The organism is Streptomyces sp. PsTaAH-124, from assembly GCF_000373685.1.
GTDB lineage: Bacteria > Actinomycetota > Actinomycetes > Streptomycetales > Streptomycetaceae > Streptomyces > Streptomyces andamanensis.
Genome location: NZ_KB892168.1, coordinates 115344 through 171928 on the forward strand (window position 1 = coordinate 115344; position 56585 = coordinate 171928).

Consider the following 56585-nt stretch of genomic DNA (forward strand, 5'->3'; position numbering starts at 1 on the left):
GCGGCGACGAGATCAGCACCATCGTCTCCCTGGACGGTCCCGAGGCACGCAACCGGCTGCTGCTGCGCGACCTCCCGGCCACCGCCGCCGTCCACGGCTGGACGTCCCACACCGTGCTGCGGGTCTTCCCCGCCTCCCTCAACTGGGGCGCCCGGCTGCTGGACGAGGAGGAGACCGCACGCCTGGGAGTACGGCCGTTCCCGCTCAGCTCCCCGCCGCCGGAGCCGCTGCCCGCCGCCGATCTGGCACTGATCGGGGCGCTGACCGAGGACGCCCGCGCCGACTACGCCACCCTCGCCCTACGGACCGGCACCACCGCGCGGACCGTCCGGCGGCGGCTGGAGGCCCTGGTGGACGACGGCACGGTACGCCTGGTCACCGAGACCGACCTGGCCCTGCTCGGCCTGCGCACCAAGGCGCAGTTGTGGCTGTCGGTCGCGCCCAGTGCCCTCCAGGCCGCCGGTGAACGGCTCAGCCGCGAACCCGCCGTCCGCTTCACCGCCGCGACCACCGGTCCCGCCAACCTCCTGGTCATGGTCACCACCACCGGCCTGGACGCGCTCTACCGCTTCCTCACCGACACCATCGGCGCCATGGAACACGTCACCGCCATCGAGACCACCCCGGTCCTGGCCACCGCCAAGCGCACCGGCCTGATCCGGCCCGGCTTCTGAGGACGAGGTCGTCCGGCGGGCCGGACTACAGGGCCGGACTCACAGGGTCCGTACGACCCGGGCGGGGTTGCCGACGGCCACGGTGTTCGCGGGGACGTCCTTGGTGACGACCGCACCGGCCCCGATGACGGAGTTGTCACCGATGGTCACCCCGGGCAGCACGATCACCCCGCCGCCCAGCCACACGTTGTCCCCGACGGTGATCGGCCTGGCGGCCTCCAGCTTGTCCCGGCGGGGCCCCGGCTCCAACGGGTGCGTCGGGGTGAGGAGTTGCACGTGGGGGCCGATCTGGCAGTCGTCGCCGATGGTGATCGCGGCGACGTCCAGCGCGGTGAGGTGGTAGTTGACGAAGGTGCGCGCGCCGATGGTGATGTTGCCGCCGTAGTCGACGTACAGCGGCGGCCGTACCTCCGCGCCGTCCCCCAGCGAGCCGAGCAGTTCGGCCAGCAGCGGCCGGGCGGCCCGCGCGTCCTCGGCGTAGGCGGCCTGGTAGCGGTACGCCAGGCGCACGGCGCGCTGTTGGCGGCGGGCGATCTCCGGGTCGTCGGCGATGTAGGGATCGCCCGCGCGCATGCGCTCCAGGTTCGTGCGCGGATCGCCCGGGAAGTGGTCCGTGGTCGGCATGCGGACGAGCGTAGCCGGGGAGGGCACGGACGAACGCTCTCCTCGGCACCCGCCCGGCCCGGATCCCGCCCCCGGCGCGGGCGGGTTCACCGCGTGCGCGCGGGCCCGGACTCGGCGGGGCGCGCGTGGGGGCGGGGGCCGCCCCGGCCGCGCAGCGGTACGTCCGTCTCGGTGAGCATCTTGTGCACGAACCCGTACGAGCGTCCGTGCGCCTCGGCGATGGCCCGTATGGACATGCCGTGTTCGTACTGCTTCCTCATCTCACGGGCCAGTTCCGCGCGGGCCGTGCCGGTGATCTGCTTCCCCTTGTCCATGTGCTCGTCCCCTTTTTTCTGCGTCTCTGCGTCGCCTTCCGCGGCCGGTGTCCGGCCGTGATCGTCGTCTACCCCGTTCCGGGGCCGGGGCAACAGGGACCGGCGGTATCGGGTGTGGCGGCCGGGGCCGGGGGTAGCCGGACCCGCGTATCACCCCTGTGAAGCGAACCGGTGTGAAGTGAACAAGGGAGCGACACCAGATGCTCATGGCGCATCCCGCAGTCCTGCGGAATCTCGTCGAACAGTACGACTCGCTGCGCATCCTGCACGCGGAGAACGGCAGTGCCGACGTTCGACAGCGCATGGACGACGTCGCGTACACGCTGTGTGTGTCGACCGGCACCCGGGACATCGACGCCGCCCTCGTCGCCGCCCGCCACCGCCTCCCCGGCGCCCGCACCCAGGACGACTCGGTCCTCACCGCCTGAACCCTGAACGCAGGCGGTGCTCAGCCGCGTGTGCCATGCCCCCGGGGCGGCTGGAAGCAGGCCGTGACCTCCTTGCCCCGGGGGCAGCGGTACGCCTCCCAGGCGTCGGCCAGGGCACCGACCAGGAACAGACCGCGCCCGCCCAGGGCGTCCTTGCTCGGCGGACGCTGTTCGGGCAGGCAGGGCGACGCGTCGTGCACGGTCACGTGCAGACACCTCTCGTCCCAGGTGAGGATCAACTGCGCCGCGCTCCGGGCGTGCACGTGCGCGTTGGTGACCAGCTCGGACACGGCCAGCAGCACCGAGTCCACCAGATCCGGATCCGTCCGCGCCCAGCCCAGCGTCTCCAGATGCGCACGCGTCCAGTCCCGGGCCCCCTTCACCTCGCTCGTCATCGGGAGGGAACGCGCCCACCCCACCGCCCTCAGCGACATGTCCTTCGCCACGATCCCTCCTCGAACCCGCCGACCGGATACACCTCACGTGTGCCCGCGATCCGGCCGGCCAAGGCGCAACGGACGAACTCGGACCGTGACCGGCCGGGCGGCGGCGGCCGTCTCCTTACACCGTCCAGCGGGTTGATCACCCAGGTGCCGGCCGATCCGGCGGGACCGTACGGATCCGGGTCCCTGGCGAAGGATTCCACCCGCACCGTCGACGGACCGTACGAGTAGTGTTCCCTGCCCCGCGCCCCTCGGCAGCGGCCCCGCCCCATCACATACTGGAAGGCCCGGCGGCGACCGCCCCGCCGGAGTCGGGAAGGAGTGTGACGCGCCCGATGGAGTCCGACGACGATGCCGTGTGGTGTGCGTGTGCCGCGCTCGGCGGCAGTCTGCTGCCGCTGGTCGACCAGGAACCGTGGCGGCAGGCCAGGCGCCGCGAGGAGTTCGGTGAGCGGGGGCTCGGTGTCCGCCGGGGCGAGCTGCTGACCGGGGCCTTCGCCGCGCTCCTCCTGCACGCGCTCGTCGCCGACGCACACGCGGCAGGCAGCCCCCACGACCTCGGCACGCTGCACGCGATACCCCTGCGGGCGGTGGTGCGGGCGCTGCACGACAAATGGGACTACGAGATCCTGGCAGGCTCGCCGAAGCGATTCCGCGACGACACCGAGGAAACCGCCGTCGCCGCGCTCCGCCTGCTGGCCTATCAGATAGGCCCGGAGTGCTTCTGGTTCACCTATGTCGGTACACACGTGCACCGCGCCCTGATCACCCTCATCGACCGCTCCCGCATGCCGTCCCCGACCTGCGGCGACCTGAGGCAGTGGGCGAGCGGGGCCGGGCTGCTGCCGTGACCGGGCGGGGTCCGGGCAGGGGCTCCGGCGGGATCTTCCGGCGAAGGCCCGCGCCCCGCCGTCGCCGCCGTCGCCCCCGTCACCCCCGTCACCCTGCCGCTCACAGCGCGATGTCCGTCCTGGAACCGACGTTCAACTTCCGCATCACACGGGCCACATGATGCTCCACCGTGCGGACGGACAGCACCAGGCTCTCGGCGATGTCGCGGTTGGAGCGGCCCTGGACGACGAGGCGGGCCACCTCGCGTTCCCGCGGTGACAGCTGGTCGCCGTAGCCGAGGCGGCCGCGGCGGTGCGTGGAGACGATGTCGTGGCGGCGCAGCAGCCGTTGGCAGCGGGCCACGTCCCAGCGGGCGCCCAGCTCGCGGTAGACGTCGACGACGCCCCGTAGCCGGTCGGCCGCCGTGGGACAGCGCAGGGCGAGCAGACACCGCCCGTGGGCCTCGCCCGCCCGCGCCGCGTCGAAGGGCCGGCCGAGCCGCCGCCACCGCGCCTCCGCGTCCGCGTACGGGCCGAGCGCGTCGGCCGGACCGCCCCCGGCCTCGGCGAGCAGCGCCCGGCACAGGGCCAGCGCCGCCTGCCCGCACGGGACGTCGCGGCCGTCGAGCCCGGCGGCGAAGTCGGCGACGAGCCGCCGCGCCCGCTCGGTCTGACCGCTCTCGCACAGCGCGGTCACGGCCGTCGGCGCCACCTCCCCGGCCCACACCCAACCGCCCGTCAGTTCCAGCCGGTTGAGGGTCTCCGCCACGGCCTCGCACGCTTGCCCGGGGCGACCGGCCTCCAGGTGGACGCGGGCGGTGGCGGCGGCGGACGCGGTGAGGATGACCCCGGTGTCGTAGCGGGTGACCCGGGCGGCCTCGGCGAGGTCGAGCCGGGCCCGGGAGACGTCCCCCAGCACATGCAGCGCGGTCAGTCCGCGGACCAGCATGGCCTCGGCGGTCAGATCGGGGATCTCCGCGTAGAGCCGGGCGGTGCGGTCGGCGGCGGCGTGCAGCCCGTGCCAGCGGCCCTCGTGCCAGGCGAGCACCAGACGGGCGGTCTGGGTCAGCCCCTCCAGATACGGACTGCTCGTACCGGCCAGCCCGGCGGCGGCCCGGCCCAGGAACTCGTGCGCCCGCGCGCCGTAGCCGAGGGCGGTGGCCGCGTGCGCCAGGTTGGTCCAGCCACGGGTGTGGTGCGCGGCCTCCATCACCGTGGTGGCCGGGCCGCGCAGTTCCTCGGCGGCGGCCCAGGCCCCGGGCTCGCCGAGCAGCATGAGCGCGGTGGCCCGGTTGGCGGCGACGGCGGCCCGCGCGACCGGGTCGGTGATCCGGCCGGTGAGCGCCTCGCCGCGGCGCAGCCAGAAGCGGTGGCGTTCGACGGGCCAGCCCTTGATGGACGGGATCGCGGCCACCGCCATGGCGCGCGCCGCGGTCTGCGGGTCGGACGCCTCCAGGTCGGGGATGGCGCGGGCGACCTCGTTGAGGCTGTCCAGCGCCCCTCCGCTCTGGTTGCGCAGCACGACGCTCAGGTGCAGCCGGATCTCGCCGCGCAGCCGGGGCGGCGGATCGTCCTCGTCCAGCACGCGCCGGACCGCGGCCACCACATGGTCACCGGCACGGGCGAGCTGTGCGGTCCGGGCGAGCCGCCCGGCGGTGCGCACCCGGCTCGCGGCCCGCGGATCCTCGGCGACGGCACGGGTGTAGAGCGCGGTCGCGGTGGCGTAGTCACCGGCCGCGGCCGCCCGGTCGGCGGCCACGACGAGGCAGCGCACGCCCTGGACCGCCTCGCCGCCCAGGATGTGGAGCCGGGCCAGGTCGACCAGCGGCGGCGGCCCGTCCCCGCACCTGCGCAGGGCGCGGGCGCCCCGCAGACCCAGCCGGGCCAGCCGGGGCCCGGGGATCCGCGCCAGCGCGGCCCGGCGCTCCAGCGGCTGCCGTACGGCGACGAGCGGCCCCTCGGCCCGCAGCACCGCCCGGCGCAGGCCCTCCTCCACGGCGGCCTCGGCGCGCTCGGGCACGAGCCCCGCGGTCGCGGCGAGTACGCCGGTCCCGGCCGGTCTGCCGAGGACGGCCGCCGCTTCGACGAGGCGCCGCGCGTCCTCGGTGAGCACCGCGCAGCGCCGCTCCCACCCGCGCCGCAGGCCCGGCGCAGGCCCGGCCTCCCGCAGGGCGGTGAGCAGCGGGCCCGCCGGGACGTCGGCCTCCTCCCAGGCCCACGGGGCACCCGTGCTCCCCGGCCGGGGACGTTCCGCCGCGCCGCCCTCCCGCAGCAGCTCCTCGGCGGCGGTCAGCAGATGGTGCGCGAACCCGGGCAGCCCGCGGGTCAGTTCGCGCACCGCCGCCGCGGCCTCCTCCCCCTGCGCCGCGTGTTCCGGCAGCCGGGCGCCGAGCCACCACCGGACGAACTCCGCCGTCTCCGCGCCGGTCCAGGGTCCGACGTCGATCTCCTCGACCGGCAGCCGCGCCGGAGCCCGGAAGCCGAGGACCGGGACCCCCGGTCCGGGATCCTCGGTGACGACCAGGCGCAGCCCGGCAGGCATCGCCCCGATCAGGCGGCGGAGCAGTGCCAGGGTGGTGGCGTCGGCACGGTGCACGTCCTCCAGCACGCACACCGTGCCGGTGTGCTCGTACGCCGTCGGCGGCGGCGGCCCCGCCGCGTGCGCCGACAGGGCGCGCAGCAGCCCGTGTTCGGCGCGGCGGCAGGACGACGACGGGCACCGTGCGGCCGGACCCGCCGGACCCGCCGGACCCGCCGGACCCGCCGGACCCGCCGGGCTGGGCGGTCCGGGTGGTGCGGCGGAAGCCGGGACGGTGCAGGTCACCGACGGCAGCGACCGGCCGGGCGGGAGGAACGGCGGCGCGGCCGGTACGGCGGCGACGGCTCCGGGCGCCACCGCCTCCGCCGCCTCGGCGCATGTCCCGCGCAGTTGCGTCCACGCGGCGAACTCCGGGGCGAGCAGCGCCTCTTCGACCAGCCGGGACACCCCCGCCCCGGACTCCCCGCGGACCACGGTGAGACCCGGCCCCTCCCGCAGGGCCGCCCGCAGCCGCCGGACCTCCTGTGCCCGCCCGGTGAACGGCGCGTCGCGGCCCGCCGTCCGGCCCTGTCCCGTGTCGAAGCACCGTCTCTCCACGGTTCCGCCTTCCGCCGACCGCCCGCACCCTGTCGCTCGGACCGGTTTCCTTCCGGCCACGGGGATTTCGCCCCGCCGCCCGGCAGGTGGTCTACCTCCCCGACGGCCGAAGTCGCAATAGGGGTCCACCACCTACAGAACGCCGCGGCGCGGGCCCTGCCCCGCGCCCGGACCGGCCGCCGCGCCCGGCTGCGGGGTCCGTCCCCGGCCGCCAATTGTTGGGTAGCGGTACGGATTGCCGGTCCTTGACCAAGTGGCCCAAGCTCTGGGCAGTCCGGCGACGCCTCCCCGTACCCGGTCTCCCCGGCCGGCAGGACGGGCGGTACGGGACGGCTGCCATCCGCGGCCGAGCGGCGTGGCCGGACCGTGCCGCACGGGGCCTGGTCCCGTGCGGCACGTCGCCCCCACCGCGACGGACCGCCTGAACCACGAGGCGGCCCGAGCGACGGCCGCCCGGTGCTTGTCATGCCCGCAACATGGGTGACGCGAGTGCTTCCCCGACGGGCCGTCCGCCCCGGGACGAGCGCCTCCCCGCCTCGCCGGGGCGCCCGGACGGCGGGGGCGACGCCCATCCCCACCGGCCCCCTGCCGGGTCCGGACCGTCCCCAAGGGAGAAACCATGGAGTTCGACGCCCGCGCCGTCCGGCGGGTCCTCGCCGCAGGCGCCAGTGCCGCCCTGCTCTTCGGCGCGGCCATCACCCAGGCCACGGCCGCCCCCGTACCGCCGGGCGGCGGTGAGGGCCGCATCGTCGGCGCGGACCGCCCCGGAGCGGTCGACGGCTCCTACATCGTCACCTTCAAGAACTCCGTCGACCGCGCCGATGTGCCCGCCTCCGCCAAGGCCCTGGTCGCACGGCACGCGGGCAGCCTGCGCTACACCTACACCGCCGCCCTGCACGGCTTCGCGGCACGTATGTCGCCGCAGGAGGCGAAGAAGCTGGCCGCCGACCCGTCCGTGGCCCGGGTGGAGGCCGACGCGGCGGCGTACGCGGTCGACACCCAGACCAACCCGCCCTCCTGGGGCCTGGACCGCGTCGACCAGCGCGACCTGCCGGTGGACCGCAGCTACACGTACGGCAGCACCGCGTCGAACGTCAACGCGTACATCGTGGACACCGGAGTCCGCCTGAGCCACCGCGACTTCGGCGGCCGGGCGGTCAGCGGCTACGACTTCATCGACAACGACACCAACGCCTCGGACTGCGCCGGACACGGCACCCATGTCGCCGGCACCGTCGGCGGCGGCTCGTACGGCGTCGCCAAGGGCGTCAAGCTGGTCAGCGTCCGCGTACTGAACTGCCAGGGCACCTCGGGCGACACCTGGGCCCCCGTCCTCGCGGGCATCGACTGGGTCACCAAGAACGCGGTGAAGCCCGCCGTGGCCAACATGAGCATCGGCGGCGGCAGGACCCAGTCGGTGAACGACGCGGTGGCCGCCTCCATAGCCTCCGGTGTCACCTGGGTCGTGGCGGCGGGCAACAACAACGCCGACGCCTGTTCCTACTCCCCGGCCTCCACCGCCTCGGCCATCACGGTCGGCGCCACCGACAGCCGGGACGCCCGCGCCACCGGCTGGTCCAACGGACAGGGCTCCAACTACGGCTCCTGCCTTGACATCTTCGCCCCGGGCGACAGCATCGTCTCCTCGTCCAACGCCGGGGACACCGCCTCCCAGACCATGAGCGGCACCTCGATGGCGACCCCGCACGTGGCCGGTGCCGCCGCCCTGCTGCTCGCCGCGCACCCGACGTGGAGCCCCGCCCAGGTCCGCGACCGACTGGTCGCCGACGCCACGTCCGGCAAGGTCACCGACCCCCGCACCGGCTCCCCGAACAAGCTGCTCTACACCGGCACCGGGACCACCACCCCGCCCACCGGCACCACGTTCGAGAACACCGACGACTACACCATCCGCGACAACAGCACGGTGGAATCGCCCCTCGCGGTCACCGGTGTGAGCGGCAACGCCCCGGCCGCCCTGAGCGTGCACGTGGACATCCGGCACACCTTCCGCGGCGACCTGAAGGTCGAGCTGGTCGCCCCGAACGGCACCGCCCACCTGCTGAAGAACTTCGACAGCAACGACAGCGCCGACAACGTCCAGGCCACCTACACGGTCGACGCCTCCGCCGCGCCCGCCAACGGCACCTGGAAGCTGCGGGTCACCGACAACTGGGCCAACGACACCGGCTACATCAACGCCTGGTCGCTCCAGTTCTGACGCGCACCGCCGGGCCCGTTCCTGCCCACCGGGAGCGGGCCCGGCCGTCCGGGGAGACGGTCAGGAGAGCTGTCCGTCGTAATCGGGGAGCTGGAATCCCCGCTCGTAGTTCTTGTACTCGAAGTCACCGGGGCGATTTCCCACGTTCGCGACGAGGGTGTATCCCTCGGAGACGAACTGCTTGCGGCACCGGATCTTCACATCGACCGCATGGGACTCGTTCTTCTTGAGGCAGATCTCGGTGACCGCCGGATATCCGGCCTTGTCGAGAGCGGCGAGTGCGGCCGATTTCCCGCTCTGTTTCCGGGCGGTGGCGACGAGCACCGCCACGTGGTGGGAGGCCGCCGCCTCGGCGAACTCCAGCACCGGCTTGTTCGGTGCTCCCGGGTGGTACTCGGTCTCCAGCGAGGTGTTGTCGATGTCCAGGACGACGGCCAGCTTCGTACCGCCCCGGGCGACCCGGTCCTCCAGGTAGGGCACGGAAGGGTCCATGACCTCGCGTACGTCCGACTGCCAGGTGGCGTAGTCCGGGAGCGAGGAGGCGGCGCGCGGTGCGACGGCCGCCGCGGAGCGGCCCGCCGCGGCCGCGGGCGGGATCGCGGCCGAGCCGAGTGCGGCGAGTGCGGCGGCCGCGGTGGCGGCCCGGAACAGATTCTGACGCATGCTGTTCGCTCTCCATTCGTCTTCTCGTCACCGAGATGTTCTTCTCGTCGCCGAGAGGGAAAAGATGAGCTTCCCTGAATTCGGGGAAGCCGCCGTAGAGTTCGCGAGCAGGACGCTAGCAACATCGGCACGGCACATCCAAGAGCGCGTCCGCGACCGGCCGTTCACGGTTTTGACGCGTCCGCCCGGCCGCTCATTCCGACGGCGCGGCGTCCCCCTCCGCCATGTGCCAGGAGACGCCGAACTTGCCGGGCCCGAAGTCCAGACCTACGGCCAGCACGGCACCGGAAGGGCTGACCTCCAGCTCGCGGACGGCCTTCGGTTCCCGCTCGCCGATACGGGTGGTGAGCTGACGGCACCGCACCGGCAGGGCGCCGGGATGGAAGCGGACCTCCAGGACGTAGGCGCGCACCACCCCGCGGAAGTACCGGGAGGAACGGTCGCCGCTCACGACGGACCCCTCCGGGGCGCCGGGCCGTACGGAGTCGTACTCGATGAGGACGGTCTCGTTCCTGCGCAGGGCGCGTTCGAAGACCAGTTCCACCGCGGTGAGGCCGGAGGCCGGGTGGCGGACGACCCGCCCCGCCCGGCAGTTGCGCAGATTGGTCAAGGGCGACTCCGCGCTCCGGCCGTCGCCCCAGTCCGACAGCAGGACCAGCCGGTCGGGGCCGTCCTCCTCCGCGCGCAGCACCAGGGTGGCGCGCAGTGCACGGGCCCGGCCGTCCGGACCGACGGTGACCCGGTCGTGCAGGCTCAGCCGGCGCAGGGCATCGTCGGCGTAGGGGAGGAGCGGAGCCAGCAGACCGGCGGCCTCGGGCCGGGTCGCCCACACGTCGCGGGTCGACGGCATCCGGTCGGCCAGCGTGCGGCGCCCGCGTGGCCGGGGCGGCGCGAGCAGCGCCCGCAGGCCGTTGCCGGGCAGTCCGAGCACGGCTTCGAGGTGCCGCAGCGCCAGCAGCGAACCGGGCCGCTCGGGACGGCGCCGCCCGGACTGCCAGGAACTGAGGGTCGCGACGCTCAGCGAGGCACCGCGCCTGACCAGCCGGTCGCGGACCCGGTCCAGGCTCAGTCCGCTGGCCGTGATGGCGGCCCGCAGCGCGTCCGCGAACGGTCCTCGCTCCAGCAGCCCGGCCAGCTCCTCCGCGAGGGGATCCCCGGAGCCCTCCGAACGCCGCGCCGCAGCTTCCGCCATCGACCTTCCACCCTGCTTCCGGCGCCTGCGCGCTTCCCGGCACATCCCGGCAGGCGTACGACCTCCACGATGGTGGGGCCTGGCGGCGGCGGGCACAATGCGGCCGTCGTCGGCTGCCGGTCCGGTCCTGTGCGCCGAGCCGGCTCCTCAGACGGTCGGGCGACTCTTCCGGAAGCAGCAGCACGAAGCTAGCGGCACCTGGGCCTGAAGAAAATCTGTCGTGGCTGGAGTAGACATTGGCTTGGGGGAGGGTTAGGGTTTTGTCCGTAGCCCAGAAGTCGAAGAGCGATGGATCGATGGATCGTTCGAAAGAGGTCAATCGAAAGAAGTGAAGAGGTAAAGAGGTAAGGAGCGAACGCCATCAGGATCGCCCGGGTGAGGAGGCAGACCACCCGGGTACCGCAGACCCCGGATTGGAAGGTGGTCCCCGGTCACGCATCCGCGATCCCCGCAGCCCCGCCCCTCCGGGCGGAGCGTGCGGACAACGAGAACCGGCGAAGTCGGCCGGTAGACGGTGGTGAAAGCTCGGGGCCCGAGCGCCGGTCGGCGCTCGGGCCCCCCGACGCGTCCCCCGGAAGAGCCGGAAGAAGAGGTCTATGCCCCCTGCCCGTCCCCGTCCTGCCCACCCCCGACCCGCCGTCACCCCGCTCGACGACGACGACTACCCCGCCTACACCATGGGCCGGGCCGCCGACATGATCGGCAGCACCCCCGCCTTCCTGCGCACCCTCGGCGAACACCGGCTGATCACCCCGCTGCGCTCCGGCGGCGGCCACCGCCGCTACTCCCGTTACCAGTTGCGCATCGCCGCCCGCGCCCGCGAACTCGTCGACGCAGGCACCCCCGTCGAGGCCGCCTGCCGCATCATCATTCTCGAGGACCAGCTCGAAGAGGCCCAGCGCATCAACGAGGAACTCCGGGCCGCCCGCGCCCGGCCGAGGCCCCCGTCCTGACCGGAACGCGTCCTTGCCACCGGGCCGGTGACGACACCACCCATGCCACCGGGCGTGCCGGTGCATAGAATTCGATCTCATGTCGAAGCCTGACGAACTGATCATTGACATCGCCGCCCTTGTGGAGTCGGGGCAGAGCAACCAGATGTCCCTGACTGTGGTCGCCGGTGGTGCTGTCATCACCGGCCGACTGGCCCCCGAAGCCGTATGGAGGCAGCGGGTGTCAGAGGTGCTGACGGACTCCGCGCGCCTGGGCGAGTTCTCCGCCGTCTTCGACGTCCCCGCGAAGAAGGACGGCCCGCCCACCCATCTGCACTTCCACGTCGCCCGGATCCTCCAGGGCACCGTGGGCATCCCGGAGACGGGCGGCATGTACCGCGTCGCGATCGAGGACGTCACCGCCTGGACCGTCGGAGACTTCAGCTACTCCGACTGACCGGCCCGCCACCCCGTCCCTCTCGGCCCCTCCCGGCCCCTCCCGGCCTCTCTCGGCACGCAGCAGCCGCCGGGGCCCGTCCGGTGTCCACCGGCCGGGCTCCGGCGCTCCACCGGGACGGGCGTGTGCGCCCGCCGGTTTGGACTTGAGGGTCCAGAAACTTCCTCCTAGGGTCACGGGTCCGAGGACCACAGGGCTCACCAGGAGGAAGCTCCGATGAACGCGGACAAGGACCTGATCCAGGACAGGATCGACATCGTCGAGACACTCGCCCGCTATGTGCGCGACGTGGACGACCACGAGGTGGAGAAGGTCGCCGACCTGTTCACCGCGACCGGAGCACTCCAGATCCACACGCGGACCGGACGGCAGCCCCACCAGAAGCTCGGCGAGGCGTTCGTGGGCCGCGAGGGGCTCCGCGAACTGGCGAAGAGCTGGCCGCGCGAGCGCGTCGCCATGCACCGGACCTCCGATCACATCGTGCGGATCGACGGGGACGGCGCGGAGCTGAGCGCGCGCTTCATCGTGGTGGACCTCACCGACGACCGCCGGATCGAGGGCAGCGGGATCTCCGCGTACACGGTGCAGTTGGGCGGCCAGTACGAGGCCACCCTCCTGAAGGCCGACGGCGAGTGGAGGTTCACCCGGCTCGACATCCGCATCTCCGGACCGCTGGGCTGACACCCACCGGCACACCCACCGGCACACCCACCGGCACACCTCCCGGCGGTCCGGGTGTGCGCCGGCCGCGTACGATGGGGCCGACATGAGTGACATACATATCCAGCTCCACGGCGGCCTGGCCGGTGATCTCCACGGCGACCCGGACGACGCGCGGCCCCCGCTGGTCCTGCTGCACGGCCTCACCTCCGACCGGCGCCTGTGGGGACCCCTGCTCGCCGAACTCCCCGAGGGACGCCGGGTGCTGGCCCTGGACCTGCCCGGCCACGGCGGCTCCCCGCGGAGCGCCCCCTACACCCCGGACGCGGTGGCGGCGCTGCTGCACCGGGCCATCACGTCGGCCGGGCTCGACAGGCCCGTGCTGGCCGGTCATTCCCTCGGCGGTCTGCTCGCCACGGTCTACGCCGCCGCACATCCCGCGCGCGGTGTCGTCAACATCGACCAGCCCCTGCTGCCCGGCCCCTTCGGCGAGCTGCTGCGCGGCAACGAGGCGCTGCTGCGCGGCCCCGGCTACCTCCGGCTGTGGGAGCGGCTGACCGCCGGCATGGGCATCGACACACTGCCGCCCGCGGCACAGGACCTGGTCCGCGACGTCACCACGCCCCGGCAGGACCTGCTGCTCGGCTACTGGCACGACATCCTGACCCGGCCGGAGGACGAGATCCGCAAGCGCCGGGAACAGGACCTGACCGCTCTGCACATCCGTGGCGTCCCCTACCGGCATGTGAGCACCGGCGAGGTCCCCGAGCCCTACCGTGTGTGGCTGCGCTCCGTCCTGCCGGGCGCGGTCTTCACCGTCCTGCCCTCCGCCGGGCACTTCCCGCACCTCTCCCACCCCCGGGAGCTGGCCGCCCTCATCGGCGAGAGCTGAGCGGGCTGAGCGGCCGTCGGCCGCCGGAGACATGTGCCTCCGGCAGCCGGTCAGTGTGTGCGGGGAACCCCGGGCACGGAGCGGGTCACGGAGTGTTGTTGGCCAGGGCCAGCAGACGGGAGCGGTCGGCGCTGAAGCGGTCGCGGTCGACGTTCCCGGAGACACCGCTCACCGCGCCGGTGGACGTGTACTGCCACACGGTCCAGAACGGGAAGCCCTGCGGAATGCTGGGACTCGCCGCGGAGGTCCAGTGGGCCACCCACAGCGGGCTTCTGGCGGACATGCCGGTCCAGCCGCCGGTGCAGGAGTTCCACCAGCTCGGGCTGGTGTAGATCACCACGTCGCGGCCGGTGCGGGCCTTGTAGGTGGTGTAGAAGTCGAGTATCCAGGACTGCATCGCCGCGGGCGTCTTGCCGTAGCAACTGCCCTCGATGTCCAGCACACCCGGCAGCGTCAGGTTGTCGCGGGACCAGGCGCCCCCGTTGCTCGCGAAGAAGTTCGCCTGCGCCGCGCCACCGGACACGTCGGGCCGTGCGAAGTGGTACGCGCCCCGGATCACACCGGCGTTGTAGGCGCCCAGGTAGTTGGTGCTGAAGGTGGGGTCCTTGTACGAGGTGCCCTCGGTCGCCTTCATCCAGGCGAACTCGATGCCCGCGCCGCGCACCGACTTCCAGTTGATGCTGCCCTGCCAGACGGAGATGTCCACGCCCACCGGATTCGCCAGGAGCCCCGTCTCCGGCGCCGAGCCGAGGGCCAGTTGCCGGGTGTCGGGCTGGAAGTCCTTGGCGTCGCTGACGTAGCCGACGCCCATGTAGCCCTTGCCCAGGGGGACGGCGGCACCGGACGGCAGGGGCGCCGGGGACGCGGTGCCCGACAGCAGCCCGAGCGTCAGTGCGGCGGTGGCGCCGAGGACACCGGCCGCGGTGAGTCCGCGCCGGGCGGATGCGGGGATGAGGCTCTGGGGGAACAAGGCTTCCTCCTGCTCGGTGGGGGGAGGAGGACCGCGGTGGTGGGGAGTGGTCCTCCGGTGTTCTCGGGGGTTCTCCGTGCTCTCTGTGCTCTCCGTGTTGTTCGCTGTGCTCTTCGTGCTCTCCGGGTGGGGTCTACGCGCGTCTACTTGTCGCGAACACGTCATAGTGAGCCATAGAATCGCGTGCGCGGTAAACAGTTTTCCGGTGTGCTAGTGGTCTGGACCTGTTCTCGCCCCGGTGAGCTGCGGAAACGGACCGGCACCGGCCGAACTTTCTTCCGGTGGCGGGCGGTTCGCCTCGGCGGAGGTCCGGCCGCGCCGACCGGCGCCACCACGGACGGCCCCGGTGGTCCGCGCGTCGGATCCGGCGGCGGCATCGGGACCGGTGGGCTCAGAAGGGGCGGGGCTGGTCGGCGAGTTCGGGCGCACGCTCGTCGGCGGTCTGTGCCTCGGGCCGTGGGCGGGGGTCCGCCTTGGCCGGGATGAGCAGGCAGGCGAGGAGTCCCGCCGCGGCGGCCGCGGCGAGCAGGACGAACACCGTTGTGTAGCCGCCCTCGTCGGGGAAGCCGCCGGTGGTGGTGCGGGAGGCGAGGACGGTGGCGACGACGGCGGCGCCCACGGCCCCTCCGATGGTGCGGATGTTGGCGTTCATCCCCGTCGCCGCGCCGGTGTGCTCGGCGGGAACGGCGTGCACGACGACGACGGAGAGCGCCGAGAGGCCGATGCCGAAGCCCACGCTCGCGACCGCGGTCCCGAGCGCCACCTGCCAGGCGTTGGCGTGCAGGACGGCCAGCAGCAGGAATCCGGCGACGGTCGGTACGGAGCCCGCGACGAGCAGTGTCTTCGTCGGCACCCTCCGGGCGAGCGGTCCGGCGGCGAGTCCGGCGAGGAACTGGGCCGCGGTGGCGGGAAGGAAGAGCAGGCCCGCCGCCGTGATCGACTCTCCCAGGCCGTACCCGGTGCCGGTGGGTGTCTGGAGGAAGGACGGGATGAACCCGAACGCCGAGTACAGGGTGACTCCGAAGAGGAACGACGCGAGGTTCGCCGTCCACACCGGCCGCAGCCGGAAGACCCGCATGTCGATCAGCGGGAAACGGGAGCGCGTCTCGACGGCCACCCACGCGGCAGCGGCCACGAGCGCGGCGGCGAACAGGCCCAGGGTCCGCGCTGATCCCCAGCCCCATTCCTGCCCGAGGCTCAGCGGCAGCAGGAGCAGTACGAGGGCGGCGGCGAGCAGGAACCCGGCCGGCCAGTTCATCCGGCCGCCCGCCGTCGTGGTCCCGGTGTCCGGGACGGTCAGGAGCACGGCCAGGACCATGATCCCGTTCGCGATGGCGGGCAGCCAGAACAGCCAGGGCACACCGAGCCCCTCGATGATCGGGCCGGTGACCAGCACACCGATGGCGCCGCCCACCGAACTGACGGCCGCGATCAGCCCGACGGTGGTTCCGACCCGGGCCGTGGGCAGCAGATCGCGGACGATCCCGAAGGCGAGCGGCAGTGTGGCGCCGCCCGCGCCCTGGAGCAGCCGCCCGAGGACCAGCACGGGCAGGCTGGTCGCCAGCGCGGCGACCAGGCTTCCGGCCGTCAGCAGCAGCAGGACCGCGATCAGGATCCGGCGCTTGCCGACCTGATCGCCCAGGCGGCCCAGGACCGGGGTCAGGACGGCGCTGGAGAGCAGGAACGCCGTGAGCACCCAGCTGACCCCGAGCTGGGTCGTGTGCACATGGCCGCGCAATGCCTCCAGGCCCGGATTCACCATCGACTGGACCAGCGCGTAGGACACCGCCGAGACCGACAGCACCACCACGACGGACCGGCCGCGCGATGTGGCGGACGGTCCGTCGGCAGGTCCGGAGGACCCGGACCGGGGAGAGTTATTGGACTTCATGGTCCAACTATCGGCAGTCAAGATAGGACTGTCAAGTCCATTCTTGGCTGGGTGCGGGGCTCCCGCCCTTGGTGGGTGTGGGTGTGGGTGCCGCTTCGGGTGTGAGTGTCGCTTGGGGTGTGAGCGCGGGTCCGGGTGTGCGGGCGGCGGTGGGGCGCAGGACGGGGAGGTTGACGAGGAAGAGCGAGACGAGGGCGGCGGCCAGGAGGGAACCGGCCGCCCAGAGGTAGGCGCTGCGGTAGCCGTGCACGAGTGCGGTGGCGTGGGCGGCGCTCCCGTGGGAGGCGAGGTATCCGGCGGTGGCACCGGTGGCGATGGTGTTGAGCAGGGCCGTACCGATGGAACCCCCCACCTGCTGCGAGATGTTGATCATCGCCGAGGCCACTCCCGCGTCCTCGGCCCCGACACCGTGGTTCGCGAGGCTGGTGGCCGGCATCAGCGCGATTCCCAGGAAGAGGCCGAGACCGAGCTGCGCGACCAGCAGGACGGGGCTGTAGGAGCTGCCGGTGTCGAGCAGCAGCAGGAGCAGGACGGAGAGGGCGGCGCCCAGGTATCCGGTGGTCATGACCGTCCCCGCGCGCAGCCGGGTCAGGAGCCGTGAGCCGAGCCAGGCGGCGCCGGTGGCCTGGGCGGCGACCAGCGGCAGGAACGCGATGCCGGTACGGGCGGGGGAGTACCCCTTGACGGTCTGGAGGTAGAACGTCAGGAACAGCGACACACCGTAGAGGCTGAGCAGTCCGAGGGCCGCGGAGAGGTACGCGCCGAGCCGGTTGCGCTCCGTCAGGATCCGCAGGGGCAGCAGGGGGTCGCGGCGGCGGGCCTGGAGCAGGGTGAAGACGGCCAGCAGGAGCGCGGCGGTGGTGAACGTGCCGAGCGTGACCGCGTCGGCCCAGCCGCGGTTCCGCGCGAGGGTGAAGCCGTACACGAGTGCGGCGAGGCCCACCGTGGCCAGTACCGCGCCCGGGATGTCCAGCCGGGCGGTGCGGTCGGTCCCGCTGCCGTCATCGACGTACTTGAGCGCTCCCACGAGGGGGACGAGCGCGAGGGGGACGCTGACGAGCAGCGCCCAGTGCCAGTTGAGGTACTGGGTCAGCAGACCGCCCAGCAGCAGTCCCACCGCGCTGCCGGACGTGGTGATGGCGGCGAACACCCCGAACGCGCGGGCGCGTTCCCTCCCGTCGGGAAAGGACAGCGAGATCAGGGAGAGGACGGCCGGAGCCAGCAGCGCGCCGAAGACACCCTGGAGTGCGCGGGCGGTGAGCAGGAGCCAGGTCGCGGACGCGACCCCGCCCAGGGCGGACGCGGCGGCGAAGCCGACGAGCCCGACGAGGAAGACGCGCTTGCGGCCCCAGAGGTCCCCGAGCCGGCCGCCGAACAGCAGCAGCCCGCCGAAGACCAGGGTGTACGAGGTGAGCACCCACTGCCGTCCGGCGTCGGAGATGTGCAGGTCGGCCTGGGCGGAGGGGAGGGCGACGTTCAGGATCGCCGCGTTGACGATCACGATGAGCTGGGCGGCCGACACGAAGACGAGGGCGAGCCAGCGCCGCCGGTGGTCCGGGGCAGCGACAACCTGAGACATGGGACATCCAAGGGCCTGGGCAGGAGACGGGGGAGGGGGCAGGTCGCCTGCCCGGCGGCGAAGGTACGGCGGCGAAGGTACGGCTGCGGAGGTACGGCGGTGGTGTGTCGCGGAGACCGCGGGTCCTGGTCTGGTCCGGACCGGTCTGATGCTGTCCGGGCCGGTGCGGCACCGGACCCGGACCAGGACCCGGACCAGGACCCGCGGGAGACCTCACCGCAGGTTCCGGAAGGTCTCCCGGATGTCGGTCACGAAGGCGTCGGGGTTCTCCCAGGGACCGAAGTGACCGCCCTTCGCATGTGCCTTGACGTTGACCGGGTTGAACCAGGGGCGGCTGGGGCCGTTCTCGAAGGCGGCGACGCGCTCCTCGGTCGTCCGGACGCCCGGCGGGTAGGTGTCGCCGAGCAGGAGGCTGAAGCCGGCCGGCGGCTCGACCTGCGGGTGCCGGTCGTGCTCGGGCTTCCACGGATGGCGGACGGCGTTCTTGTAGACCCGCATCGACGAGCCGATCGACTGGGTGACCCAGTAGATGGTGGCGTTGGTGAGGATGAAGTCCCGGGGGAACACCTCGTCGAACTTGTCGCGGTTGTTCTTGTCGCTCCACTTCTTCCACCGCTGGAGGAGCCAGGCCAGCATGCCCACCGGGGAGTCGTTGAAGCCGTGGGTGACGGTCTGCGCATCCAGCATGTGGACCGCGACGTGGGAGGCGAGGGTCGCGTCGAAGCGCAGCAGGTCCTCCCGCAGGAGCGGCGAGGCGTCCTTCGGGATGGTGTTGCCCTCGGTGATGTCCCAGTAGCGGTCGTTCTGGAAGATGCCGGGGAAGAGGTCCTGGCCGTAGTGCAGCCCGATCACACGGTCGGCGTACTTGTGGCCGAGCTGGCTCTGCACCAGGGCGCCGTAGTCGGTGCCCGCGGAACCGTACTTGTCGTAGCCGAGCACGTCGGTCATCAGGGTGTCGAAGATGTCGGCCATCTTCCAGTAGTTCATGTCGCCCCGGCCCACGGGCGTGGAGAAGCCGAAGCCGGGCAGGTCGGGCACGATCACGTCGAACGCGTCCGCGGGATCGCCGCCGAAGGAGGCGGGGTCGGCCAGCGGCCGGATGACCTTGTTCCAGAAGTTCCCGATCCACGGCCAGCCGTGGTTCAGGAGGAGCCCGATCGGACGGGGTCCCTTGCCCGGCTCCCGCACGAAGTGCACCGGGGTGCCGTCCAGTTCGACGCGGTGCCGCGTGAAGGTGTTCAGCTCCTTCTCCACCGCGCGCCAGTCGAACCCGTTCGCCCAGTACTCGACCAGCGGCTTGATGTAGGCGGTGCTCAGACCGTAGTACTCGGTCTCGTTGTCCAGGTCCGGCGCGAAGCGCGTCGCCTTCAGGCGCGCCTTCAGGTCGTCCAGGACGTCCTGCTGGACATCGATCGTGTACCGCTCCAGCGAACGGCCCTTGGCGTTGTCACTCATGATGTGTGTGTCCTCTTGTCTCGTTGGTGTCGTCTTGTCGGCTGTCGGCGAAGTGCGCGGAACCGGGTGGGGCGCACGCTCAGTAGGTGAAGTCCATGTGCAGCCGGGTCTGTTCGAGCTCCGCGATGTACCAGGAGCCGTCGAGCGCGACGAACCGGCCGCGGTAGTGGCCGTATCCGTGCATCCCCTTGAAGGGGAAGTCCGCGGGCGGTTCGATGCCCTCGGGACGGATGATGAGGTCTTCCATCGCCCACACCCCGTGGGCCGACGTCGCCGAGTCCACGTCGACCTCGGACGAGAACAGGTGGTGGATCAGGGTGTCCTCGGGGGTGTTGGCGGCGGCGAGCTTCGCCGCGATGTCCTCGCGGCCCTCCATCCGCAGCCAGGGTGTGCCGTCCGGCTTGTACGGGGTGTAGGTGCCGTCCGGTGCGAACAGGCCGGCCAGGTCCTGCCAGCGGTGGTGGTCGGCGTAGCGGGCGTAACGGGCCATGAGCCGGCGTACGTCCTCGGTGATCGCCAGTCGTTCTACGGCGTCCATATCAGGTGTGTCCTAGGGGAAAATCGACTGAGGTATTCGACGGTTCTACGGGTTCTACGGGTTCAATGGGTTCTACGGGCTCGACGGAACGGGAGTGGACCGGATCCGGGCATACGTCACCGGACGTCGATCATTTCGTTCTCGGAATCGAGCCGGGCGAGGGGTCCGGGAATTCCGGACAGCCCGCGAGAAATTCGGACCGGCATTTCACGGTCCGGAGCCGGACTCACGCTTGAGCCCGTGCTCCAGGCGCTCTAGGCGCTCTAGGCGCTCTAGGCGTTCTTGTTGTTCTCGGGGTTCTCGGGGTTCTCGACGCGCAGTCCGCGGCGCAGCGCGTCCGTCATTTCCGCGACCATTCGGATGCTCACCCCGGCCTGCGGGGCGAGCTGGGCCGAGCCGTGGAAGGTGCCGGGGAAGTGATGGATCTCGGTCGGCACCCCGGCGGCGATCAGCCGCTGGCCGTAGATCAGGTCCTCGTCGCGCAGCGGGTCGAACTCGGCCGCCGTGATGTAGGTGGGGGGCAGTCCGGACAGGTCCTCGGCGCGCGCCGGTGCCGCGTACGGGCTGATGTCGTCGCCGCCGCGGAGCCCCTCGCCGCCGAGGTAGTAGTCCCAGCAGACCTCGGCGTTGTGCCGGTTCCAGCCCGGTACGTCGGTGAAGGTCCGCATGGAGAGGGTGTCCAGGCGGTCGTCGAGGGCCGGGATGCCGAGGTACTGCATGACCAGGGCGGGGCCGCCGTGGTCACGGGCGTACAGGGCGAGGCCCGCGGCGAGGCCCGCGCCGGCGCTCTCCCCGGCCACCCCGATGCGCTCCGGATCCACCCCCAGCTCGTCCGCGTGGGCCGCGAACCAGGTCAGGGCGGCGTAGCAGTCCTCGATCGGGGCGGGGAACGGGTGCTCGGGGGCGAGCCGGTACTCGACCGATGCCACGACCGCGCCCACCTCGGCCGCGATGCGCAGTGTCTCGTTGTGGAAACCGGCGACACTGCCGATGGCGAATCCGCCGCCGTGTATGTAGAGAAGGCCGGGAAGCTTGCCCTCGTGGCCCGCCGGCGTGTAAATGCGCACGCCGATCTCGGGGGCGCCGTTCAGTCCGGGAACGGTGATGTCCCGGAAACTGACATCGGTCGTCTGCTCGGCCGCGTCGAATGACATCAGTTCGGCTTCCGCGGCGCGCATCTGCTGCACATTGGTGTAGTCGATGCCCGCGAGGAGAGAAAGCCACGGGGCCAGTTCGGGGTCGTATGCGTACGTCATTTCCGGTGTCCTCCTTGGTTGGTGTTCACCAGTTTCCAGGAACAACCGGAGGTCGCACAGCCGACGCGTGGTGGCCTCTCGGCACCGGAATCCGCCAAGTGTCGGATGACGTCTCGTGCGCAGGCGGAATGACGCGAGGACCCCGAAGCCGGGCGCTGCTCGGTGCTGCTCGGTGCTACTCGGCCGTGTCGCGCAACTGCCGCAGCAGGATGGCGAGTTCGAGGCGCAGCCGGCCGGAGGGAGCGCCGAAGGAGAAACCCAGCCGGGTCTCGGCGTGGGCGAGCCGGGCCATGACGGTGCTGTGGTGCCGGTAGACCTCGGCGGCGGCCTTGCGGGCCGAACCGGTCGCGCAGTAGGCGGTGAGTACGGCCAACGTGTCCGCGCCGTGCTGTTCGTCCGCGAGCGAGTCGAGTGCGGCCACGTCCGCCACCTGCGCGATGTCCTGGCCGCGCAGCCGGGCCGCGATGGCTGCGAACGCCCCGAGCTCCCCGGCCCGTACGACGGCGGGGAAGAGCGCGTCCAGCGTGGCGAAACGCAGTGCCGTGCGGGCCTGTTGCCAGGCTTCGGGCGCGTCGATCACGGGCAGCGGGTCGCTCACGCCGACGCGCATGCCCTTGGCCGGCAGATCCGATAGGTCCGGAGGCAGCGAACGGGTCAGGACGGCGTGCACCCGGCCGAGCGAGGCGGCCCGCACACCCGGGCTGCTCTCGCCCAGCGCGGCGAGGAAGCCCTTGACCTCCGCGGGCTCGGCGGCCACCGCCATGACGTGCAGTTCGGTGGCCGGTTCGAACCGCATCAGGCGTACGGCCCGCGCCCGCTCGACCTCACCGGCACTGGCCGACAGCGCCAGCTCCACCAGGGCCGCGTCGCCCAGCTCGGGCAAGGGGCCCCGAGTGTGCTCCAGGAGCAGTGCGGCGGCGATCGAGAACCGTTCGAGCACGATGTCGTCGAGGGCGAGCGGCGTCCCGGTGCGTTCGAGCCACACCCGGCTGGTCGGGGAGAGATCCCGGACGAGGGCGTCGGCCGGTTCCTGGACGTCGGCCAGGATGCGGCCGGTGTGATCGGCACGCAGGCACACACCCAGTTCGGCGTCGGTGACACCCGCCGAGCACTCGGCCAGCCTGGCGGTCTCCCGCACCAGCGTGCGGAGTGTGACCCGGCCCGAGACCAGTTTGTCGAAGAAACCGATCACGCGCACAGCGTTCTCCGCGTCGGCGTCCAGAGCCGACAGCCGCAGCAACAGACCCTTCATGCGCGGAACACTACGTCATCCGACAACTGGCTGAAACGTGTGACGCATCACCGCCATCCGACGGCTGGCCGGGACCCGCGCGGGTCGCGGAGACTGGCGCCGAGGCACTGACGAAAGAGACCGAGGATGACCTACTCCTTCGATCCCGAACTGGCCGCCTGGGTTTCTCTGCTCTCGGAGGCGGACTTCTCCGAGATCGCACGGGTGCGGCAGGTGGAGGCGCAGCTCACGGGGCTGGCGCCCCGCGAGCGTGCGGCCGCCGTCGACATCCGTGACCTCACCGTGCCCGCGACCGAGGAGGGACCGGGCGTAGGTGTCCGGATCTACTCGCCCGCCGGCCGGCGGGGCGGCCTGCCGGGGCTGCTGTACATGCACGGCGGCGGGTTCGCCATCGGCAGTGTCGACACCTTCCACGTCGAGACGAGCCACATCGCGGCCGAGGTGGGCGCGGTCGTGGCGTCGGTGGAGTACCGGCTCGCCCCCGAGCATCCGTTCCCGGCCGCGCTGGACGACTGCTACGCGGTGCTGAAGTGGATGGTGGCCAACTCCGACGCGCTGGGGGTGGATCCGGAGCGTATCGGGGTGGCCGGGGAGAGCGCCGGGGCGGGCCTTGCCGCGGGCCTCGCCCTGTACGCCCGTGACCGCGGCGGTCCCGCCCTGGTCATGCAGTACCTCGGCACACCGGTCGTGGACGACCGCCTGGACACCCTCTCCATGCGGGCCTTCACCGACACGCCCGGCTGGAACCGGTACAACGCGGAGCTCAGCTGGGACTACTACCTGGGCGGGCGGGGGCTCCGCGGCGGCGACGACATCAGCCCGTACGCGGCACCGGCGCGCGCCGAGGACCTGTCCGGGCTGCCCCCTGCCTACGTCACCGCCTGCGAGTTCGATCCGCTGCGCGACGAGGACCTGGGCTATGCGCGGCGCCTGATCTCGGCGGGTGTGCCCGCCGAGGTGCACCACTTCCCCGGCACCTTCCACGGCTCGGCCCAGCTCGCCCCGCACGCCGGGGTGAGCCGCCGGATGATCGCCGAGCTGCTGGACGCACTACGACGCGGGCTGCGGGCGGCCGACGGCGAATGACCGTCATATGACGGTGGGCGGGTGTACGCCGGACGCACAGACTTGAGGCGAGGCGCTGAACGAAGGAGATGGCGGATGTCTTATGGTTACGATCCGGAGCTGACCCCTTGGATCGACCTCCTCCCGGACGTGGACTTCGCCGAACTCGACCGGGTGCGGCGGGTGGAGGCCGAGATCATGGAGTTCGGGCAGTACGAGCCGCCCGCACCCGTCGACGTCCACGAGGCCACCGTGCCGGCCTCGGACGGCGCTCCCGAGGTCGGCGTCCGCGTCTACCGGCCCACCGGACGGAGCGGGCGCCTGCCCGGACTGCTGTACGTGCACGGCGGCGGGTTCGCCATCGGCAGCGTCGACGCCTTCCACGGCGAGACGACACGCATCGCGGCCGAGGTGGGCGCGGTGGTGGTGTCGGTGAAGTACCGGCTGGCTCCGGAACATCCCTTCCCGGCCGCGCTGGACGACTGCTACGCGGCGCTGCGGTGGATGGCGTCGCACGGGGACGAACTGGGTGTGGACCCGGAACGCCTCGGGGTCGCCGGAGAGAGCTCCGGCGCGGGCCTCGCCGCCGGCCTCGCCCTGTACGCACGCGACCGCGGCGGCCCCGCCCTGGCCATGCAGTACCTCGGCGTCCCGGTCCTCGACGACCGCCTGGACACCCGCTCCATGCGGATCTTCACCGACACACCCGGCTGGAACCGCCACAACGCCGAGGTCACCTGGGACTACTACCTCGGCGGGCAGGGGCGCCGCGGCGGCGACGACATCAGCCCGTACGCGGCACCGGCGCGCGCCGGGGACCTGTCCGGGCTGCCGCCCACCTACATCACGGCCGGCGAGTTCGATCCCGTGCGCGACGAGGACCTGGCCTACGCCCAGCGGCTGATCGCCGCCGGGGTGCCCACCGAGGTGCACGTCTTCCCCGGCACCTTCCACGGCTCCACCCAACTCGCCCCGCAGGCCCGGGTGAGCCGCCGCATCGTCGCCGAACAGATGCTGGCCCTCCGCCGCGGCCTGGGCACCGAAGAGGACGAGGACTGATCTCCACACCGTAGCCTTCGGCGACTGGCGACCTCGCCCCCCGTTCAGGCAGGCCGGCGGCCGGTCTCAGTCGTCCTCGTCGTCGAGCAGGGCGAGCCGGGCCGTCACGTCGTCGGCGAAGCGGGCGAGGAGGCGGACGAGGTCGTCGCGGTCCTTGTGGGGCCAGTCGGCGAGGGTGTCGGTGAACCAGCCGAGCACGAAGGCGAGATAGCGGTCGACGGCCTCGGCGCCGACGTCGGTGGGTTCGATGAGGCGGGCCCGCGCGTCGTGCGGGTCGGGGATGCGGCGGACGAGGCCGCGCTTCTCCAGGGCCTGCACCTGGCGGGTGATGTGCGGGCCCACGACCTGCATGCGGTCGGCGATCTCGCCGATCCGCAGGGGCCGGTCGGCCGTGCGCAGGGTGACGAGCACGCCCACCGCGGCGCGGTCGCGCCCGAGGCCCGCTTCCTCGGCGGCGCGCTCGACGAGGCGGCCCCGGCTGACGGCGGTGCTGAGCCGGGTGAGCCGGGGCAGCATGGCGAGGAACCCGGGGGACTCGGGGACCCCGGGAGAGCCTGGTGACTCGGGGGGTTCGGCGGACATGGCACCTCCAGTTGCATACCTGAGGTAGGTATCTGTACCGTGGGGGACGGGTCGCCGCCCGCGAGGGCGACGTACGGCCTGCATAAAGATACCTGAGGTACGCATCTGATGCTCGTCCAGCGCGTACCACCCACGTCCCGGCGGTGCCGCCCGCCGCCCGCCGGAGAAGCGAGAGGCCAGGAACACCATGAACGCCCTGCACGCCACGGACACAGCGTCACGCCCCGCCCGCCGCGTCCTGATCTCCGGAGCGAGCATCGCGGGCCCCGCGCTCGCGTACTGGCTCGACCGGTACGGCTTCGAGGTGACCGTCGTCGAGAAGGCCCCCGCCGTACGCGGAGGCGGCTACGCCATCGACATCCGCGGCACCGCCCGCGAGGCCGTGGAGCGCATGGGGCTGCTCCCGCGCCTGCGCGCCGCCCATGTCGACAGCCGTCGCATCACCTTCATCGACCCTGCCGGAGGGACCGTCGGCGCGCTGCGCCCGGAGCAGATGACCGGCGGCGAGGCCGGTCTCGACCTGGAGGTCCGGCGCGGCGATCTGGCCGCCGCCCTCCAGGAGGCGCTGGGCGACCGGGTCGAGTTCCTCTTCGAGGACTCCATCGCCGCGCTGGACGACGACGGGGACTGCGTTCACGTGGTGCTCGACAGCGGTGCCCGCCGCGACGTCGACCTCGTCATCGGCGCGGACGGCCTGCACTCGAACACACGCCGCCTCGTCCTCGGGCCCGAGGAGCCCTTCCACCACTACCTCGGACACGTCTTCGCCGGGTTCACCCTCCCGAACGAGTTCGGGCTCGCCCACGAGGGCGTCATCTGGAACGACGTCGGGCGCAGCGCGGTCCTCTACGCGCACGAGCCGGCCGACCGCGTCCACGGCTTCCTCACCTTCACCCGCGACGTCCCGCCCTTCGAGGCCTTCCGCGACCCGCGCGCCCAGCGCGATCTGGTCGCCGCCCGCTTCCCGGAGCGGGTCTGGCACGTACCGCGGCTGGTGGAGGCGATGGGCGAGGCCGACGACCTGTTCTTCGACATCGTCAGCCAGATCCACCTTCCGGCCTGGTCGCGCGGACGGGTGGCGTTCGCGGGCGACGCCGCACACGCCACCTCGTTCCTGTCCGGCCAGGGTTCGAGCGTCGCCCTGGTCGGCGCCTACGTCCTGGCCGGTGAACTGGCCGCGCACACCGACCACACCGCCGCCTTCGCGGCCTACGAACACCTCATGCGCCCCTTCGCCGAGCGCAACCAGGCACTGGCCACCAGCGGCGGCACCATCGTGACCCCGACGACACGCGAGCAACTGGAGTCCCGCAACGCCCTGTTGCGCGACCCGGAGTTCCTGGCGAAGGAACTGGCGACGCCAGGCGCGCAGACGCACAGGGAAGCGCACTCGGGTCTCGTACTGCCGGACTACCCCGGGGCACGGTGACACCGACACCACCGGCGTGCTCCTGCCGCACCGGCACCTCGGCGGGTGAGGCCGCGTCGCCGGTCCGGCGCAACCGCTCCACCGTCGCCCGCAGTTCGTCGAGCGCCTGCCTGGTCGTCTCGACACGTTCCCCCAGGCACTTGCGGGTCTGCGCCAGGCGGCTGCCGAAGAGGTGGGCGGCGACCGTGGCCTGCGCATCGGCCAGGGTGATCTGGGGTGGGCTTCAGCGCCGGGAGATACGGGCCTCGATGCCGTCGAGCACGACGTCGAGACCGATCCGGAAGGTCTGGTCGGCGTCCAGGTGGGCGGCGTCGTGCACCACCGTGGCCAGCGCGGGGAACCGGCCGGTGGCGAAAGTCCGCCGAAGATAGGGGCCGAGTGCCTCCTGCCACCGCCTCTCGTCCATTCCGGTGGCGCGCTCGGCCCGCCGCTCGGCGACCTCCCGGCGTACCGCGCCGACCGCGTACGCCTTGACGGCGGCGACCACCGGCATGACGTCGTCCACGCCGACGTCGTCCAGCGCGGCCACCACGGTCTCCCCGGTGGCCAGCGCGTGCGGCCCGAGCTGGGGGCGGCCGTCCAGGAGATCGGCGAGCCACTCGTGGGTGTGGGCGGCGTGCCGGATGGACTCGGCGAGCGAGCGCAGCACCTCCCGCCAGCCGTCCCCGGCCGGCCGGATCTCGGCGTGGACGGCGTCGACCATGAGGTCGAGCAGCTCCTCCTTGCTCGCGATATAGCCGTACAGCCGCATCGGACGGACGTCCAGCGCGGTGGCGACCTTGCGCAGCGACACCGCGTCCAGGTCGTCCGCGTCGGCCAGCCGGATCGCCGCCCGCACGATCCGCTCCCGGCTCAACGGCGCCGGTACCGGGCGATGCGGCGGCTCCGGCCTCTCCCACACCAACATACGGCTCACCATACATCGCATCGAGCGATACAGTGTATCGAGCAGTACGGCGTATCAAGCGGCCGTAGTGCTTGCAGTGCTTGCAGCACTTGCAGTGCTCGAAGTATCCGGAGTGTTCGGAGGGGGAGGCGATCACGCCCATGTCCACGCCCATGTCCCTACCCATTGCCATCGTCGGAGCCGGTCTCGGCGGCCTGGCTCTCGCCCGTGTGCTGCACGTGCACGGCATGGAATCCGTCGTGTACGAACGCGAGCCGTCCCGCGACGCCCGGGGCCAGGGCGGCATGCTCGACATCCACTCCGGCCAGCGGGCGCTGCGCGAGGCCGGTCTCATCGACCGGTTCCACGAGATCGCCCGCGGCGCGGGCCAGGACATGCGGCTGCTCGAACCGGACGGCACCCTGCTGTTCCAGGAGGACACACCCGACGACGCCCCGCTCGCACGACCCGAGGTCGACCGCGCCGACCTGCGCCGCCTGCTGCTGGACTCCCTCCCCGAGCACACGGTGCGCTGGGGGCAGGCGTTCACCTCCGCCGCCGACGGCCTGCTGCACCTCGCCGACGGCACCAGCGCGCCGTACGGCCTGCTGGTCGGCGCGGACGGCGCGAACTCCCGGGTCCGCGCGCTGCTCACCGACGCCCGGCCGCACCACATCGGCCAGAACGTCGTCGAGCTGGGCATCCCCGACATCGACCGTACGCACCCCGACCTCGCGGCGATGGTCGGGCGCGGCAACTACTGGGTGCTCGGCCACGGCATGTCCCTGGCGGCGCAGCGCAACGGCGACGGCCGCGTCCGGATCGGCCTCAGCTTCTACCGCACCCCCGAGGACTGGTTCGCCACCAGCGGCATCCCCTTCGACGACCCGGCTGCCGCGCGGGCCCGGCTGACCGAACTGCTCAGCGGCTGGGACCCGCGGTTCACCGCGCTCGTCGCGGCCTGCGACGACGAGGTCGTACCCCGGTCGCTCACCACCCTCCCGACCGGCCTGACCTGGCCGCCGGCCCCGGACATCACCCTGCTCGGCGATGCCGCGCACCTGATGCCGCCGGTGGGGGAGGGCGCCAACATGGCCCTGCTCGACGGCGCCCTGCTCGCCCTCGCGCTGGCCGCGCACCCGGACGACTTCCCCGCCGCCGTCAGGGAGTACGAGGACGAGATGTTCGAACGCACCGGCGCGGCCGCCCGGATGTCCGCCGAGATGCAGGAACTGCTGATGTCACCGGACGCCGCCCAGCGGCTGCTGGCGTTCTTCCGGCCCGGTTGAGGACGGCTGAGCACGCTCGGACCTCCTCCTTCTCCTTCTCCTTTTTCCTCCTCTTCTTTCCCCTCTTCTTCTTCTCCTCCTGGGACTTCTTCTCCTCCTGGGACCGCCGGGGCGGGGCCGCCCGCGCCCCGCCCGTCCGGGCCCCGCCCCCGCGCGCCCCGGGACGCTCAGTCGTCGGCGATTTGCAGGGCCAGCACGAAGTGCCTCCCGTCCGTCGCCGCGAGGAGGCTGTCGAACAGCGGGGTGAGTCCGTTGACCGCGCCGCACGACGCGTCGTGGTTGGTCCACCAGTCGGTTCCGGGGCCGAGGAGGGACACCACCCGCCGCGCCGTGCGCCCGGCGGTCTCCGCGGGCAGATGCCGGTGGTCCGGCCAGAGCAGGTCCACGGCCGCGACCCGGGCCAGGAAGTCGGCCGCCTCGCCCGCCGCCAGTGGTTCCAGGGCCGCGCGGATCTCGGCGACGGACGGCGGGACGTACCCGCGCAGGAAGCGCCGCCAGGACTCGTCCGCCGCGACCACGGCCAACTGCGCGCGGATCCGGGCCGCCAGCTGCGGCAGACCCGGTTCCGGCTCGGCGAAGCGTCCGGCCGCCACGTACACCCGTGCCGGAGTGCACAGCTGCGCCATGGCTGCTTCCAGGTCGGCCAGGATTCCCGCGGACGTCACACCGGCATTCTGCCGCAGGGCAGGTGAAGATCTCGTCGACGAACGTCCCCACCGGTGCCCCCGCGTGCCACGCTGCGGTACCGGCGCCGACACGGCCGGAGACGACGGGAGCAACGGGAGCGACGCGATGCCACGCAGGGAACGACCGCTGGACGACGACGGCGGTCCGCTGGTGCGACTGGCCGGGGCGCTGCGGGAGTTACGGACCGAGGCGGGCCGGCCGACGTACCGGGAACTGGCCCGGCTGGCCGGGTTCTCCTCCTCGACGCTGTCGGCCGCCGCGGCCGGCCGTCAACTGCCCAGCCTGCCCGTGCTGCTGGCCTTCGTCCGCGCCTGCGGTGCCGAACCCGGGCCGTGGGAGGAGCGCTGGCGCGCCACGGCGGCCGAACTGTGCGGCGAGGACTCCGCCGAAGAAGAGGCGCCGGGCGACCGCCAACAGGCGCCGTACGCCGGGCTCGTCGCCTTCCGCACCGAGGACGCGCCGTGGTTCTTCGGCCGTCGGCGGCAGATCGGGCACCTGACGGAACGGGTGGGCCGCCGCCGGTTCACCGCCGTGGTGGGCGCCTCCGGAGCGGGCAAGTCGTCGCTGCTGCACGCCGGGTTCGTCCCGGCCTGGCGGGCGGAGCATCCCGAGGGGCAGGTGGTGACACTGACACCGGGACCCCACCCGCTGGCAGCCTGCCTGAAGGCACTGCGCGCACAGCGGGCGGCACACCGGAGGGACGCCGGTGCCGGGGACGACGACCCGGTGGGCCGCGCCGCCCTGCGGCTGCTGGGCGACCGGCCCGCGTCGGCCGAACTCCTCCTGGTGGTGGACCAGTTCGAGGAGACCTTCACCCTGTGCGAGGAACCCGAGGAAGCCTCCCGCTTCATCGCGGCCCTGCTGGCGGCGGCGCACACGCCCGGCAGCCGGTGCCGGATCGTGGTGAGCCTGCGCGCCGACTTCTACGCCCACTGCACCGACCACCCCGCGCTGGCCGACGTGATGCGCGAGGACCAGGTGCCAGTCGGCGCCCTCACCACGGAGGAACTGCGGCAGGTCATCTGCGGGCCCGCCGCACGGGCCGGTCTGACCGTCGAATCGGCGCTCCTGGCCGAGCTGGTGGTCCGCGCCCAGGGGCGGTCGGCGGTGCTCCCCCTCCTCTCCCACGCCCTGCGCGAGACCTGGCGGCGGCGCCGCGGCAACGCCCTGACCCTGGCCGGCTTCGAGGCCACCGGCGGCATGGAGGAGGCCCTCGCCCGCACCGCCGAGCAGGCGTACGACGCGCTCGACCCGGCACGGCAGCGCATCGCCCGCGACGTACTGCTGCGCCTGACCGCCTCCGGCGACGGTGCCGAGGACGTCAAACGCCGGGTGGAACGGAGCGAGTTGAAGCTGTGCGGTGGCGACCCGGCCCCGGTCCTCGAACACTTCGCCCGCGCCCGGCTGCTGGTCCTGGATCACGACACCGTGGAGATCGCGCACGAGACCCTGATCCGCCGCTGGCCCCGGCTGCGCGACTGGCTCGCCGAGGACCGCGAGGGACTGCGCGTGCACCGCGAACTGACCGGGGCCGCCCGCCAGTGGGCGGCGGTCGGCCGCGACACCGGCGCCCTGTACCGCGGCGTACGGCTGGACCGGGCCCACGCCTGGGCGGCGGCGCGGGACTCCCGTGCGCTCAGCGGCGACGAGCGGGACTTCCTCGCGGCGAGCCTGCGCGCCCGGAGCCGCGAGCGCGCCGCCGCCCTGCGCGAACGGCGGCGGCTGCGCGGCCTGCTCGCCCTGGTGACCGCCCTGCTGGCCGGGGCCCTGGCCGCCACCGGGATCGCGGTCGGCTCCCGGCAGGAGGCCACCCGCGAGCGCGACCAGGCCCGCTCGCAGCAGATGGCGCAGCAGGCCGGTCAGTTGCGCCGGACCGACCCGGCCCAGGCACTCCGCATGGCGCTCGCCGGGTACCGGACACGGCCCACCGCCGCCGCGCGCGGAGCCCTCCTGAGCATGTACGCCTCCCCGTACGCACGGCAGTTGAAGGGAGACGTACGGGTCGAGGCGGTCGCGTTCGGCCCCCGGCCCACGCAGGCGGACACGCTGGCGACGGGCGACGCGGACGGCGTGCTGCGCGTCTGGGACACCTCCGGGCCGCGCCCCCGCCCCGTGGCCGTCGCACGGGGCCGGACGGCCCTGCGCTCGCTCGCGTTCAGTCCGGACGGCGCCCTGCTGGCCTCGGCGGACGCCCGGGGCGAGGCGACCCTCTGGCTGGTCGGGCCAGGGGGACAGCTCACCCGGCGTGCCGTGCTGACGCCGCGCAGCCCGGCGGGCTTCGACGGCCCCGTCGCGGTGGCCTTCAGCCCGGACAGCCGCCACCTCGCCGTGGCCGGACCCGGGGGCGCCGTCTCCCTGTTCCCGAACACGGTCACGAGCACGGACACACGCGCGAGTACGGACACACGCACGAGTACGCACACGGCCACGGGGGCGGAGACGGGAACGGCCGCGGGCTCGGGCTCGGGCACGGACCGCATCGCCCCCCGGGCCACCCTCGGCGACCAGCGCCGCGGCTACCTCCAGTCGGTCGCCGTCGGCGCCGACGGCCGCTCCGTGGCCGCCACCGGTCCGGGCGGCACCGCCGTATGGCACCTCGACCGGGCCTGGACGCACCCCGACCGCCCGGTACGGCGGCTGCCCGCCGCCGACAGCCTCGCCTTCGCCCCGCACGGCGACCGCCTGGCCACGGCGGAGGCCGACCGCACGGTGCGGATCCGTGACCTGTCCGGCCGCAGGCCACGGACCACGGCGGAGCTGACCGGCCCCACGGACCGGATCCTCGCCCTGACCTTCAGCCCGGACGGCCGCACCCTGGCCGGTGCGGGCGTCGACCCCACGGTCCGGCTCTGGGACGTCGCCGGACCCGTCGACCCGCAGCCCTCCACCGGACCGGGCACCCCCGCCGCGCAGGGCACGCCCGCCGGAGCGGGCACCCCCGTACAGCGCCCGCTCAGCGGCCACACCGGCTACGTCACCTCGATCGCCTTCAGCCGCGACGGCCGTACGCTCGCCACCGGCGGCAACGACCGCACCACCCGCCTGTGGGACCTGCCGGGCCCCGCGCTGGCCGGGCACTCCAGCTCCGTGTACGCCGTGGCGTTCAGCCCGGACGGCCGCACCCTCGCCACCGGCAGCTACGACCGCACCGTCCGCCTCTGGCGCGTCACCGGACGGCACGAACGCTCCGAGGCCGTCCTCGGCGGCCATGACGCCGCGGTCAACTCGGTCGCCTTCGCACCGCACGGCCGTCTGCTGGCCTCCGGCAGTCTCGACCACACCCTGCGGCTGTGGGACGTGGGCGGCCCCCGTCCCCCGCGGCGGCTCGCGCGTGTCGTCGCCGGTCCGGACGCGGTCAACGCCGTGGCGTTCGCCCCGGACGGGCGCCACCTCGCCACCGCGGGCGGCGACCGCACCCTGCGGATCTGGGACATCCGCACCCCCGCCAGGCCCCGGCAGATCGCGGTGCGGACCGCTCACCGGGACGAACTGGAGGCGGTCGCCTTCAGCCCGGACGGCCGTACGCTCGCCACCGGCGGCCGGGACCGGACCGTACGCCTGTGGGACGTCGGCCGCCCGGACCGGCCCCGCCCGCTGGCCGTACTGCGTTGCCACCACGACGCGGTCAAGGCGCTCGCCTACAGTCCGGACGGGCGCACGCTGGCCTCCGGGGGCGACGACCGCCGACTGTGCCTGTGGGACACCGCCCGGTCCGCCGCCCGGCCCCAACTCCTGGCCACCCGCGGGGACTTCCCGGGCGCGGTCAAGGCGCTCGCCTTCACCCCCGGGGGCCGCTTCCTCTACTCGGCCTCCGACGACGCCGTACGGCAGTGGGACGTGCGCGACCCCGGCCGCCCCGCCGAGTGGGCCGGGCTGCGCGGGCACGCCAAGCCGGTCGACGCGCTCGCCGTGAGCCCGGACGGGCGCACCCTGGCCACGGGAAGCGAGGACTGGACGGCGCTGCTGTGGGACACCGACCCGGACCGGGTGGCCCGCCGGGTGTGCCGGACCACCGACCCGGACGACCTCACGGCCGCCGACTGGCACCGCTACCTGCCGGGCCTCACGCCCCGCTCACCGTGCCCGGCCGGGCCCGCGACGCGCTGAACGCCGGGGCTCAGGGCCCGGTGTCACCCGGGTGCGCGCACAGGCCGCCCTGGTAGTTGCTGTCGTACCAGGCGCCCGTGGCGTTCGAGTCCAGCACCGTCTTGCCGGGGCCCACACAGCGGTGGTAGTCGCCGCTGGGCCACATGCGGGTCACCTGGATCCACACGTTCGTACGGGTGTCGCAGTGCTCGTAGAACGGGTGCTCGGTGCCGGGGTTGTTCCAACCGCATCCCGACAGCCGCGCGGTGGACCCGGCGGCGGGTCCGGCCGCCTGGGCGGACGGTGCGACGGCGCACGCCAGTACGGCGGCCAGCGCGGCGGCGGGCAGTGCGAGCAACCGCGCGGAACGCCGGGCCGGCCGGGCGCCCGATGCGCGGGCGGTGCCGCCGGTGCCAGTGGTGTCGGTGGAGCTGCTGATGCGCACGTATGTGTCCTCTCGTTCCATCCGGTACGGGCCTTTCTCCGGTGGCCGGTCGAGCCACCGCAGGCCCGGGACCCGGTCCGGCCGTGAGTACGGCCGGGCCGCCGGCGTCCCGGGGGCCGTGACCAGTCGAGCAGGCGGCCGCGTTGACCGACAGTGCCGCCCCGATACCGATCAACCCGCCGCGTTGTCCGGCTTCGCGGCCGACGGCCGGGCAACGGCCGTGTCCCGGGCCGCGGTTGTTTTCCGCCGTCCTCCGGGCAACGCTTGCCGTGCTGCCGCTGGTCATCGGTACGATGGCGGCTGATGCCGAAAAGCCGCCAGTCGCCGGTGCCGTCGCCGCTGCCGCCGCCCACGCTGCCCACCGAACTCCAGGGGAAGCTCAGCGGAGCGGGGTGGATGCCGCACGGCCACTCCCTGGCCGCCCACTCCCACACCACGGGCCAGCTCGTCTACGCGGCCGCCGGAGCGCTCGCCACCACGACGGAGCGCGGCACCTGGGTCGCCCCGGCCAACCGGGTCACCTGGACACCGCCCGGCTTCGTCCACTCGCACCGCTTCTACGGCCGCACCCACGTGCGCCTGCTCACCGTCCCCGTCGAGCTGTGCGGTGAACTCCTGTCGTATCCCAGCGTGTTCGCAGTCAGCCCGCTGCTGAGAGAAGCCGTGCTCGCCCTGACCGAGGACCGGCCCGAGAACCGTCCCGGCGCCCGCGGACGGCTGCTCGCCGTGGTCATCGACGAACTGACCGACACCCCCGAACTCTCCCTGCACCTGCCCGAACCGGCCGACGACCGGCTGCGCGCCGTCACCGACCTGCTGCACGCCGACCCCGCCCGGCCCGCGACCCTGGCCGAGCTCGGACGCGTCGCGGGAGCCGGCGAGCGCACACTGAGCCGCCTGTTCCGCACCCAGCTCGGGATGAGCTTCCACCGGTGGCGCACCATCCTGCGCATCCACCACGCCCTGGCCCACCTGACGGACGGCATGTCGGTCACCGACACGGCGATGGCGTGCGGCTGGTCCAACCCGTCCAGCTTCATCGACGCCTTCAACGACGTCGTCGGCCAGACCCCGGGCAGCTACCGCGCTGACCTGCGCGACAGCCTGACATCGCCGTAGCGGCCGCGCCGACGGAGCCAGGGACGCAGTCGGCACAAGCCCTCACACGCTCGGCGCGCGCCATGTTGGCGGCTTTCCGGTACGCCGTGTCCGGTCACCGGTTGGCCGGGACCGCGGGCGGTTCCACAGTGGGATCAGCACGCCGCGCCGCCCGGGTGGCACGACCACCCGCACTCCGGCGCGTGCGACCCCCCGACCTGCGAGGAGCTCGAAGACCCATGACCCAGACCGGCAACGACACGACCGTGGTGATCGTAGGAGGCGGAGTCGCCGGACTCGCGCTCGGCACCTTCCTCGTGAGGAAGGGGATCGACTGCGTCGTCCTGGAGAAGAACAGCCGTGAGTACGTGGAACAGCGGCAGCGGGCCGGCTCCCTCGACGCCTACGGGGTACGCGTGCTGGACGAGTGGGGAGTGGGCGAGGCCGTCCAGGGCCACCGCCACGACGGCTCCACCGCGGGCATGCCGCTGCTGATCGACGGCGAGCTGCGGCAGTGGCGGCGCGGCGGTCACGGTGAAGAGGAGGGCACCGGCGGGGTGTTCTGCCCGCAGCAGATCCTCGTCCGCAACCTCATCAGGATCTTCCTGCGCGACGGCGGCGACCTCCGCTTCGAGGCCGCCGACGTCTCGCTGCACGACATCGAGACCGACCGGCCGCTGGTCCGCTACCGGGACGTCCACGGCACGCCGCGGACCGTCAGGTGCGACGTCGTCGCGGGCGGCGACGGCTACCAGGGGGTCAGCAGGACGGCTTTCCCCGACGACGTCCTCACCTGCCGCACCCATGAGTTCGGCTACGCCTGGCTCAGCGTGATGGCGGCGGTCCCGGCGGATCCCCTGTCCGTGCTGGCCGTGCACTCCCGCGGCTTCGCCGCGAAGATCACCCGTGGCCCGGACCGGAGCCGCATCTACCTCCAGTGCCCGCTGACCGACACCGTCGGGCAGTGGCCGGACGAGCGCATCTGGAGCGAGCTGGAGGCACGCTTCGGCGGCCCGGTGGAACCCCGGGGCCGGATCATCAGCAAGCAGGTCGTCCCGCTGCGCGGCGTGGTGTTCAGCCCCATGAGCCACGGCCGGCTCCACCTCCTCGGGGACGCGGCCCACCTCATCCCGCCCATGAGCGCGGAGGGCATGAGCCTCGCCGTCCACGACGCCGACGTGCTCGCCCGCGCGATCGTCCGGCAGGTGGAGAAGCAGGACTCCACCCTGCTGGACGGCTACTCCGACACCTGTCTGCACCACACCTGGGAGCGCCAGGCCGCCGCGGTCGCCCTCACCGACCTGATGCACGACTCCGGCGACGCCGCCTACACGGGGGAGTTCCGCAGGCAGATCGCCCGGAAGAACCTGGAGGCGATGCTGGAGCCGGTACCGGCACCGGAGGTGAACGTGTAGACGGTCAGGGGGTGTTGACAGCCTTCGCCCCGGACATGCCGCAGAGGAGGAGCCGGAGGATCTGCTGGAGTTCCTCGGCCAGCAACTCGGTCGCCTCCGAGGACCTGTTGGCCCAGCGGTAGAGGGCTCCGAGGTAGACGTCACGCTGGAAGTAGTTGAAGAAGGTGCCGCGTGCCACGTCGGCCCGTTCCGCGATCTCGTCGATGGACGTGTGGTCGCACCCCTTCGGCGACGTCACGCGGACGCACAACCAGCAGCTTGCCTTTCGGAACGGACCGGCCGCCATCACCACCGGGTGCAGCAAGCTGTGGTGCAGCTTGCTGCACACTCGCCGCCGCACCCGCCCGCCGCACACCTGTGCCGCACCAGGGCACGGCTGTGTCACCGGCGCGGCGCGGTGTACGGGGTGCGCAGGCGCACGAGAACAGCGTCGGTCGAGAACGGGTCGGGCCGTGCCGGGCTCGGCGAACGGCATCCGCCGTTCCCGCCCGCGCGCGCCCCTCCGCTACCCGCCCGCCGCCCCTCACCGGCGCGGCAGCAGCGCGGCGGCGCCCAGCGCGTTGGCCACCAGCAGGGCGGCCGCGATCAACAGGCTCTCCCGCATGCCTGGCACGAAGTCCCCCGACAGGAGCGCGCCGAAGACGGCGATGCTGAGAGCTCCCCCCGTCTGGCGGCTGGTGTTGAGGAGTGCCGCGGCCGTGCCCGCCCGCTCCGCGGCGACGCTTTCGAGCATCAGGGAGGTCAGCGCCGGCATGGCGAGGGCACCGCCGATGCCCAGGGGGACCATCGCCAGCGCGATCAGCCACCACGGCGTCCCGGCCCCGGCGGCGGCCAGCGCACAGCAGCCGGCCGTGCCGACCAGCAGCCCCGCGACGACGACCGCCCGCGGGCCGTAACGGGTCACGGCCCGCGGCGAGAGATAGTTGAAGTTCGCGGTGATCACGGCCATCGGCACGAACATCAGGCCGGCCGAGAACGCCGACTGCCCCCGCTGCTCCTGGAAGAACAGACTCAGCACGAACACCCCGCCGTAGAAAGCGGCGTTGCAGGCGAATCCCGCGACGACCGGCACGGTGACACCGCGCTGCCGGAACATCCCCAGCGGCAGCATGGGAGCCCGCCGCCGGGCCTCGACGGCCACGAACGCCGCCGCCGCGGCCACCGCCGTACCGACCGCGGCCAGCACCATGGGGGTGAGCCCGTGGTGCCCGCCCTCGATCACGGCGAAGGTCAGAGCGACCAGCGTCAGCACCGCGGTCAGCTGCCCCGGCACATCGAACCTGGCGGAGTGGCGCGGGGAGGGAGCCGCCCGCAGCAGCGTCAGCAGACCGGCCGCTCCGGCGGGCACGTTCAGGAAGAACACCGCGCGCCAGCTCCCCTGCGTGGTGAGCAGCCCGCCCAGGACGGGACCCGCCGCGATGGCGACCGCCCCGCCCACCGTCCACAGGGCGATGCCGCGCGCCCGCGCCTCCGGGTCGGGGAAGGCCTGCCGGATCAGTGCCAGCGAGGTGGGCACCATGACCGCGGCCGCGCTCCCCTGCACCACGCGCGCCGCGGTCAGCGCGCCGAGAGTCGGTGCCGCCCCGCAGACCAGCGAGGCGAGGGTGAAGACGGCGAGCCCCCACCCGTAGGCGCGTCGCGCTCCGATCGCGTCCGAGAGGGCGCCGGCGGAGAGCATCAGCGCCGCGAACATCAGCGTGTAACTGTCGGCGACCCATTGCAGGCCCGACAGGGAACCGCCGAGGTCGTCTCCCACCGCGGGGAGCGCCACGTTGACGCCGGAGACGTCGAGCGTGATCACGAAGAAGCCGAGGACCGAGGCGGCCAGCGCCGCGGTGGCGGATCCGGCCGGTCCCGGCCCGCTCCGGGCGCCGGCTCCCTCAGTCCGTGCGGTGTCTGCCCCGGATCGTGTGACGCTCATCGTGGACTGCTCCTCACTGTGCCGTCCCCGCTGGATCAGGAGGCCGGCGTCGAGAACGGAAGGACGGAAGGAAGGGCCGAAGGGCGGGAAGGACCGGGGAGCCGGACTCCAGCGTGCCCGCTGGGCGCGGCTCCCGGCAGACCGCGTTGTGCGGGGGAGCGGTGTTCCTGGCCGTGACACGGCCCCCCTCCCACGGCACGCTTTGCGACAATGGGGGAATGAGCGAAGGCACGGAATTAGGACGCTTTCTGCGCGCTCGGCGCGGCCGCATCCGTCCGCAGGACGTGGGGCTGCCGGCCGGTACCGGCATCCGCCGCACTCCCGGGCTGCGCCGCGAGGAGCTGGCCACGCTGGCGGGTGTCAGCGTCGACTACTACACACGACTGGAGCGCGGCCGCGAGACACGGCCCTCGCCCGCCGTCGTCACCGCGCTCGGTGAGGCACTGCGGCTGTCCGGCGACGCCCTTCAGCGCCTGCACGAGCTGGTGGCGCTCGCCGCGGGGCAGGCCCCGGCTCCGTCCCCCGACCCGGCGCACACCGTGCGGGAATGGGTCCGCTTCCTGCTGGAGACGCTGCGTCCGGCACCGGCGTACGTCGTCAGCCGCGTCAACAGCCTGCTGGCCGCCAACCGCCCCGGTCTGCGGCTCTTTCCCGGCATCACGGACTGGCCGGCGGAGCGCCGCAACATCACCCGATACATGTTCCTGCATCCCATGGGCCGCCGCCTGTACCGCGACTGGGAGCAGATGGCGGCCCACAGCGCCGCGCACCTGCGGGCGATGGCGGGCGCCGACCCGGACATGCCGGAACTGTCCCAGCTCGTCGGCGAACTCGTGGTGAAGAGCCCGGAGTTCGCGCGCCTGTGGGAACGGTACGACGTTCAGGCCCGAAGCGGTGGCGAGAAGCACTTCGAGCACCCGGACGTCGGTTCGATGTGCCTGCACTTCGAGGTGATGGCCATCTTCCGTACGGACGGCCAGCGCCCCGTCACCTACCAGGCGGCCCCCGGCACCCCGGACCACGACGCCATGCTGCTGCTGGACATGGCCAGTCCCTGGGCGGCCGCACGCTCCGAGCGCACCGGGGGATGACGCGGACCACCGGCGCCGAACGGCCGTCACCGGTCCAGGACGATGTGGTACGTCTCCCGCGGCGTCTGGATATCGTTGCAGGTCAGCTCGCCGGTGGCCCCCCGGTAGGCGCCGGTTCCGCCGGTGACGGCCATCCGTACCGTGTCGGTGCCCTTGACCCACAGCGACTGCGCGGTGAGCTGTCCCTCCGGCAACCGCACCGACAGGACGCAGTTGGTGGTGATCTGCGCACCGGCCAGCTTGGCCACCTGGCAGGAACTGCCGTCCTCACCGACCCGCCTGCCGTCGCGGAAGAGCGTGTCGGAGTAGACGAACTCGTCTCCGACGCTCAGCCCCGGGGCCCCGACGTCGCTCTGCACGACTCCGTCGTTGCCGATGGCCAGGTCGACGATCCGTTCGGACCCGGCCCGCGCCGGGACCGTGAGCGCCAAGGAGGCTCCCACGGCCAGCACCACCGTGCCGATGGTGCCGGACAGGACGAACTTCTTCTCGGTCATGCGAACTCCTCGGTCGCGTACCGCTCCGTCGCGGTGCTTCGGTCGTCCCGGACCGGGCCGTCGTCGGCGAACCCCGCGGCACGCCGCAGGTCCCCCGTCTCGATCAGGCGGCACACCGCCGCGATGTCGCGGTCCAGCCCGCGGTCGTGGGACACGAAGGCGCTGTGCTCCCTGATCAGGGCGTGCACCGCCCGGAGCGCCGGGGCGGCGCGCTCGACACCGCGCAGCTCGACGGCCTGGGCCAGGGCGAGCAGATGGATGGCCGCCACCTCGCGGACCAGGCCGTTGACGGTGCGCGCGTCACGGGCGGCGATGGTGCCCATGCTGACGATGTCCTGGTTGTGCGACTCGGTGGAGCGCGAGAACACCGACGCCGGGCCCGTCTGCTTGAGCGCTTCGGCGGTGATCGCCGAGGCCGCGATCTGCATGCCCTTGAACCCGTGGTGCAGACCGGCCTCGGCCACCGGGACGATGTCCGACGGCAGCGGGATCAGTACGCGGTGACCGCCGCCGGCCAGCATCGTGCGCCATGCCTCGGCGACGGAGACGGTGTTGGCGATCATGCCGCGGGCCGTGCGGGGAGTCGGCGTGGGGACCCCTGTCGTGCCCGTGGTCTGGTAGTACTTCAGCGCCGCGTCGACCGGTACCCGCAGGTACGTCAGGGGCCGGGCCTTGAGTCCTCCTTGGAGGTGGCGGGCAGGTCCAGGAACGCCCGCGTCGAGAACGGGCCGAGCGAGGCGTACGCGGACGTCTGCTGCGCGCGGTGCCAGACCTCGGTCAGCTTCGATGTGCAGTAGACGTCGTCGAAGGGGGACGTGCGGTGGCGGGGCGGGAGGGGAGCGGTCACCTCCCGTTGTATCCGCTCCATGAACGCGAGGCCGCTCCTGGAGTTGATCTTCATGTCTCGCTCCTCTTCTCGTCGGCGTCGGCGTCGGCGTCGGCGTCGGCGTCGGCCACACCTTTGGCGCGCATCAGGAACTGTCCGAGGAACCCGTCGTGCGGCACGCCGGGCGGCTCCTGTCCCGTCCAGGGCGTCCGGCGAGCACCCGCATCACCGTGCCCGACACGCGAGGCGGCCCGCCACCCGTGCGGTGTGCAACAAGCTGTTGTGCACCTAGCTGCACGTCGGCCGCCCCCGAGCAGAGCCCGTCGTCCCCGGGCGCGTCATCATGAAGACCCCGTCCGTACCCGAGGAAAGGCCCCGGCGTGTCCCACCAGAAGGACCCCCAGCGGCAGTTGCTCGGACAGCAGTCCCGGGTGCGCGGGATGATGCTCGGCCTGGCGCTCGGGGACACCCTGGGCGCGGCACGGGGCGAACTGCCCGCCGCGGGCCCGCTGCGGGCCGGGGTCAGCACCCAACTGGCCTGCTTCACCGCGGAGGGCATCATCCGCGCACAGGTCCGCGGCAACCACAAGGGCATCTGCCACGCACCGGGCGTGGTCCTGCACGCCTACTGCCGGTGGGCCTTCCTGCAAGGCGTCGAGACGGCGACGATGCGCCGCCGCTGGGCGAGTCACGGCAGCACGCCGTGGCCGGACGGCTGGCTCGCCGCCGTACCCGCGCTGGCCGAGCGGCGCGGCAGCGCACCGGCCACGGTGGCGGCCCTGTCCCGGATCGAGGACGGCTACGAGCGGATGGCGACCGGGAGCAGGGGCTCCCACGCACTGACCCGGGGCCTGCCGATCGCGGTCACCGGACTCGGCGGCATCGCCCAGTCCGCCGCGGTCGCCGCCCTCACGCACGGCGACGCCGCCGCCCAGTCCGCCACCGTCCACGCGGCGGTCCTCGCCCACCACTGCCTGACCCGCCCGGCGGCGGCGCCCGGCCCGCCCTCCGGGTCCGGCGCCCCGGCCGGGCCCGCGCTGCACGCGGGTGTCGCGGCCCTGCCGTCCGCGGGCCGGCCGGTCACCGCCGACGAGCACGACCGGCTCGTCACGGTACTGCGGTACGCGCAGGAGCACCCCGCCGACCGGACCCGGCTGGCCCGCCTCGCCCCGGACGCCACCGCGCCCTCGGCCCTGCTCGGCGGCCTCTACGCCGCGGCCTCCTTCCCCGGGCGTACGGCGGTCCGCGCCGCCCTGGAGTTCGCCGCGGGCGCCCCGGACGGCGCCTCCGTCGCCTGTCTCACCGGCGCGCTGCTCGGCGCCGCCCACGGGGCCGAGGCGCTCCCCGCCGGCCTGGTCGCCCGCCACGAACTGGCCTGGGTCCTCGACACCCTGGCCCGCGACCTGGTCACGGAACTCGACGACTCGCCCAGCGGCAGCGAGTACGTCCCGGGCTGGGACCCGCACTGGTGGGACCGCTACCCCGGCTGGTGACGCCCCGGCCCGCGGGCGCGCACCCGGCCCGGATCCGGTGTCGAAGACGGATCCGCGGGCATCGGGGATCCATGGACGCAGGGTCAGTGATGTCGTACGGACAGGGGAAGGCCCGTCGCGCCGCCCGCAGCAGAGCGGTGGCTGGCGCGGCACGGGCGGGGTTCGCGGCCCGCGGGCTGATCTACGTACTCGTGGGTGTGATCGCGCTGGAGATCGCCTTCGACCGCGGCGGCGGCGGGCGGCAGGCCGATCGCGGGGGCGCCCTCGGCGAACTGGCCGACAGCCCCTTCGGATCGGTCACGCTGTGGATCGTCGGCACCGCACTCGCCGGGATGGCGCTGTGGCGCCTGTCGGAGGCGGCGGTCGGCGGTCCGGGCCCGGACGGCGCGAAGCCGTCCCGGCGGGCCATGGCGGCGGCCCGCTGCGCCTTCTACGTCTTCGTCTCCTTCTCCGTGCTCTCCTACGCGGCCGGTGACCGGGGGAGCGGCAGTGGGTCCTCCGACCGGCAGACGGACGACGTGACCGCCACGGCGCTGTCCTGGCCGGCCGGCCGGTGGATCGTCGGTGCCGCGGGGGTCGCCGTGGTGATCGCCGGTCTGTGGATGTCGGTCCGGGCCGCGCGGAAGACGTTCCGGCGGCGTCTGCGCACCGAGGACATGTCCCGCCGCGCCCGCCGGTGCACCGATCTCCTCGGTGTCGCGGGCGGGACCGCCCGCGGCGTCGTCTTCGCCTCCGCCGGGGTGTTCGCCCTCGTGGCGGCCGTCCGGCAACAGCCCGGAAAGGCCAAGGGGATGGACGACACCCTGCGCTCCTTCAGGGACCTCCCCGCCGGACCGTGGGTGCTCGCCCTGATCGCCCTCGGGCTGGCCGGGTTCGGCGCCTTCTCGTGGTGCCACGCCCGCTGGCGGCGCCTGTGACCCGCCCGCGGGGTCTCCGGCGGGGCCCCCGGTCGTGGGACGCCCCCCGGCACCCGGCGATCCCGGTCACCGGGTCACCGGACACCGGGGCCCCGGTCACCGGGCGCCGAGGGTTCAGCCCGGAAGGGAGGCGAGCCAGGTGGTCAGCAGGCGGTTGACCTCCTCGGGACGTTCCTGCTGGATCCAGTGCCCGCAGCCGTCGAGGAGGTGGGCGGCGGCCAGGTTCGGGAGGGTGACCGGATAGGCGTCGATGGCGTCGGCCATCCAGGTCGTGGAGGCGTCCAGGTTGCCGCCGACGAACAGCGAGGGCTGCTGGATCGGGGCACCTTCGTAGGGGGCCAGGTCCTCCCAGTCGCGGTCCATGTTGCGGTAGCGGTTGAGCGCCCCGGTCAGTCCCGTACGCTCGAACTCACCCGCGTACACGTCGAGTTCGTCCTCGGACAGCCAGGCGGGCAGCTTCCCGCCGGGGAAGCGGTCGCGCAGCCGGCCGCCGTCGCGCGTCACGAAGTGCGGGTCGGGCTCGCCCGGCGCGGGCATGGTGTCGGCGGACAGCGCGGCGTAGAAGCCCGCGAGCCAGCCCCGGACGTCGGGCTCGATCTCCGCCTCGGCCCGGCCGGGCTCCTGGAAGTACGACACATAGAACTCCTCGTCGCCGCCCATCCGCGTGAAGACGTCGGAGGGGCGCGGCCCGCCGGGCGGCGTGTAGGGGACGCTCAGCAGCCCGACCGCGCGGAACACCCCGGGGTGGACCAGGGCGGAGGCCGCCGCGATCCCGGAACCCCAGTCGTGCCCGACGACCACCGCCTGCTCCTCGCCCAGCGCACGCACCAGGGCGACGTTGTCCTCGACCAGATCGAGCATCCGGTACGCGTCCGTCGCGACCGGCTTGGAGGAGCGGCCGTAACCGCGCACATCCGGGGCGACCGCGCGATATCCCGCCGCCGCGAGGGCCGGAAGCTGGTGGCGCCAGGAGTACCAGCTCTCGGGGAAGCCGTGGAGGAGCAGGACCAGCGGTCCGCTGCCCTGCTCGACCAGGTGCAGACGGCCGGCGGGCCCCTCGACGGTGCGGTGGCGCGGCCCGGCGGACGGTGTCGGCTGGTGCATCGCTTCTCCTCGGTTCACGGTGTGCGCGGTCACCCGACGATCATGCGGCGCCGCGGCCGTCCGGCGCGAGCGACCGTTGCCAGTCTGGCAAACTGGCAGGACAGAGCGGTGGTGAGATGACGGTGGAGACGGTACGAACGGAAGGCGGGCGGGACGACATGACGGACGACGGCACAGCCGGCACACTGGCGGCCCTGGGTCCCCGGCTGCGGACCGCCCGCGAGCGGTGCGGCGCCACACTCACCGGCGTCGGCCGGGCGACCGGTATCGCGCCGAGCACGCTGTCGCGGATCGAGACCGGCCGGCGCAAGCCGACCCTGGAGGTGCTGCTGCGACTGGCGAAGGCGTACGACGCCTCCCTGGACGAACTGACCGGCACCGCACCCGAGACCGCCCCTGCCGCGACGACCGGTCCACGCGCCGCGACGACCGGTCCACGCGCCCCGGCGACCGGTCCACGCGCCCTGGCGACCGACCCACGCACCCCGGCGCCGCCGCCGCGCCCCGGCGACGACAAGGCCGTACTGCCGCTGACCCGCTACGTGGGCGGCCTGCACGCCCACAAACACGTCCTGCCCGCGCCCGGCACACCGCCCACCCGGCCCCGGCAGGTCTCCCACGACGGGTACGAATGGCTGTGCGTCCTCTACGGGCGTCTGTGGCTGGCCCTCGGCGACCAGGATCTCGTGCTGGGCGCGGGGGACGTCGCCGAGTTCGACACCCGCACCGCCCACGGAGTCACGAACGCCGGGACCGGCGGACCGGTCGAGTACCTGATCATGTTCGGCCCCCAGGGAGAACGCCTGCGGCTCCGCACACCACCGGTCCCCGGCCGTACCCGGTAGGAACGGCGAGGCGGCACAGTCCGGGATCAACCGCCCCCGGTACACGGCCAGTTGTGTGACGCCGTCGCCGAATCCGCCTCCCCGGCGCAACACTTCGGCGATCGTTTACCCACCGGCCACCTGGGTAGAGCAGTCCCGTTCGGCCGCCGCCGGAAACCTCGTGGCGCCCTGCCCCCGACGCACTCAGGACGGACTCCGTGACTGCATCGATCGCCCGCCGACGGCGCCGAGTTCTCGCCCTCCTCCTCGTGGCGGGCCCGCTGCTGGCCGGCGGCACCCTGACCGCCCCGGCGCACGCGGCCCCGGCCGACGACATCCGCATCAACGAGGTGGTGACCACCGGCGACGTCGACGACTCGATCGAGCTGTACAACCGGGGCACCGCGGCGGTCGACGTCTCGGGCTGGATCCTCAAGGACGACGACAACGACTCCCGGTACGCGATCCCCTCCGGGACCAAGCTGGCGGCAGGGGCCTTCCGCGCCTTCGACGTCCACGCGAAGTTCGGCCTCGGCTCCAACGACAAGGCCCGGCTGTACCTGGCGGACGGCAAGACCCTGGTCGACAGCTTCTCCTGGAGCAAGCACTCCGCCCCCTCCTGGTCGCGCTGCCCCGACGGCACCGGCCCCTTCAAGGCGGCCGCCCTCACCCTGGGCGCGCCCAACGACTGCGGAGGCGACGGCGGTGGCACCACCCCCGTGGCCTGGCCGGGCGGCAGCACGGTGAAGACCGCGGACGCCGCGAACGTCTTCGGCGAGGACCTCAGCGGCCTCTACCAGGAGGGTGGCGTGCTCTGGGGCGCCCAGAACAGCGGAAGGCTGTGGCGCCTGGTCCGGGACGGCTCCGGCGGCTGGAAGCCCGACACGTCCGCCGGCTGGTCGTCCGGCAAGTCCCTGCGCTTCCCCGGCGGTTCGGGCCGCCCCGACAGCGAGGGCGTCACCCTCACCGGCTCCGGCTCCGCCGGGGGAGTGTTCGTCGCCACCGAGCGCGACGGCGACGCCTCCGGGACCAGCAGGCTGTCCGTGCTCAAGTACGACGTGAGCGGCACGGGCTCCGAGCTGACCGCCGCCAGGGAGTGGAACCTCACCTCCGACCTCCCCGCCGTCGGCTCCAACGCGGGCTTCGAAGGCGTCACGTGGGTGCCGGACGCCTACCTCACCGGCGCCGGGTTCAAGGACGCCTCGACCGGTACGGCGTACGACCCCTCCCGCTACGGCGCGCACAGCGGCGGTGTGTTCTTCGTCGGCGTCGAGGGCACCGGCATGGTTCACGGCTACGTCCTCCAGGACTCCGGCGCCTACCGACGCGTCGCCTCCGTCAGCAGCGGCATGAGCGGCGTCATGGAACTCCAGTGGGAGCCGCAGGCCAAGCGCCTGTGGGTCGTCTGCGACGACACCTGCCACGGCCAGCACCGCACCATGAGCGTCAACGCCTCCGGCGCCTTCGCCACCACCGCCGTCTACAACCGCCCCAGCGGCATGCCCGACTACAACAACGAAGGGTTCGCGCCGGCCGGCGCCGACGAGTGCGTGTCCGGCACCAAGCCGGTCTACTGGGCCGACGACTCCGACGACGACGGCCACGCCCTGCGCAGGGGCACCATCACCTGCTGAAGGCGTACCTGCTGCCCCCGCCGCCCTCTCCGCCCTCTCCGCGCCTGCGTCCCCTCCGTCTCCCGGAACGGCCCCGGAACGGGGCGAAGCTCCAGCTCATCGCCGCCCCAGGCCAACTTCTCGGACACGCGGCGAAGTTGACCTCGCCGCGCACAGGCATGACCCGGCCGGTACGGGCAACCAGAAAGGTACCGAAGGAGTAAAGGAAACCAACCGCCACAGACTGGGAGATAACGATGTCGTCCTACAGCCATCGAACGAGCGCGCGGAAGCCGAGCCGGACGAGCGGGCTGGCGATCGCGGGGCTGGTCTGCGGCATAGTCGGCCTGTTCTTCCTCCCGATCATCCTCGGCCCGCTGGCGATCGTCTTCGGTGCCGTCGCGCTGAAGCAGACCGGCTCCACGATGGCCAAGTGGGACATCGGCCTCGGCGTGGCCGACATCGTGCTCATGATCGTGATGTTCGCCGTCGCGGCCCACAACGGTGGCAGCCTGACCTGGAACATCGGCTGATCCACTCCCCTCGGGCGCCGAAGCGGGAAAACGCCAGGCATGAGGACCGGCGGGCAAGGAACTCTGTGGAGGAGCAGAGGCTCGTTCCCCTCGGCCGATGAGAGGAGAGGAAGACACGTGTCACACGTCGAAGAGTCCATCGAGGTCAACGTCCCTGTCCGCGACGTCTACGACCAGTGGACGCAGTTCGAGGACTTCCCGCAGTTCATGGACGGTGTCGAGCGCATCGAGCAGCGCACGGACACCCTCACCCACTGGAAGACGAAGATCGGTGGGAGGGAGCGTGAGTTCGACGCCGAGATCACCGAGCAGATCCCCGACGAACGCATCGCCTGGACGTCCATAGGCGGCGACGCGAAGCAGGCCGGCGTCGTCACCTTCCACCGTCTCGACGACGGCACCACCAAGGTCATGCTGCAACTCGACTACGACCCCGAGGGCCTGGCCGAGACGATCGGCGACAAGCTCGGGTTCGTCAAGCGGCAGGCCACGGGCGACCTGAAGCGGTTCAAGGGGTTCATCGAGGACCGTGGCGGCACCGCGACGGGCGCCTGGCGCGGCGGTGTGTAGGTACGCGGACCACGCCACGCACCACCCGCCACGCACCACTCGCCATCGTGCCCGGTCCGGCTCCGGTCCGGGCACGATGGGCCCGACGACGCGTTCTGGTCCGTCCTCACCGCCCGCCACGGAGGCGGCGGGGCGTCGCCTCCCCGAAGCCCCCGAAGCCCCCGAAGCCCCGCCGCCCGCCCGGCTCAGCGGGGCTCGCCGAACCAGTGGCCGAGCGCCGGTACCGGATCGCCCGCTCCGGCCCAGCAGACGTAGCCGTCCGGCCGGACGAGCATCGGCTCGGCGGCGACGCCCTGACCCACCCGGTCCACCCGGTCCGACCAGGGCGCGGCGGTCCGGGCGAACGCGCCGGCCGGGTCCAGCAGGACGCCGTGCCCGGACCGCAGCAGTTCGTGCACCCGGGCCGGGCCGAGGTCCAGGTCCGGAGCGGGACGGCCGACGAGCGGGTGGTCCTCGGTGCCCGGCATCGGGTAGCGGACGGCCATGCCGGACATCAGACCGGCGAGCCGGTGCCGGACCTCCGGGAGCCCGGTCAGGTCCGTGAAGATCTCCCGGGCGGCCAGCACCTCGGGGTCGCGGGTGCCGGCCCAGTCCATCAGCAGGCTCTGCGCCCGGACGTTGCGCAGGACGGCGGCCCCGGCCGCATGCCGTTCCGCGTGATACGTGTCGAGCAGATCCTTCGGTGCCCAGCCCTGCACGGCGGCGCCGAGCTTCCAGCCCAGGTTGAAAGCGTCCTGCATCCCGGTGTTCATACCCTGCGCGCCGAGCGGCAGATGGACATGGGCGGCGTCGCCCGCCAGGAACACCCGCCCGTGCCGGTACTCCGCGACCTGCCGCGACGCGTTGGTGATACGGCGGGCGTAGCGCAGTCCGAGCAGACGCACCCGTGTCCCGAACACGGTGTCCAGGCCGCGCCGCACCTCCTCCTCGGTGACCGGGACCTCCCTCGGCAGTGAGTGGTCCGGCCCGCCGAGGACCAGGCGGCGCAGCGGCCTGCCCTGCGGATCGGTGCCGAGCGGGAACAGCGCCGCCCAGTGCCCGTCCTCGTTCCAGGTGTGCGACAGGACCGCGTCGGCGCCGCCCAGCCGCGCATCGGCGGCCACGACCGTCGACGTACCGGCCTGGCCGGGGAACGCGGCCCCCAGCAGGGACCGTACGGTGCTGTGGGCCCCGTCGGCGGCGACGAGGTAGCGGCAGCGCAGCACGGTGCCGTCGGCGAAGGCCGCGGTGACTCCGTCGCCGTCCTGGGCGAGCCCGGCCAGCTCGTGGTTCCGCCGGGCGCGCAGGCCGCGCGCGGCGAGGTGCTCCTCGAAGAAGCCCTCGATCACCACCTGCGGCACGGACCGCCACGGCAGCGGGTGCTCGTCGGATCCGAGCGGGAGGGGGATACCGGCGAAGTGACCGTTGCCGACGGGGTGTTCTCCGGTGGCGAGCAGCGGCTCCAGCAGCCCGCGCTGGTCGAGCGCCTCCAGCGTGCGCGGCTGCACGCCGCCCGCCCTGGACAGATCGCTGCGCTGCGGCAGCCTGTCGGCGAGCACGGTCGAAACCCCCGCCAGCAGCAGCTCGTTGGCCAGTGTCAATCCGGTCGGTCCTGCGCCGACGACGAGCACATCGGTGTCCATGGATTCTCCCGTTGCCGTGCCGATCAGGTCAGGAGCAACGCTCCGCCGATCGCACGACCTGTGCCGGGAACAGGAGCCGTTGCGTCGTTTTCCGACGTGTTCGGCCGTCGCCCCGGTGGAATCCGACTACGACAGGCGGCGGCCTGCCACCCGTCCCGCCTATCGCCGCCCCCGCCCGCCGCCGGATCCGCCTGCCGCCCGGCGTCCCTCGTCCTCCGGGGCGGGGCCGGTCTCCCCGGTCAACGCGGCCGCGGTCAGGGTGAGATGCCGGACCAGCACCGCGGCGGCGGTGTCGGCGTCGCGGGCGAGCGCCGCCTCCTCCAGCCGCCGGTGCTCGTCGGCGCCGTCCCGGTGCGGATCGCGCCGGGCGGACCAGCGGCGGGCGAGTTCGCTCGCGGTCCACAGCCGGTCGAAGGTCTCCATGAGGACGGGGTTGCCGCACCCCTCCAGCAGAGTGCGGTGGAAGACCCGGTGGGCCTCGGCCCAGGCGGCGGTGTAGTACTCGCCCTCCTCCGCCGCGAACGCCGGGGTGCGGGCGAGGCGGTGGTGGGCGGCCCGTACGCGCGCCTCCCAGTCGACGTCGCCGCGCTCGACGGACATGCGCAGCATGACCGGCTCGACGGTCCGGCGGGCCTCCGCGATCTCCTGCCAGCGGCGGTCGGAGAAGGCCGGGACGGCGAAGCCGCGGTTGGGCAGCCGGTCGGCCAGGCCCTCACCGACCACCCGTACCAGCGCCTCGCGCACGACGGCCAGACTCACGCCCTGTTCCCTGGCGATGTCCTGCGGTTTGAGGGCGTCGCCCGGAGTGTGGTCGCCGCGCAGGATCGCGTCCCGCAGGTGCGCGTAGACCTGCTCGGAGAGCATCCGCTTCCCCGGCGGGGCGGAGGTGTCTGCTGCTTGATTCATGCCTTCAGCATAGACGATCCAGCAGATAATCGATTTTCCGTGTTACTGTCGATCGGCAGGCGGGGAACTCCGGACCATCCGGATGGTCCGGGCCGTCCGGGCCGCCACGATCCCCGCATGTCCCGGACACCCGGGCATGCCCCGACATCCCCCGTATTTCCGAGAGGAACCACGCGTTGAACGCCAACGACCCCTTCGCACGCCTCCCCGAGGCAGCCGCCTTCACCGTCACCAGCACCACCGTCACCGACGGCGCACCCTGGCCGCCCGAGCAGTACTCCGGCGCCTTCGGCGTCCCCGGCGGGAAGGACCTCTCCCCGCAGCTGTCCTGGCACGGAGCCCCCGAGGGCACCAGGAGCTACGCCGTGACGGTCTACGACCCCGACGCCCCCACCGGCTCCGGGTTCTGGCACTGGGCGGTCGCCGACATCCCCGCCGCCATCACCGAGCTGCCCGAGGGCGCCGGTGACGACACCGGCTCCGGTCTGCCCGCGGGCGCCTTCCAACTGCCCAACGACGCCCGCGCCGCCCGCTTCATCGGCGCCGCCCCGCCCGCCGGACACGGCCCGCACCGCTACTTCGTGGTGGTGCACGCCCTCGACACCGAGTCCGTCGGCGTCGAGGCCGACGCCACCCCGGCCGTCCTCGGCTTCACCATGGCCGGCCACATACTCGGCCGCGCCGTGCTGACCGCCACCGCCGAGACACCCGCCTGACGGACCCGATGTCGCACCTCATCGACACCACGGAGATGTATCTCCGCACCGTCCTGGAGCTGGAGGAAGAGGGCGTCGTGCCCCTGCGCGCCCGTATCGCCGAGCACCTGGACCAGAGCAGCCCCACCGTCAGCCAGACCGCCGCCCGCATGCAGCGCGACGGCCTGCTGCGCCTCGCCGGCGACCGGCACCTGGAACTGACGGCGGAGGGCCGGCGCATCGCCACCCGGGTGATGCGCAAGCACCGGCTCGCCGAATGCCTGCTCGTCGAGGTGATCGGGCTGGAGTGGGAGCAGGTCCACGCCGAGGCGTGCCGCTGGGAGCATGTGATGAGCGAGGCCGTCGAACGCCACCTCGTGCGGCTGCTGCGCCACCCGACGCGATCTCCCTACGGCAACCCCATCCCGGGCCTGGAGGAACTCGGCGCGCCCGGCACCGCCGCCGCTGCGCTCCCCGGCGGACGGGAGGTCAGCCTCGGCGCGCTGGCCTCCCGCCCCGGTGGCGCGAGCGCGGTCGTACGGCGCATCGGCGAGCCGGTCCAGACCGACCCCGTGCTGCTGCGCACCCTGTGGCACGCCGGAGTGCGGCCCGGCGCGGTCGTCCATGTCTCCTCCTCGCCCGCGGGCGTGGCGGTCGGCAGCGGTCCGGAGAGCACCGAACTCCCCTCGCGGACCGCCGCGCACATCTTCGCGACCGCGCGCTGAGACCCGGGCCGCCGCCGGACGGGCGTCGGACGACCGGACCGGCCACCGGGCTGGCTGCTGCTGCCTCCGCCTCCGCCTCCTCCGCCGTCGCCGTCGCCGTACGAGCCGCCTCCGCCGTCGCCTTACGAGCCCGTGCGGCGGCCGCGGGGCCGTCAACTTCACCGCGGCGGATTCACCCTCGGCGGCACCGAACGCGGCCGACGAAGCAGGCGTGTTCGGCCATATCGGGGCGGTCCCCAGGGGGCGGGCGGGCAACGGGGCGCCAGTGGTGCGCCGGGCGCAGTCGCGGCCGGGCGGCGCACGGGGAACCGCCCCGGGGCAGGCCCGGCAAACCTGTCGCCGCGGGGATGGCCGATCCCGTCCCGGCGGCACTTTCCCCGGTCACGTGCATGCGCTGCGCTACCCGGTGTCCGGGCACCACCGCGGCACGCAGAGGTGCGGCCGGCCGGTGGAGCCCTCCAGCAGCGTCGTACCGAGGGGAAGACCCATGACCACTCCTCCCGCAGTTCCGCTCCGGGTCGCGCTGGCCAACGGCAGCTTCGAACAGCCCGCCGTGTCCGGTGTGGAGATCCTGCCGGACGCGTCGCAGACGCAGGCCGCCAAGCGGGTCCCGGGCTGGCTCACCACCGCCACCGACCACAGGATCGAGCTGTGGCACTCGGGGTTCCAGGGCGTGCCGGCGGCCGACGGCGCCCAGTTCGCCGAGCTGAACGCCAACCAGGTGTCCACGCTCTACCAGGACCTGCCGACCACCCCGGGCACGAAACTGTACTGGCGGCTGTACCACCGCGGCCGCCTTGGCGACGACACCATGGCCCTGGACATCGGCGCCCCCGGCGCCGCGGTGGAGCAGCGGCGCTTCACCGACGGCAACACGGCCTGGGGCTACTACACCGGCACCTACATCGTCCCGGCGGGCCAGACACTCACACGTTTCGCCTTCCGCTCGGTCTCTGCGGCGGGTGGCAACCAGAGCATCGGCAACTTCCTGGACGGCATCTTCTTCGGTACCGCCCCCGATGTGCTCCTCGACAAGACGGCGATCCCCGCGGGACCGCTGGAGGTGGGCGACGTCATCACGTACCGCATCACCGCCAGGAACGTGGGCGGGGGAGCGGCCGAGAACCTGGTCCTGACGGACGCCGTCCCGGCCGGTACGACGTATCTGCCGGGTTCGCTGCGGATCGTCGACGGCCCCAACGCCGGGGCGAAGACCGACGCCGAGGGCGACGACCAGGCCGCCTACGACGCCCAGGGCGAGCGGGTCCTGTTCCGTCTCGGCAACGGGGCGTCCGCCGCGGAGGGAGGAAGTCTGCCCAGCACCGAGACACTGCCGGCGGGCACCACGGTCGAGTACCGCGTCACCATCGACCTGGCCAGCGCGGGCAAACAGGTCAGCAACACCGCGACCGCCACCTACGAGAACCGGCTCGGCACCACCCCGGAGACCTTGACGGCCACCTCCGACGAGGCGATCACCCAGGTCGAACCGGCCGCCGACCTGGTCCTGACGAAGGCCGCCGACGCGACCACCGTCACCGTGGGCCAGACGGTCACCTACCGCGTCTCCGTCCGCAACTCGGGACCGAACGACGCCACCGGCGTCACCGTCACCGACCAGCTCCCCGACGGGCTCGTCCTCCTGTCCGCCGAGGGACCCGGACACCACGACCCGGACACCGGGGAGTGGACGGTGGGCGACCTCGCCGTGGGCGCCACCGCCACCCTCGTACTGCGGGCCAAGGCCACCGGGACCGGCCTGGTCACCAACACCGCCACCGCCACCGGCAACGAGAAGGACCCGGACACCGGCAACAACACCGACACCGTCAGCGTCTGCGTCGAACCCGCCCCCTCCTGCTGCGACCCCTGCGCCACCGGGAAGTAGCCGCCGCCACACACCCTGAGCGGGCCGGAGCCGCGGTGCTCCGGCCCGCTCAGGGTGTGTGCGGAGCCCGTCGAGGAGGTGGGTGCGGGGAGCCCGCGGGGCCGTGCGGCGCGGCCGGTACGCCTGTGACAGAACGAGGACGTCGCGGTGGACCGCCCGTAACTCGCTGCGAGATACAAATACTCCAGACCACAACGCACCGCGCTCCTCCTGGGGGAACACCGTGAAGTACACCCGCATCGCCGCCCTCGCCGCCCTCAGCGTCGCCGCCACCCTCTCGCTCACCGCCTGCGGCGGCGACGGCTCCGGGAAGGACACCTCCGCCCAGGACTCCTCGGCCGCGAACGTGTCCTCCTCGTCCTCGGACAGCGGCGCGCAGACGGAGGGCGGCTCGGGCTCCGGGAACGCGCAGGCCCCGAGCGACACGAAGCCCGGCTCCGGCAACGGGAAGTCCGGCTCCGGCAACACGAAGCCGGACTCCGGTGACAACACCAAGGCCGGCGCGGGAACCGGCGGCGGCGCGGCGCAGACCAGCGGCAAGATCACGTTCTGCAAGACGGCGAACCTGGCCATCGACGCCACGAACGCCGCGCCCGACGCCAGCTCCGGCAGGATCAACATCACCATGGTCAACCGGGGTTCGACCACCTGCTCGGCGTCGGGCTTCGCGGGCGTCGACATCAAGGACGCCGACCACACCTCGAACCCCATCGAACGCGGCCACGCCGAGCCGCGCATCACCACGCTGAAGCCCGGTGACACCGCGATCTTCGACCTTGCCTACGACATCGACACGACCGGCAAGAGCCTCACGTCCCCGACCAACCTCCTGGTGACGCCCCCGAACGAGACCCACACCGTGACCCTGGACTGGCCCGCGGGCGCGGGGCAGATCAAGGGTGCCTACACCGACGTCCAGGTCTTCCCCACGCACACGACCGAGTGAGCGGGTTGCGAACGACCGGTCTCGCCTCGCCGACCAGCCGTCGCCGGGCGGCGAAGTCGCCCGCACGCCGACCACTCCGTGAGTGCCTTCAGAGACCGCCGGAGCCTCCGGCCAACTGGGCAGGCCCACCGTCGAAGCGCTGCCGGAAGTGACGGCGGGCGTGCGGCTGGTGGCGTACACGAGCATGACGCCCCCCGACACGGCCACCACGGTCTCCTCACCCCCACCCTCACCTCGGCGTCCACCGCCCCCGCGGGCCTCATGTTCCCCGCCACCGGCGCCCACCGGCACGTCACGATCCGCGCGGTCACCCGGCTGACCTGGCGCTAGGACGAATCTAGGACGGACGGCGGCCCCGCGCCCATAACGTCACCGTGGAACGGGACTTCAGCGCGATGTGGCCTCCGGGATCACGTGACCTGCTGCCGGGCCCTCTCCCCTGCACCGCCCTGCAAGGACCAGGTCCCAGAAGGTACTGAGGTCCCGTACGGGCGGCCGAGTGCGAGTGCGCACCCGGCTGTCGGCCGACGTCTGTCTCCCCCCCACGAAGGATCGGAACACCCATGAACCCAGCCCGTGTCCTCAAGTCCCTCGCGGCCGGTGCGGCCCTGACCGCCGCAGCCCTCGCGGTACCCACCGCGACCGCGGCGGCCGCCCCCGCGGACTGCTCCTACTCCTCGGTCACCAGGAGCAACGTGGAGCTGTACGGCCACGTCGGCTACGTCGAGCTGATGTACTCCTCCGGCTGCCACAGCACCGAGGCGCACTTCCACGTCGACAGCTCCTTCCTCGCCAACCACTCCGGATGGAACGTCACCCTCTGGGTGGGCAACGGCAGGAAGTCCGACAGCAACTCCCAGTCCGTGGTGGTCACGACCCCGTATCCGAACAACACCTCGTACGCGGACTACTGGTCCGCCCCCATCGGCATCTACGGGCAACCGACCGAGCAGTTCGTGGCCGGGGTGACCTGGACCTACAACGCCTGTCACGGCGAGTGGGGATCCGGCTGGCACGACTACACCAACGGCTACAACTACGGCGACGGCGGTGCCTACAACTACAGCCAGGGCTGCCACGGCTGAGCCGTCCTCCGTCCGGCAAGCAGGCAAGCAGGCAATCCGGCAAGAGAGAGCCACGAGAGAAACCACGAGAGAAACCACCAGAGAAGGCAGAGAACCAGACGACATGCGAAAATTCCGCACCGGCCTCGCCGTGACCGCCCTCGCCGCCGCCACCGTCATCGGTGTCGGCACCACCACCGCCTCCGCCGCGGTCGGCAGTGACTCCTACACCCTCCACGGCGTGACCATCACGGGCACGAACATGCAGGACACCACGCCGTGGGTCTCCGCCTCCCTGTGCAACCACCAGAGTTCGGCGAACAGCTTCCGCTTCTGGATCCAGGACGCGGCGGAAGGCCACCGCCACATCACCCCCTCGGACCACACCACCCCCCTGCTCGCCCCCGGCGCCTGCGACTACGTCTACGGGGAGGACAGCGGCCAGGACGCGATCCAGGTCTTCGCGAGCTCCGGCAGCCTGTGGACCTTCGGCACCGACCCGATCTCCCTCGGCTAGCGCGGCGGCCCCCTTCCGCACCCCGCGGCCGGGTCGGGGGACCGGCCGCGGGGTGCGGGTGTACGCGGAGCCCCATGGGGCCGTCCCGGACCAGGACGCGTCGCGGCGGGCGACGACGAGCAGGACGCGGTGGGGCCGCGGGCAAAATGCGTGGACGAGGCGGCTCCTCCTCGGGAAGAATCCCAGATTCCGCTCACCTGAGGTAGCGCAGCGTAGCCGCGTGATTCCTTCGGGTCATGAACTCTGGGGGAGTGATGGCAACGTCCGACACGCGGGGACCGGCGCCGGGCAGGGGCGCGATGCTGCTCGCGCTGCGCCGTTACGTCCGGGAGCTGGTGCGGCTGCGCCGGGTGGCCGTGCCGGGACTGCTGCTGCCGGCGCTGGG

54 protein-coding genes and 1 pseudogene (2 of these 55 cut by a window edge) are annotated in these 56585 nt (G+C 72.9%); 29 read left to right on the forward strand and 26 right to left on the reverse strand.

Annotated features, from left to right (window positions below; translation table 11 throughout):
- On the forward strand, positions 1-674 hold the 3' portion of the coding sequence (locus B086_RS0115180; protein ID WP_018567269.1) for an Lrp/AsnC family transcriptional regulator. It extends 307 nt beyond the left edge of the window; the window shows 674 of its 981 coding nt (coding positions 308-981); its start codon lies off the left edge, out of view; its stop codon occupies positions 672-674.
- A gap of 39 nt (positions 675-713) precedes the next feature.
- Here B086_RS0115180 and B086_RS0115185 read toward each other — a convergent pair whose 3' ends face one another.
- Both B086_RS0115185 and B086_RS0115190 read right to left on the reverse strand, forming a co-directional pair.
- Positions 714-1298, reverse strand: coding sequence for a sugar O-acetyltransferase (locus tag B086_RS0115185; RefSeq protein ID WP_026252450.1), 585 nt, complete (start codon positions 1296-1298; stop codon positions 714-716).
- 86 nt (positions 1299-1384) lie between these two features.
- A complete protein-coding gene (locus B086_RS0115190; RefSeq protein WP_018567271.1) occupies positions 1385-1612 on the reverse strand; it encodes a helix-turn-helix domain-containing protein in 228 nt (75 codons plus the stop codon).
- Between the two features lie 200 nt (positions 1613-1812).
- On the opposite strand from B086_RS0115190, the gene B086_RS0115195 reads away from it, so the two are divergent.
- Positions 1813-2040 (forward strand): DUF5133 domain-containing protein, encoded by a 228-nt coding sequence (locus B086_RS0115195; protein ID WP_018567272.1) that lies wholly within the window; start codon positions 1813-1815, stop codon positions 2038-2040.
- Between the two features lie 20 nt (positions 2041-2060).
- On the opposite strand, the gene B086_RS0115200 is transcribed toward B086_RS0115195, so the two are convergent.
- A complete protein-coding gene (locus tag B086_RS0115200) occupies positions 2061-2486 on the reverse strand; it encodes an ATP-binding protein (protein WP_018567273.1) in 426 nt (141 codons plus the stop codon).
- 332 nt (positions 2487-2818) lie between these two features.
- Between B086_RS0115200 and B086_RS0115210 the strand changes: the two genes are divergently transcribed.
- Positions 2819-3334, forward strand: a complete 516-nt coding sequence (locus tag B086_RS0115210; RefSeq protein WP_018567275.1) for a hypothetical protein — start codon at positions 2819-2821, stop codon at positions 3332-3334.
- Between the two features lie 100 nt (positions 3335-3434).
- Here B086_RS0115210 and B086_RS0115215 read toward each other — a convergent pair whose 3' ends face one another.
- A complete protein-coding gene (locus B086_RS0115215) occupies positions 3435-6449 on the reverse strand; it encodes a helix-turn-helix transcriptional regulator (RefSeq protein WP_018567276.1) in 3015 nt (1004 codons plus the stop codon).
- Between the two features lie 619 nt (positions 6450-7068).
- On the opposite strand from B086_RS0115215, the gene B086_RS0115220 reads away from it, so the two are divergent.
- Complete coding sequence (locus tag B086_RS0115220) at positions 7069-8670, forward strand: S8 family peptidase (protein ID WP_018567277.1); 1602 nt, start codon at positions 7069-7071, stop codon at positions 8668-8670.
- A 60-nt stretch (positions 8671-8730) separates the two neighbouring features.
- Here B086_RS0115220 and B086_RS0115225 read toward each other — a convergent pair whose 3' ends face one another.
- Together B086_RS0115225 and B086_RS40060 are read right to left on the reverse strand one after the other, a co-directional pair.
- Complete coding sequence (locus tag B086_RS0115225) at positions 8731-9333, reverse strand: HAD family acid phosphatase (protein WP_018567278.1); 603 nt, start codon at positions 9331-9333, stop codon at positions 8731-8733.
- A gap of 193 nt (positions 9334-9526) precedes the next feature.
- Positions 9527-10525, reverse strand: a complete 999-nt coding sequence (locus B086_RS40060) for a hypothetical protein (RefSeq protein ID WP_018567279.1) — start codon at positions 10523-10525, stop codon at positions 9527-9529.
- A gap of 596 nt (positions 10526-11121) precedes the next feature.
- On the opposite strand from B086_RS40060, the gene B086_RS0115235 reads away from it, so the two are divergent.
- The 4 genes from B086_RS0115235 to B086_RS0115250 all read left to right on the forward strand — a co-directional run bounded on the left by B086_RS0115235 (position 11122) and on the right by B086_RS0115250 (position 13466).
- Positions 11122-11478: a MerR family transcriptional regulator gene (locus tag B086_RS0115235; protein WP_018567280.1), complete on the forward strand. Its 357-nt coding sequence runs from the start codon at positions 11122-11124 to the stop codon at positions 11476-11478.
- A 79-nt stretch (positions 11479-11557) separates the two neighbouring features.
- The gene (locus tag B086_RS0115240) at positions 11558-11914 is read left to right on the forward strand and encodes a hypothetical protein (RefSeq protein ID WP_026252451.1); all 357 of its coding nucleotides are present in this window, start codon (positions 11558-11560) and stop codon (positions 11912-11914) included.
- 216 nt (positions 11915-12130) lie between these two features.
- Entirely contained in the window at positions 12131-12595 is a 465-nt protein-coding gene (locus B086_RS0115245) for a nuclear transport factor 2 family protein (RefSeq protein ID WP_018567282.1), read from the forward strand.
- 85 nt (positions 12596-12680) lie between these two features.
- The gene (locus B086_RS0115250; RefSeq protein ID WP_018567283.1) at positions 12681-13466 is read left to right on the forward strand and encodes an alpha/beta fold hydrolase; all 786 of its coding nucleotides are present in this window, start codon (positions 12681-12683) and stop codon (positions 13464-13466) included.
- Between the two features lie 85 nt (positions 13467-13551).
- Here the strand turns inward: B086_RS0115250 and B086_RS0115255 are convergent, their stop codons facing one another.
- The 7 genes from B086_RS0115255 to B086_RS0115285 form a co-directional block, all read right to left on the reverse strand.
- Positions 13552-14436, reverse strand: a complete 885-nt coding sequence (locus tag B086_RS0115255; protein ID WP_018567284.1) for a GH25 family lysozyme — start codon at positions 14434-14436, stop codon at positions 13552-13554.
- A gap of 391 nt (positions 14437-14827) precedes the next feature.
- Complete coding sequence (locus B086_RS0115260) at positions 14828-16327, reverse strand: MFS transporter (RefSeq protein WP_106436082.1); 1500 nt, start codon at positions 16325-16327, stop codon at positions 14828-14830.
- A gap of 31 nt (positions 16328-16358) precedes the next feature.
- The gene (locus B086_RS0115265) at positions 16359-17906 is read right to left on the reverse strand and encodes an MFS transporter (RefSeq protein ID WP_018567286.1); all 1548 of its coding nucleotides are present in this window, start codon (positions 17904-17906) and stop codon (positions 16359-16361) included.
- A 213-nt stretch (positions 17907-18119) separates the two neighbouring features.
- Complete coding sequence (locus B086_RS0115270; RefSeq protein WP_018567287.1) at positions 18120-19361, reverse strand: epoxide hydrolase family protein; 1242 nt, start codon at positions 19359-19361, stop codon at positions 18120-18122.
- Between the two features lie 79 nt (positions 19362-19440).
- Positions 19441-19899, reverse strand: coding sequence for a nuclear transport factor 2 family protein (locus B086_RS0115275; RefSeq protein ID WP_018567288.1), 459 nt, complete (start codon positions 19897-19899; stop codon positions 19441-19443).
- Positions 19900-20171: 272 nt separating this feature from the next.
- On the reverse strand, positions 20172-21155 hold the full coding sequence (locus B086_RS0115280; protein ID WP_018567289.1) for an alpha/beta hydrolase: 984 nt from the start codon (positions 21153-21155) through the stop codon (positions 20172-20174).
- A 175-nt stretch (positions 21156-21330) separates the two neighbouring features.
- Positions 21331-22407, reverse strand: a complete 1077-nt coding sequence (locus tag B086_RS0115285; protein WP_018567290.1) for a helix-turn-helix domain-containing protein — start codon at positions 22405-22407, stop codon at positions 21331-21333.
- Positions 22408-22533: 126 nt separating this feature from the next.
- Here B086_RS0115285 and B086_RS0115290 point away from each other — a divergent pair, with 126 nt between their 5' ends.
- The gene (locus B086_RS0115290; protein ID WP_018567291.1) at positions 22534-23493 is read left to right on the forward strand and encodes an alpha/beta hydrolase; all 960 of its coding nucleotides are present in this window, start codon (positions 22534-22536) and stop codon (positions 23491-23493) included.
- Between the two features lie 75 nt (positions 23494-23568).
- Complete coding sequence (locus B086_RS0115295) at positions 23569-24531, forward strand: alpha/beta hydrolase (protein WP_018567292.1); 963 nt, start codon at positions 23569-23571, stop codon at positions 24529-24531.
- Between the two features lie 66 nt (positions 24532-24597).
- Here the strand turns inward: B086_RS0115295 and B086_RS0115300 are convergent, their stop codons facing one another.
- A complete protein-coding gene (locus B086_RS0115300) occupies positions 24598-25113 on the reverse strand; it encodes a MarR family winged helix-turn-helix transcriptional regulator (protein WP_026252453.1) in 516 nt (171 codons plus the stop codon).
- A 187-nt stretch (positions 25114-25300) separates the two neighbouring features.
- Here B086_RS0115300 and B086_RS0115305 point away from each other — a divergent pair, with 187 nt between their 5' ends.
- Positions 25301-26542, forward strand: a complete 1242-nt coding sequence (locus B086_RS0115305) for an FAD-dependent monooxygenase (RefSeq protein ID WP_018567294.1) — start codon at positions 25301-25303, stop codon at positions 26540-26542.
- 37 nt (positions 26543-26579) lie between these two features.
- Here the strand turns inward: B086_RS0115305 and B086_RS45445 are convergent.
- Positions 26580-26756: pseudogene (locus B086_RS45445) on the reverse strand (histidine kinase); the annotation flags it as partial.
- Between the two features lie 9 nt (positions 26757-26765).
- Positions 26766-27449, reverse strand: a complete 684-nt coding sequence (locus B086_RS0115310; RefSeq protein WP_026252454.1) for a TetR/AcrR family transcriptional regulator — start codon at positions 27447-27449, stop codon at positions 26766-26768.
- A gap of 152 nt (positions 27450-27601) precedes the next feature.
- Here B086_RS0115310 and B086_RS0115315 point away from each other — a divergent pair, with 152 nt between their 5' ends.
- Positions 27602-28717: an FAD-dependent oxidoreductase gene (locus B086_RS0115315; RefSeq protein WP_106436087.1), complete on the forward strand. Its 1116-nt coding sequence runs from the start codon at positions 27602-27604 to the stop codon at positions 28715-28717.
- A 167-nt stretch (positions 28718-28884) separates the two neighbouring features.
- Here the strand turns inward: B086_RS0115315 and B086_RS0115320 are convergent, their stop codons facing one another.
- Positions 28885-29382, reverse strand: coding sequence for a hypothetical protein (locus B086_RS0115320; RefSeq protein WP_037873524.1), 498 nt, complete (start codon positions 29380-29382; stop codon positions 28885-28887).
- A 127-nt stretch (positions 29383-29509) separates the two neighbouring features.
- On the opposite strand from B086_RS0115320, the gene B086_RS0115325 reads away from it, so the two are divergent.
- Positions 29510-33511, forward strand: a complete 4002-nt coding sequence (locus B086_RS0115325) for a WD40 repeat domain-containing protein (protein WP_018567298.1) — start codon at positions 29510-29512, stop codon at positions 33509-33511.
- A 10-nt stretch (positions 33512-33521) separates the two neighbouring features.
- Here B086_RS0115325 and B086_RS44990 read toward each other — a convergent pair whose 3' ends face one another.
- A complete protein-coding gene (locus tag B086_RS44990) occupies positions 33522-33935 on the reverse strand; it encodes a DUF6355 family natural product biosynthesis protein (protein ID WP_018567299.1) in 414 nt (137 codons plus the stop codon).
- A gap of 303 nt (positions 33936-34238) precedes the next feature.
- Between B086_RS44990 and B086_RS0115335 the strand changes: the two genes are divergently transcribed.
- Together B086_RS0115335 and B086_RS0115340 are read left to right on the forward strand one after the other, a co-directional pair.
- The gene (locus B086_RS0115335; protein WP_026252455.1) at positions 34239-35054 is read left to right on the forward strand and encodes a helix-turn-helix domain-containing protein; all 816 of its coding nucleotides are present in this window, start codon (positions 34239-34241) and stop codon (positions 35052-35054) included.
- A 218-nt stretch (positions 35055-35272) separates the two neighbouring features.
- Positions 35273-36448: a 4-hydroxybenzoate 3-monooxygenase gene (locus B086_RS0115340; protein ID WP_018567301.1), complete on the forward strand. Its 1176-nt coding sequence runs from the start codon at positions 35273-35275 to the stop codon at positions 36446-36448.
- A 4-nt stretch (positions 36449-36452) separates the two neighbouring features.
- Here the strand turns inward: B086_RS0115340 and B086_RS0115345 are convergent, their stop codons facing one another.
- Positions 36453-36686: a TetR/AcrR family transcriptional regulator gene (locus tag B086_RS0115345; protein ID WP_234029320.1), complete on the reverse strand. Its 234-nt coding sequence runs from the start codon at positions 36684-36686 to the stop codon at positions 36453-36455.
- Positions 36687-36971: 285 nt separating this feature from the next.
- Positions 36972-38369 (reverse strand): MFS transporter, encoded by a 1398-nt coding sequence (locus B086_RS0115350; protein WP_018567303.1) that lies wholly within the window; start codon positions 38367-38369, stop codon positions 36972-36974.
- 218 nt (positions 38370-38587) lie between these two features.
- Here B086_RS0115350 and B086_RS0115355 point away from each other — a divergent pair, with 218 nt between their 5' ends.
- Complete coding sequence (locus tag B086_RS0115355; protein WP_026252456.1) at positions 38588-39460, forward strand: helix-turn-helix transcriptional regulator; 873 nt, start codon at positions 38588-38590, stop codon at positions 39458-39460.
- A 26-nt stretch (positions 39461-39486) separates the two neighbouring features.
- Here B086_RS0115355 and B086_RS0115360 read toward each other — a convergent pair whose 3' ends face one another.
- The 3 genes from B086_RS0115360 to B086_RS0115370 all read right to left on the reverse strand — a co-directional run bounded on the left by B086_RS0115360 (position 39487) and on the right by B086_RS0115370 (position 40858).
- Positions 39487-39957 carry an allene oxide cyclase barrel-like domain-containing protein gene (locus B086_RS0115360; protein ID WP_018567305.1) on the reverse strand — a complete coding sequence of 157 codons (471 nt, stop codon included), beginning with the start codon at positions 39955-39957 and terminating at the stop codon, positions 39487-39489.
- Positions 39954-40520 (reverse strand): aromatic amino acid lyase, encoded by a 567-nt coding sequence (locus B086_RS0115365; RefSeq protein WP_018567306.1) that lies wholly within the window; start codon positions 40518-40520, stop codon positions 39954-39956. The genes B086_RS0115360 and B086_RS0115365 overlap by 4 nt, the downstream gene beginning before the upstream one ends.
- A gap of 95 nt (positions 40521-40615) precedes the next feature.
- Entirely contained in the window at positions 40616-40858 is a 243-nt protein-coding gene (locus B086_RS0115370; RefSeq protein ID WP_018567307.1) for a hypothetical protein, read from the reverse strand.
- A gap of 305 nt (positions 40859-41163) precedes the next feature.
- Here B086_RS0115370 and B086_RS0115380 point away from each other — a divergent pair, with 305 nt between their 5' ends.
- A complete protein-coding gene (locus tag B086_RS0115380; RefSeq protein WP_018567309.1) occupies positions 41164-42276 on the forward strand; it encodes an ADP-ribosylglycohydrolase family protein in 1113 nt (370 codons plus the stop codon).
- 71 nt (positions 42277-42347) lie between these two features.
- Complete coding sequence (locus B086_RS0115385) at positions 42348-43193, forward strand: DUF1206 domain-containing protein (RefSeq protein ID WP_078509856.1); 846 nt, start codon at positions 42348-42350, stop codon at positions 43191-43193.
- A gap of 114 nt (positions 43194-43307) precedes the next feature.
- On the opposite strand, the gene B086_RS0115390 is transcribed toward B086_RS0115385, so the two are convergent.
- Positions 43308-44297 (reverse strand): alpha/beta fold hydrolase, encoded by a 990-nt coding sequence (locus B086_RS0115390; RefSeq protein WP_018567311.1) that lies wholly within the window; start codon positions 44295-44297, stop codon positions 43308-43310.
- 158 nt (positions 44298-44455) lie between these two features.
- Between B086_RS0115390 and B086_RS0115395 the strand changes: the two genes are divergently transcribed.
- The 4 genes from B086_RS0115395 (at position 44456) to B086_RS0115410 (ending at position 47837) form a co-directional block, all read left to right on the forward strand.
- Positions 44456-45142, forward strand: coding sequence for a helix-turn-helix domain-containing protein (locus tag B086_RS0115395; RefSeq protein WP_018567312.1), 687 nt, complete (start codon positions 44456-44458; stop codon positions 45140-45142).
- Positions 45143-45339: 197 nt separating this feature from the next.
- Complete coding sequence (locus B086_RS0115400; protein WP_026252457.1) at positions 45340-46755, forward strand: lamin tail domain-containing protein; 1416 nt, start codon at positions 45340-45342, stop codon at positions 46753-46755.
- Between the two features lie 236 nt (positions 46756-46991).
- The gene (locus tag B086_RS0115405) at positions 46992-47267 is read left to right on the forward strand and encodes a DUF4190 domain-containing protein (protein WP_018567314.1); all 276 of its coding nucleotides are present in this window, start codon (positions 46992-46994) and stop codon (positions 47265-47267) included.
- 117 nt (positions 47268-47384) lie between these two features.
- Positions 47385-47837: an SRPBCC family protein gene (locus B086_RS0115410; protein WP_018567315.1), complete on the forward strand. Its 453-nt coding sequence runs from the start codon at positions 47385-47387 to the stop codon at positions 47835-47837.
- Between the two features lie 185 nt (positions 47838-48022).
- Here B086_RS0115410 and B086_RS0115415 read toward each other — a convergent pair whose 3' ends face one another.
- Positions 48023-49459 (reverse strand): FAD-dependent monooxygenase, encoded by a 1437-nt coding sequence (locus B086_RS0115415; RefSeq protein WP_018567316.1) that lies wholly within the window; start codon positions 49457-49459, stop codon positions 48023-48025.
- 159 nt (positions 49460-49618) lie between these two features.
- Positions 49619-50365 carry a GntR family transcriptional regulator gene (locus B086_RS0115420; protein ID WP_051115841.1) on the reverse strand — a complete coding sequence of 249 codons (747 nt, stop codon included), beginning with the start codon at positions 50363-50365 and terminating at the stop codon, positions 49619-49621.
- Between the two features lie 176 nt (positions 50366-50541).
- Here B086_RS0115420 and B086_RS0115425 point away from each other — a divergent pair, with 176 nt between their 5' ends.
- The 7 genes from B086_RS0115425 to B086_RS40065 form a co-directional block, all read left to right on the forward strand.
- The gene (locus B086_RS0115425; RefSeq protein WP_018567318.1) at positions 50542-51081 is read left to right on the forward strand and encodes a YbhB/YbcL family Raf kinase inhibitor-like protein; all 540 of its coding nucleotides are present in this window, start codon (positions 50542-50544) and stop codon (positions 51079-51081) included.
- Positions 51082-51089: 8 nt separating this feature from the next.
- A complete protein-coding gene (locus B086_RS0115430) occupies positions 51090-51785 on the forward strand; it encodes a metal-dependent transcriptional regulator (RefSeq protein WP_018567319.1) in 696 nt (231 codons plus the stop codon).
- Positions 51786-52272: 487 nt separating this feature from the next.
- Entirely contained in the window at positions 52273-53673 is a 1401-nt protein-coding gene (locus tag B086_RS0115440) for a DUF7507 domain-containing protein (protein WP_018567321.1), read from the forward strand.
- 223 nt (positions 53674-53896) lie between these two features.
- On the forward strand, positions 53897-54619 hold the full coding sequence (locus B086_RS0115445; protein WP_018567322.1) for a DUF4232 domain-containing protein: 723 nt from the start codon (positions 53897-53899) through the stop codon (positions 54617-54619).
- 563 nt (positions 54620-55182) lie between these two features.
- Complete coding sequence (locus B086_RS0115450; protein ID WP_018567323.1) at positions 55183-55704, forward strand: hypothetical protein; 522 nt, start codon at positions 55183-55185, stop codon at positions 55702-55704.
- 103 nt (positions 55705-55807) lie between these two features.
- A complete protein-coding gene (locus B086_RS0115455) occupies positions 55808-56200 on the forward strand; it encodes a hypothetical protein (RefSeq protein ID WP_018567324.1) in 393 nt (130 codons plus the stop codon).
- A gap of 254 nt (positions 56201-56454) precedes the next feature.
- Positions 56455-56585, forward strand: partial view of an ABC transporter ATP-binding protein gene (locus B086_RS40065; RefSeq protein WP_051115842.1) — the start only. Its footprint extends 1729 nt past the window's final position; 131 of the gene's 1860 nt are visible here — the first part of the coding sequence; it begins with the start codon at positions 56455-56457; its stop codon lies off the right edge, out of view.

Bases quoted from the DNA above. Each gene is read 5' to 3' on its own strand.
- B086_RS0115420 (WP_051115841.1), bottom strand. From the start codon at position 50,365: ATGAATCAAGCAGCAGACACCTCCGCCCCGCCGGGGAAGCGGATGCTC.
- B086_RS0115280 (WP_018567289.1), bottom strand. From the start codon at position 21,155: ATGACGTACGCATACGACCCCGAACTGGCCCCGTGGCTTTCTCTCCTC.
- B086_RS0115415 (WP_018567316.1), bottom strand. From the start codon at position 49,459: ATGGACACCGATGTGCTCGTCGTCGGCGCAGGACCGACCGGATTGACA.
- B086_RS0115210 (WP_018567275.1), top strand. From the start codon at position 2,819: ATGGAGTCCGACGACGATGCCGTGTGGTGTGCGTGTGCCGCGCTCGGC.
- B086_RS0115430 (WP_018567319.1), top strand. From the start codon at position 51,090: ATGTCGCACCTCATCGACACCACGGAGATGTATCTCCGCACCGTCCTG.
- B086_RS0115440 (WP_018567321.1), top strand. From the start codon at position 52,273: ATGACCACTCCTCCCGCAGTTCCGCTCCGGGTCGCGCTGGCCAACGGC.
- B086_RS0115335 (WP_026252455.1), top strand. From the start codon at position 34,239: ATGCCGAAAAGCCGCCAGTCGCCGGTGCCGTCGCCGCTGCCGCCGCCC.
- B086_RS0115235 (WP_018567280.1), top strand. From the start codon at position 11,122: ATGCCCCCTGCCCGTCCCCGTCCTGCCCACCCCCGACCCGCCGTCACC.
- B086_RS0115250 (WP_018567283.1), top strand. From the start codon at position 12,681: ATGAGTGACATACATATCCAGCTCCACGGCGGCCTGGCCGGTGATCTC.
- B086_RS0115275 (WP_018567288.1), bottom strand. From the start codon at position 19,899: ATGGACGCCGTAGAACGACTGGCGATCACCGAGGACGTACGCCGGCTC.
- B086_RS0115260 (WP_106436082.1), bottom strand. From the start codon at position 16,327: ATGAAGTCCAATAACTCTCCCCGGTCCGGGTCCTCCGGACCTGCCGAC.
- B086_RS0115310 (WP_026252454.1), bottom strand. From the start codon at position 27,449: ATGTTGGTGTGGGAGAGGCCGGAGCCGCCGCATCGCCCGGTACCGGCG.
- B086_RS0115325 (WP_018567298.1), top strand. From the start codon at position 29,510: ATGCCACGCAGGGAACGACCGCTGGACGACGACGGCGGTCCGCTGGTG.
- B086_RS0115350 (WP_018567303.1), bottom strand. From the start codon at position 38,369: ATGAGCGTCACACGATCCGGGGCAGACACCGCACGGACTGAGGGAGCC.
- B086_RS0115360 (WP_018567305.1), bottom strand. From the start codon at position 39,957: ATGACCGAGAAGAAGTTCGTCCTGTCCGGCACCATCGGCACGGTGGTG.
- B086_RS0115225 (WP_018567278.1), bottom strand. From the start codon at position 9,333: ATGCGTCAGAATCTGTTCCGGGCCGCCACCGCGGCCGCCGCACTCGCC.
- B086_RS0115455 (WP_018567324.1), top strand. From the start codon at position 55,808: ATGCGAAAATTCCGCACCGGCCTCGCCGTGACCGCCCTCGCCGCCGCC.
- B086_RS0115390 (WP_018567311.1), bottom strand. From the start codon at position 44,297: ATGCACCAGCCGACACCGTCCGCCGGGCCGCGCCACCGCACCGTCGAG.
- B086_RS0115220 (WP_018567277.1), top strand. From the start codon at position 7,069: ATGGAGTTCGACGCCCGCGCCGTCCGGCGGGTCCTCGCCGCAGGCGCC.
- B086_RS0115405 (WP_018567314.1), top strand. From the start codon at position 46,992: ATGTCGTCCTACAGCCATCGAACGAGCGCGCGGAAGCCGAGCCGGACG.
- B086_RS0115300 (WP_026252453.1), bottom strand. From the start codon at position 25,113: ATGTCCGCCGAACCCCCCGAGTCACCAGGCTCTCCCGGGGTCCCCGAG.
- B086_RS0115185 (WP_026252450.1), bottom strand. From the start codon at position 1,298: ATGCCGACCACGGACCACTTCCCGGGCGATCCGCGCACGAACCTGGAG.
- B086_RS0115265 (WP_018567286.1), bottom strand. From the start codon at position 17,906: ATGTCTCAGGTTGTCGCTGCCCCGGACCACCGGCGGCGCTGGCTCGCC.
- B086_RS0115195 (WP_018567272.1), top strand. From the start codon at position 1,813: ATGCTCATGGCGCATCCCGCAGTCCTGCGGAATCTCGTCGAACAGTAC.
- B086_RS0115340 (WP_018567301.1), top strand. From the start codon at position 35,273: ATGACCCAGACCGGCAACGACACGACCGTGGTGATCGTAGGAGGCGGA.
- B086_RS40060 (WP_018567279.1), bottom strand. From the start codon at position 10,525: ATGGCGGAAGCTGCGGCGCGGCGTTCGGAGGGCTCCGGGGATCCCCTC.
- B086_RS0115365 (WP_018567306.1), bottom strand. From the start codon at position 40,520: ATGATCGCCAACACCGTCTCCGTCGCCGAGGCATGGCGCACGATGCTG.
- B086_RS0115295 (WP_018567292.1), top strand. From the start codon at position 23,569: ATGTCTTATGGTTACGATCCGGAGCTGACCCCTTGGATCGACCTCCTC.
- B086_RS0115370 (WP_018567307.1), bottom strand. From the start codon at position 40,858: ATGAAGATCAACTCCAGGAGCGGCCTCGCGTTCATGGAGCGGATACAA.
- B086_RS0115285 (WP_018567290.1), bottom strand. From the start codon at position 22,407: ATGAAGGGTCTGTTGCTGCGGCTGTCGGCTCTGGACGCCGACGCGGAG.
- B086_RS0115315 (WP_106436087.1), top strand. From the start codon at position 27,602: ATGTCCCTACCCATTGCCATCGTCGGAGCCGGTCTCGGCGGCCTGGCT.
- B086_RS0115450 (WP_018567323.1), top strand. From the start codon at position 55,183: ATGAACCCAGCCCGTGTCCTCAAGTCCCTCGCGGCCGGTGCGGCCCTG.
- B086_RS0115290 (WP_018567291.1), top strand. From the start codon at position 22,534: ATGACCTACTCCTTCGATCCCGAACTGGCCGCCTGGGTTTCTCTGCTC.
- B086_RS0115395 (WP_018567312.1), top strand. From the start codon at position 44,456: ATGACGGACGACGGCACAGCCGGCACACTGGCGGCCCTGGGTCCCCGG.
- B086_RS0115305 (WP_018567294.1), top strand. From the start codon at position 25,301: ATGAACGCCCTGCACGCCACGGACACAGCGTCACGCCCCGCCCGCCGC.
- B086_RS0115270 (WP_018567287.1), bottom strand. From the start codon at position 19,361: ATGAGTGACAACGCCAAGGGCCGTTCGCTGGAGCGGTACACGATCGAT.
- B086_RS0115190 (WP_018567271.1), bottom strand. From the start codon at position 1,612: ATGGACAAGGGGAAGCAGATCACCGGCACGGCCCGCGCGGAACTGGCC.
- B086_RS0115240 (WP_026252451.1), top strand. From the start codon at position 11,558: ATGTCGAAGCCTGACGAACTGATCATTGACATCGCCGCCCTTGTGGAG.
- B086_RS0115355 (WP_026252456.1), top strand. From the start codon at position 38,588: ATGAGCGAAGGCACGGAATTAGGACGCTTTCTGCGCGCTCGGCGCGGC.
- B086_RS0115245 (WP_018567282.1), top strand. From the start codon at position 12,131: ATGAACGCGGACAAGGACCTGATCCAGGACAGGATCGACATCGTCGAG.
- B086_RS0115385 (WP_078509856.1), top strand. From the start codon at position 42,348: ATGGACGCAGGGTCAGTGATGTCGTACGGACAGGGGAAGGCCCGTCGC.